The organism is Halomonas alkalisoli (assembly GCF_021412585.1).
Lineage (GTDB): Bacteria > Pseudomonadota > Gammaproteobacteria > Pseudomonadales > Halomonadaceae > Halomonas > Halomonas alkalisoli.
The window spans coordinates 1-57,671 of sequence record NZ_JAKCMI010000037.1 but is presented as its reverse complement, the minus strand read 5'-3'; the positions used below and the strand labels follow the sequence as shown (position 1 = coordinate 57,671).

50 protein-coding genes and 2 pseudogenes (1 of these 52 running past the window's edge) are annotated in these 57,671 nt (G+C 62.1%); 31 read left to right on the top strand and 21 right to left on the bottom strand.

Translation table 11 applies throughout. The features are described from left to right. The 11 genes from flgB to flgL form a co-directional block, all read left to right on the top strand. Positions 1–141: the final stretch of a flagellar basal body rod protein FlgB gene (flgB, locus tag LY622_RS16440; RefSeq protein ID WP_234291883.1), read on the top strand. The gene continues 273 nt to the left of window position 1, outside the view; the window shows 141 of its 414 coding nt (coding positions 274–414); the start codon falls outside the window, past its left edge; the stop codon is at positions 139–141. 31 nt (positions 142–172) lie between these two features. After that, positions 173–580, top strand: a complete 408-nt coding sequence (gene flgC, locus LY622_RS16435; protein ID WP_234291882.1) for a flagellar basal body rod protein FlgC — start codon at positions 173–175, stop codon at positions 578–580. Between the two features lie 5 nt (positions 581–585). Next, the gene (flgD, locus tag LY622_RS16430) at positions 586–1,278 is read left to right on the top strand and encodes a flagellar hook assembly protein FlgD (protein WP_234291881.1); all 693 of its coding nucleotides are present in this window, start codon (positions 586–588) and stop codon (positions 1,276–1,278) included. A gap of 69 nt (positions 1,279–1,347) precedes the next feature. Beyond that, positions 1,348–2,613, top strand: coding sequence for a flagellar hook protein FlgE (flgE, locus tag LY622_RS16425; RefSeq protein ID WP_234291880.1), 1,266 nt, complete (start codon positions 1,348–1,350; stop codon positions 2,611–2,613). A gap of 45 nt (positions 2,614–2,658) precedes the next feature. Continuing rightward, positions 2,659–3,414: a flagellar basal body rod protein FlgF gene (locus LY622_RS16420; RefSeq protein WP_234291879.1), complete on the top strand. Its 756-nt coding sequence runs from the start codon at positions 2,659–2,661 to the stop codon at positions 3,412–3,414. Between the two features lie 48 nt (positions 3,415–3,462). Beyond that, a complete protein-coding gene (gene flgG, locus LY622_RS16415; RefSeq protein WP_234291878.1) occupies positions 3,463–4,245 on the top strand; it encodes a flagellar basal-body rod protein FlgG in 783 nt (260 codons plus the stop codon). Between the two features lie 50 nt (positions 4,246–4,295). Next, positions 4,296–4,997: a flagellar basal body L-ring protein FlgH gene (locus LY622_RS16410; RefSeq protein ID WP_234291877.1), complete on the top strand. Its 702-nt coding sequence runs from the start codon at positions 4,296–4,298 to the stop codon at positions 4,995–4,997. 116 nt (positions 4,998–5,113) lie between these two features. Beyond that, complete coding sequence (locus LY622_RS16405) at positions 5,114–6,175, top strand: flagellar basal body P-ring protein FlgI (RefSeq protein ID WP_234292044.1); 1,062 nt, start codon at positions 5,114–5,116, stop codon at positions 6,173–6,175. Continuing rightward, a complete protein-coding gene (gene flgJ, locus LY622_RS16400; protein ID WP_234291876.1) occupies positions 6,175–7,308 on the top strand; it encodes a flagellar assembly peptidoglycan hydrolase FlgJ in 1,134 nt (377 codons plus the stop codon). Before LY622_RS16405 ends, flgJ begins: the two co-directional genes overlap by 1 nt. 263 nt (positions 7,309–7,571) lie before the next feature. Then, positions 7,572–9,245: a flagellar hook-associated protein FlgK gene (flgK, locus tag LY622_RS16395; protein ID WP_234291875.1), complete on the top strand. Its 1,674-nt coding sequence runs from the start codon at positions 7,572–7,574 to the stop codon at positions 9,243–9,245. 20 nt (positions 9,246–9,265) lie between these two features. After that, positions 9,266–10,558 (top strand): flagellar hook-associated protein FlgL, encoded by a 1,293-nt coding sequence (gene flgL / locus LY622_RS16390; protein WP_234291874.1) that lies wholly within the window; start codon positions 9,266–9,268, stop codon positions 10,556–10,558. Between the two features lie 275 nt (positions 10,559–10,833). Here flgL and fliR read toward each other — a convergent pair whose 3' ends face one another. The 13 genes from fliR to fliF all read right to left on the bottom strand — a co-directional run bounded on the left by fliR (position 10,834) and on the right by fliF (position 21,989). Next, positions 10,834–11,628: a flagellar biosynthetic protein FliR gene (fliR, locus tag LY622_RS16385; protein WP_234291873.1), complete on the bottom strand. Its 795-nt coding sequence runs from the start codon at positions 11,626–11,628 to the stop codon at positions 10,834–10,836. 7 nt (positions 11,629–11,635) lie between these two features. Next, positions 11,636–11,905: a flagellar biosynthesis protein FliQ gene (gene fliQ / locus LY622_RS16380; protein ID WP_181514992.1), complete on the bottom strand. Its 270-nt coding sequence runs from the start codon at positions 11,903–11,905 to the stop codon at positions 11,636–11,638. A 48-nt stretch (positions 11,906–11,953) separates the two neighbouring features. Then, positions 11,954–12,658 carry a flagellar type III secretion system pore protein FliP gene (gene fliP / locus LY622_RS16375; protein WP_234292043.1) on the bottom strand — a complete coding sequence of 235 codons (705 nt, stop codon included), beginning with the start codon at positions 12,656–12,658 and terminating at the stop codon, positions 11,954–11,956. A gap of 89 nt (positions 12,659–12,747) precedes the next feature. Then, on the bottom strand, positions 12,748–13,185 hold the full coding sequence (gene fliO, locus LY622_RS16370) for a flagellar biosynthetic protein FliO (protein ID WP_234291872.1): 438 nt from the start codon (positions 13,183–13,185) through the stop codon (positions 12,748–12,750). Next, positions 13,182–13,757 carry a flagellar motor switch protein FliN gene (gene fliN, locus LY622_RS16365; protein WP_234291871.1) on the bottom strand — a complete coding sequence of 192 codons (576 nt, stop codon included), beginning with the start codon at positions 13,755–13,757 and terminating at the stop codon, positions 13,182–13,184. The genes fliO and fliN overlap by 4 nt, the downstream gene beginning before the upstream one ends. Then, entirely contained in the window at positions 13,750–14,790 is a 1,041-nt protein-coding gene (gene fliM, locus LY622_RS16360) for a flagellar motor switch protein FliM (RefSeq protein WP_234291870.1), read from the bottom strand. The genes fliN and fliM overlap by 8 nt, the downstream gene beginning before the upstream one ends. A gap of 18 nt (positions 14,791–14,808) precedes the next feature. After that, positions 14,809–15,282 carry a flagellar basal body-associated protein FliL gene (fliL, locus tag LY622_RS16355; protein ID WP_234291869.1) on the bottom strand — a complete coding sequence of 158 codons (474 nt, stop codon included), beginning with the start codon at positions 15,280–15,282 and terminating at the stop codon, positions 14,809–14,811. A gap of 114 nt (positions 15,283–15,396) precedes the next feature. After that, the gene (locus LY622_RS16350; RefSeq protein WP_234291868.1) at positions 15,397–16,644 is read right to left on the bottom strand and encodes a flagellar hook-length control protein FliK; all 1,248 of its coding nucleotides are present in this window, start codon (positions 16,642–16,644) and stop codon (positions 15,397–15,399) included. Between the two features lie 19 nt (positions 16,645–16,663). After that, entirely contained in the window at positions 16,664–17,119 is a 456-nt protein-coding gene (gene fliJ / locus LY622_RS16345) for a flagellar export protein FliJ (RefSeq protein WP_234291867.1), read from the bottom strand. Next, entirely contained in the window at positions 17,116–18,516 is a 1,401-nt protein-coding gene (gene fliI, locus LY622_RS16340) for a flagellar protein export ATPase FliI (protein ID WP_234291866.1), read from the bottom strand. Before fliI ends, fliJ begins: the two co-directional genes overlap by 4 nt. 5 nt (positions 18,517–18,521) lie before the next feature. Next, a complete protein-coding gene (locus LY622_RS16335) occupies positions 18,522–19,265 on the bottom strand; it encodes a flagellar assembly protein FliH (RefSeq protein WP_234291865.1) in 744 nt (247 codons plus the stop codon). Continuing rightward, positions 19,258–20,262 (bottom strand): flagellar motor switch protein FliG, encoded by a 1,005-nt coding sequence (fliG, locus tag LY622_RS16330; RefSeq protein ID WP_234291864.1) that lies wholly within the window; start codon positions 20,260–20,262, stop codon positions 19,258–19,260. Before fliG ends, LY622_RS16335 begins: the two co-directional genes overlap by 8 nt. Then, positions 20,259–21,989: a flagellar basal-body MS-ring/collar protein FliF gene (gene fliF, locus LY622_RS16325; protein WP_234291863.1), complete on the bottom strand. Its 1,731-nt coding sequence runs from the start codon at positions 21,987–21,989 to the stop codon at positions 20,259–20,261. Before fliF ends, fliG begins: the two co-directional genes overlap by 4 nt. Positions 21,990–22,280: 291 nt before the next feature. Between fliF and fliE the strand changes: the two genes are divergently transcribed. Then, positions 22,281–22,610, top strand: coding sequence for a flagellar hook-basal body complex protein FliE (fliE, locus tag LY622_RS16320; RefSeq protein ID WP_066452062.1), 330 nt, complete (start codon positions 22,281–22,283; stop codon positions 22,608–22,610). A 200-nt stretch (positions 22,611–22,810) separates the two neighbouring features. Here the strand turns inward: fliE and LY622_RS16315 are convergent, their stop codons facing one another. Together LY622_RS16315 and LY622_RS16310 are read right to left on the bottom strand one after the other, a co-directional pair. Then, positions 22,811–23,179, bottom strand: a complete 369-nt coding sequence (locus tag LY622_RS16315; RefSeq protein WP_234291862.1) for a flagellar protein FlaG — start codon at positions 23,177–23,179, stop codon at positions 22,811–22,813. Between the two features lie 228 nt (positions 23,180–23,407). Further along, a complete protein-coding gene (locus tag LY622_RS16310) occupies positions 23,408–23,551 on the bottom strand; it encodes a hypothetical protein (RefSeq protein WP_234291861.1) in 144 nt (47 codons plus the stop codon). Positions 23,552–23,821: 270 nt separating this feature from the next. On the opposite strand from LY622_RS16310, the gene LY622_RS16305 reads away from it, so the two are divergent. The 12 genes from LY622_RS16305 to LY622_RS16245 all read left to right on the top strand — a co-directional run bounded on the left by LY622_RS16305 (position 23,822) and on the right by LY622_RS16245 (position 43,631). Continuing rightward, the gene (locus tag LY622_RS16305; protein WP_234291860.1) at positions 23,822–26,380 is read left to right on the top strand and encodes an EAL domain-containing protein; all 2,559 of its coding nucleotides are present in this window, start codon (positions 23,822–23,824) and stop codon (positions 26,378–26,380) included. Positions 26,381–26,495: 115 nt separating this feature from the next. Then, positions 26,496–27,578 (top strand): OmpA family protein, encoded by a 1,083-nt coding sequence (locus LY622_RS16300; RefSeq protein WP_234291859.1) that lies wholly within the window; start codon positions 26,496–26,498, stop codon positions 27,576–27,578. A gap of 215 nt (positions 27,579–27,793) precedes the next feature. Continuing rightward, the gene (locus LY622_RS16295; protein WP_234291858.1) at positions 27,794–29,158 is read left to right on the top strand and encodes a sensor domain-containing diguanylate cyclase; all 1,365 of its coding nucleotides are present in this window, start codon (positions 27,794–27,796) and stop codon (positions 29,156–29,158) included. Next, positions 29,158–30,483 (top strand): putative bifunctional diguanylate cyclase/phosphodiesterase, encoded by a 1,326-nt coding sequence (locus LY622_RS16290; protein ID WP_234291857.1) that lies wholly within the window; start codon positions 29,158–29,160, stop codon positions 30,481–30,483. The genes LY622_RS16295 and LY622_RS16290 overlap by 1 nt, the downstream gene beginning before the upstream one ends. A gap of 189 nt (positions 30,484–30,672) precedes the next feature. Then, positions 30,673–32,040 carry a flagellar filament capping protein FliD gene (gene fliD, locus LY622_RS16285; RefSeq protein ID WP_234291856.1) on the top strand — a complete coding sequence of 456 codons (1,368 nt, stop codon included), beginning with the start codon at positions 30,673–30,675 and terminating at the stop codon, positions 32,038–32,040. Between the two features lie 116 nt (positions 32,041–32,156). After that, complete coding sequence (gene fliD, locus LY622_RS16280) at positions 32,157–33,536, top strand: flagellar filament capping protein FliD (protein ID WP_234291855.1); 1,380 nt, start codon at positions 32,157–32,159, stop codon at positions 33,534–33,536. Between the two features lie 313 nt (positions 33,537–33,849). Beyond that, positions 33,850–34,665, top strand: a complete 816-nt coding sequence (locus LY622_RS16275) for a flagellin N-terminal helical domain-containing protein (RefSeq protein ID WP_234291854.1) — start codon at positions 33,850–33,852, stop codon at positions 34,663–34,665. Between the two features lie 211 nt (positions 34,666–34,876). Beyond that, a complete protein-coding gene (locus tag LY622_RS16270) occupies positions 34,877–35,263 on the top strand; it encodes a hypothetical protein (RefSeq protein ID WP_234291853.1) in 387 nt (128 codons plus the stop codon). A 114-nt stretch (positions 35,264–35,377) separates the two neighbouring features. Next, on the top strand, positions 35,378–37,705 hold the full coding sequence (locus tag LY622_RS22680) for a flagellin N-terminal helical domain-containing protein (protein WP_369413795.1): 2,328 nt from the start codon (positions 35,378–35,380) through the stop codon (positions 37,703–37,705). A 418-nt stretch (positions 37,706–38,123) separates the two neighbouring features. Next, positions 38,124–39,632, top strand: a complete 1,509-nt coding sequence (locus LY622_RS16255) for a DUF726 domain-containing protein (RefSeq protein ID WP_234291852.1) — start codon at positions 38,124–38,126, stop codon at positions 39,630–39,632. A gap of 343 nt (positions 39,633–39,975) precedes the next feature. Further along, entirely contained in the window at positions 39,976–41,931 is a 1,956-nt protein-coding gene (locus LY622_RS16250; RefSeq protein ID WP_234291851.1) for a methyl-accepting chemotaxis protein, read from the top strand. Between the two features lie 365 nt (positions 41,932–42,296). Further along, the gene (locus LY622_RS16245; protein WP_234291850.1) at positions 42,297–43,631 is read left to right on the top strand and encodes an O-antigen ligase family protein; all 1,335 of its coding nucleotides are present in this window, start codon (positions 42,297–42,299) and stop codon (positions 43,629–43,631) included. Between the two features lie 3 nt (positions 43,632–43,634). Here LY622_RS16245 and LY622_RS16240 read toward each other — a convergent pair whose 3' ends face one another. Genes LY622_RS16240 through LY622_RS16225 form a run of 4 tightly spaced genes read right to left on the bottom strand, consistent with a single transcriptional unit; the run spans position 43,635 to position 47,543 of the window. Further along, positions 43,635–45,758, bottom strand: coding sequence for a YjbH domain-containing protein (locus LY622_RS16240; protein WP_234291849.1), 2,124 nt, complete (start codon positions 45,756–45,758; stop codon positions 43,635–43,637). Beyond that, on the bottom strand, positions 45,743–46,549 hold the full coding sequence (locus tag LY622_RS16235; RefSeq protein ID WP_234291848.1) for a capsule biosynthesis GfcC family protein: 807 nt from the start codon (positions 46,547–46,549) through the stop codon (positions 45,743–45,745). Before LY622_RS16235 ends, LY622_RS16240 begins: the two co-directional genes overlap by 16 nt. Further along, positions 46,549–47,193, bottom strand: a complete 645-nt coding sequence (locus LY622_RS16230; protein ID WP_234291847.1) for a YjbF family lipoprotein — start codon at positions 47,191–47,193, stop codon at positions 46,549–46,551. Before LY622_RS16230 ends, LY622_RS16235 begins: the two co-directional genes overlap by 1 nt. A gap of 26 nt (positions 47,194–47,219) precedes the next feature. Further along, on the bottom strand, positions 47,220–47,543 hold the full coding sequence (locus LY622_RS16225) for a hypothetical protein (protein ID WP_234291846.1): 324 nt from the start codon (positions 47,541–47,543) through the stop codon (positions 47,220–47,222). Positions 47,544–47,971: 428 nt separating this feature from the next. On the opposite strand from LY622_RS16225, the gene LY622_RS16220 reads away from it, so the two are divergent. The 7 genes from LY622_RS16220 to LY622_RS16190 are packed head-to-tail and all read left to right on the top strand — an operon-like array spanning position 47,972 to position 56,496. After that, on the top strand, positions 47,972–49,099 hold the full coding sequence (locus tag LY622_RS16220; protein ID WP_234291845.1) for a polysaccharide export protein: 1,128 nt from the start codon (positions 47,972–47,974) through the stop codon (positions 49,097–49,099). Further along, positions 49,099–49,536 carry a low molecular weight protein-tyrosine-phosphatase gene (locus tag LY622_RS16215; protein WP_234291844.1) on the top strand — a complete coding sequence of 146 codons (438 nt, stop codon included), beginning with the start codon at positions 49,099–49,101 and terminating at the stop codon, positions 49,534–49,536. Before LY622_RS16220 ends, LY622_RS16215 begins: the two co-directional genes overlap by 1 nt. A gap of 58 nt (positions 49,537–49,594) precedes the next feature. Then, on the top strand, positions 49,595–51,811 hold the full coding sequence (locus LY622_RS16210; protein ID WP_234291843.1) for a polysaccharide biosynthesis tyrosine autokinase: 2,217 nt from the start codon (positions 49,595–49,597) through the stop codon (positions 51,809–51,811). A gap of 22 nt (positions 51,812–51,833) precedes the next feature. Continuing rightward, positions 51,834–53,123 (top strand): lipopolysaccharide biosynthesis protein, encoded by a 1,290-nt coding sequence (locus tag LY622_RS16205; RefSeq protein WP_234291842.1) that lies wholly within the window; start codon positions 51,834–51,836, stop codon positions 53,121–53,123. 57 nt (positions 53,124–53,180) lie between these two features. Further along, complete coding sequence (locus LY622_RS16200; protein ID WP_234291841.1) at positions 53,181–54,464, top strand: UDP-N-acetylglucosamine 1-carboxyvinyltransferase; 1,284 nt, start codon at positions 53,181–53,183, stop codon at positions 54,462–54,464. A 5-nt stretch (positions 54,465–54,469) separates the two neighbouring features. Further along, positions 54,470–55,474 (top strand): UDP-N-acetylmuramate dehydrogenase, encoded by a 1,005-nt coding sequence (gene murB, locus LY622_RS16195; RefSeq protein WP_234291840.1) that lies wholly within the window; start codon positions 54,470–54,472, stop codon positions 55,472–55,474. Next, complete coding sequence (locus tag LY622_RS16190; protein WP_234291839.1) at positions 55,471–56,496, top strand: glycosyltransferase family 2 protein; 1,026 nt, start codon at positions 55,471–55,473, stop codon at positions 56,494–56,496. Before murB ends, LY622_RS16190 begins: the two co-directional genes overlap by 4 nt. 215 nt (positions 56,497–56,711) lie before the next feature. Here LY622_RS16190 and LY622_RS16185 read toward each other — a convergent pair. Both LY622_RS16185 and LY622_RS16180 read right to left on the bottom strand, forming a co-directional pair. After that, positions 56,712–57,212: pseudogene (locus LY622_RS16185) on the bottom strand (integrase core domain-containing protein); the annotation flags it as partial. Between the two features lie 22 nt (positions 57,213–57,234). After that, positions 57,235–57,593 (bottom strand): annotated as a pseudogene (locus tag LY622_RS16180) (transposase); the annotation flags it as partial. Positions 57,594–57,671: the final 78 nt, after the last annotated feature.

The window sequence follows — 57,671 nt, the reverse complement described above, 5'->3', positions numbered from 1 at the left end:
CAGCCGAGCCTGGATGGCAACACGGTGGACATGGATCGCGAGCGTACCCAGTTCGCCGACAATTCGGTGCGCTACCAGGCGGCGTTGACCATTCTCAACAGCCGTATCCAGGGGCTGAAGAGCGCCATGCAGCCGGAGTAAGCAGCCGGAACAACCAGAGAGAGATCGTTCCATGTCGATGTTTTCCGTTTTCGATATCGCCGGCTCGGCCATGAGCGCCCAGTCGCAGCGCATGAATGTCACGGCCAGTAACCTGGCCAATGCCGACAGCGTGGCAGGGCCGGATGGTGAGGCCTATCGCGCCAAGCAGGTGCTGTTCGAGTCGCGCCATCAGGGCGCCCATGGCATCGGTGGCGTGGGCGTGCGAAGTGTGGTGGAGGACCCTTCGCCCATGCGCATGGAGTACCGCCCCGAGCATCCCCTGGCCAACGAAGAGGGCTACGTGACCATGCCCAACGTCGAGCCGGTGCACGAGATGGTCAACATGATCTCGGCCTCTCGCTCCTACCAGGCCAACGTCGAAGTCATGAACACGAGCAAGCAGATGATGCTCAAGACACTCACCCTGGGTGAAGGGTAACCGCCATGTCCACGACCATTGATTCCAATGTCGTCACGCGCATGAACCAGGGTGGCCCGTCCAGTCGCGACGCCAGCCAGTCCGCCGAGCTGCGCAACAACTTCATGACCCTGCTGATCGCCCAGATGCAGCATCAGGACCCGCTCAATCCCATGGACAACCATGAGATGACCACGCAGCTGGCCCAGATCAACACCGTCAGCGGCATCGAGGATCTCAACAAGACCCTGAAGGGCATCACCAGCCAGATGGATGCCGGGCAGACGCTGCAAGCGGCCGGGCTGATCGGCCAGGGCGTGCTGGTGCCGGGCGATCGCGTGCTGATGGAAACCGATGAAGAGGGCAACGCCCACACCACGCCCTTCGGTATCGAACTCGGTCAGTCGGCCGAGAACGTGCGCGTGACGATCACCAACGCCAGCGGCCAGGTGGTCAATCGCTATGACATCGGTTCGGTCAAGGCCGGGGTCGAGTCCTTCACCTGGGACGGCAGGACCACCGAGGGCGAAACGGCAGCGCCGGGTGCCTATCGAGTGCGTGTCGAAGCCACCAGTGGCGACAAGACGCTAAATGCCTCCACGCTCAACTACGCCGTGGTCGGCGGGGTCACGCCGCCGGATGGCAATGGCGGCGTGAAGCTCGACCTCGGTGCCATCTATGGCCAGGTGGGCCTGGGTGACATCAAGCAGATCCTTTGATTCGCAACATTGGTTTCCTAATCAGAACCGCGATAGCGGCATAAAATTCGGCAGGCAGAGGAACGAAACATGAGCTTTTCACAAGCACTGAGTGGTTTGAATTCCCAGGCGCAGAAACTGGGCACCATCGGCAACAACATCGCCAACTCCCAGACTGTGGGCTTCAAGGGCTCCAACGTGCAGTTCTCGGATGTCTTCGCCGGTTCGAAGGTCGGCCTGGGCACCCGGGTGTCGTCCGTGCTGCAGAACTTCAATGAAGGCAACGTCGAGTCCACCAACCGCAACCTGGATCTGGCGATCGCCGGCGACGGCTTCTTCCGTTTCCAGGATCCCAGCGGCGAAGTGGTCTACTCGCGCAACGGCCAGCTGACGATGACGTCGCAGGGCGACCTGGTCAACGCCCAGGGTGCGCAGATCATGGGCTACGGCCTCAATGCCGCTGGCCAGGTGCAGGTGGGTGGCCAGCCGGTGCCGCTGAACGTATCGGCGGAAGAGCTGGATGCGAGCGCCACCACCCGCGTTGGGACCACGTTCAACCTGGATGCCCGCAAGGTGATAGGTGAAGAGCGGAGTACGGTGGAAGCAACCGACTCGACGGGCAACCCAGCCATGATCGACTACCATTATTCCAACAATTTCACTGTCTTTGATTCGCTCGGTAATCCGCGCAACATCACTGTCTACTATGAAAAGACCGCGGCCAACGTGTGGACTGCCAAGATGACTCTCGACGGCACCACGCTGGACGATGGCGCGGGTAACGTGAACGAGTACTCCGTTCAGTTCGATAGTAATGGCAAGCTGGTCAATGGTGGCGGCGACGTCGATGCCAACGGTGCAATCCCGGGCATAACGTTCGATGCGGCCGCTTATTTCGGTGGTGAGCCGGAGGATCTCACCTTCGACCTCAACCTTGCCGGTTCTACACAGTTCGGCAATACCTCCACGGTCAGCAGCCTGAACCAGAACGGCTATACCTCCGGCACCCTGGTAGGCATCACCATCAACGATGACGGCACCATCATGCGCAACTACTCCAACGAGCAGTCGCGCCCGGCCGGTCAGGTCGCCCTGGTCAGCTTCCGCAACCCCGAAGGGCTGACGCCCTCCGGCGACAACGTCTGGACGGCCAGTGCCGCTTCCGGCCAGGAGCTGATCGGCACGCCGGGCACCGGCCTGCTGGGCAGCGTGGTCTCCGGCGCCATCGAGACTTCCAACGTGGATATGGCCCGTGAGCTGGTGGCGATGATCGTGGCGCAGCGGGCCTACCAGGCCAACTCCCAGACGATCAAGACTCAGGACGAGCTCCTGCAGACCGCCATCAACCTGCGCTAAGCGCTAATACCAAGCACTAATACCAAGCGCTAAGGGAGCCGAGCCATGGATCGCATTCTCTACACCGCCATGAGCGGGGCCAAGCAGAGCATGGATCAGCAGGCGGTGGTCAGCCACAACCTGTCGAACGTGTCGACTGCCGGGTTTCGCGCCCAGCTGCATGCCATGCGTGCCGTGCCGGTACAGGGCGAAGGCGTGCTGCCGACCCGGGTGTCGGTGGCGGCATCCACGCCGGGCAGCGACTTCTCGCCGGGCCCCATCAACCACACCGGGCGGCCCATGGACATCGCGCTGGAAGGCGACGCCTGGATCGCCGTGCAGGCCGAGGACGGCACCGAGGCCTATACCCGGCGGGGCGATCTCGAAGTCGACGGCGACGGCCTGGTTACCCTGGTGGGACGGCCGGTGATCGGCGACGGCGGGCCCATCATCGTGCCGCTGGGTGCCAGCGTCTCGGTGGGTGCCGACGGTACCCTCAGCGGCATCGGTGAAGGAGAGAGCCCCGAAGCGCTGGTGGATATGGGGCGTATCAAGCTGGTCACCCCGGAACAGGCGCTGCTGCGTGGCGATGACGGTCTCTTCCGTCCGGCTCCCGATGCGGACGGTGAAGTGGCAGCGCTGCCTGCCGACGAGAATGCCAGGGTCGCCAGCGGTGCGCTGGAGGGCAGCAACGTCAGCGCCATCGAGGCGATGGTTTCGATGATCGACGTGGCGCGGCGCTATGAAATGCAGATGAAAGTGATCAGCACCGCTGATGAAAATGCTCAGCGGGCCAATAACCTGCTTTCTATACAGGGCTGATGGCCTGACAGCTAGGCACTTTATAAAGCGGTGCCCGAGGAAACGAATATGATCAAGTCACTTTGGACGGCCAAGACCGGTCTGGAATCCCAGCAGGTCAAGCTGGATGTCATCTCCAACAACCTGGCCAACGTCAGCACCAACGGCTTCAAGCGCTCGCGTGCGGTGTTCGAGGATCTGCTTTACCAGAACCTGCGTCAGCCCGGTGCCCAGAACGACGTGCAGAACCGCCTGCCTTCGGGCATGCAGGTGGGCTCCGGCGTTCGCCCCGTTGCCACTGAGCGCCTGCACACCCAGGGTGGGCTCGAACAGACCGAGAACTCCCGCGACCTGGCTATCAACGGCAACGGTTTCTTCCAGGTGCTGATGCCGGATGGTTCCACGGCCTACACCCGCGACGGCAGCTTCCAGCTCAATGAGAACGGCCAGATGGTCAACGCCAATGGCTATCCACTGGAGCCAGCCATCATCCTGCCGCCGACCACCCTGTCGGTTTCCATCGGCGAGGACGGCATCGTCTCGGTGACCCAGCCGGGCGACAACCAGTCCATGGAAGTGGGCCAGATAACCATCTCGACCTTCGTCAACGCGACCGGGCTCGAGAGCATCGGCGGTAACCTCTACCGGGAGACCACTTCTTCCGGGCCTCGCAACGAGACCATGCCGGGCATGAACGGGGCCGGCCGCCTGTTCCAGGGCTATGTGGAAACCTCCAACGTCAACGTGGTGGAGGAGATGGTCAACATGATCCAGACCCAGCGCGCCTACGAGATCAATAGCCGCGCCGTTCAGACCAGCGACGAGATGCTGGCCCGTTTGAGCCAGCTCTGACAGACGACGGCATGATGATTTCCACTCCCTGCCATGGGAAGCGAGCAAGCATGAAAGGCGCGGGTTTTTCGATATCGAGGCTGGCCCTGGTCCTCCTCGCCCTGGTGGCGCTGGCCCTGAGCGGTTGCGCACAGGTTCCTCGTGCCTCCGTGGTGGGGGAGCAGGAGCAGATCGCCATCATGGAGCCGCCCCCTCGCCTGGCCAACGGCTCGATCTATCAGGCGCATCGCGGTTCCCAACCGCTGTTCGAGGATCGGCGGCCGCGCATGATCGGCGACATCCTTACCATCGTGCTGGACGAGCAGGTGAGTGCCAACAAGAACTCACAGTCCAACGCGAATCGCAGCGGTTCAGCAGGGCTCGATATTTCAGCGCTCCCCGATGTGCTGGAGCGCCTGGCGGAGCAAGGCATCGACCTGTCCGGCAATCTCTCCGGCAATAGCGACTTTGCCGGCGGCGGTGGTTCCCAGGCCAGCAACAGTATGACCGGTACCATCACCGTGTCGGTACTCGAGGTGATGCATAACGGCAACCTGCGAGTGCGTGGCGAGAAGCAGATCGCCATCAATCAGGGCGTGGAGTTCATCCGTTTCTCCGGCGTCGTGAATCCGCGCACCATCACCGGCCAGAATACCGTGCCCTCCACGGCGGTGGCCGATGCCCGTATCGAATACGTGGGTAGTGGCTATATCCATGAGGCGCAGCATATGGGCTGGCTGCAGCGATTCTTCCTCAATATATCGCCCTTCTAACGATGACCGAATACCGAGGCGCAGGCATGACGCTGTTCAAGACGCTTACCATGACGTTTCCCCGTCCGCATGCACACCGCTTCGTGGCGAAGCTGGCGCTACTGCTGTTGGCCGGCATGTTGGCACTGCCGGTTCAGGCCGAGCGGATTCGCGAGATCGCCAACTTCGCCGGCGTGCGTGACAACGTGTTGGTGGGCTACGGCCTGGTGGTCGGGCTGGACGGTACCGGCGACCAGACCATGCAGGCGCCATTCACCGGTCAGAGCCTCTCCAACATGCTGTCGCAGCTCGGCATTACCGTGCCGCCGGGCACCAACATGCAGCTGCGCAACGTGGCCGCGGTCATGATAACCGCCGACCTGCCGCCGTTTTCTCGCCCCGGCCAGCGGCTTGACATCAATGTCTCCTCCATCGGCAACGCCCGCAGCCTGCGTGGCGGCACCCTGCTGATGACGCCGCTCAAGGGTGCCGATGGCGACACCTACGCCATCGCCCAGGGGAACCTGCTGGTGGGCGGCATGGGTGCCGCCGCCGGCGGGGCCGCCGTTCAGGTCAACCAGCTGGCCGGTGGTCGTATCGCCGGGGGGGCCATGGTGGAGCGGGAAGTGCCGCTCAACCTGGGCGCCGAGGCGGGGCTGCTCGAACTCGAGCTCAAGCAGGCCGACTTCGGCACCGCCCAGCGTGTGGTCAACGCCATCAACAGCGAGTTCGGCCGGCCCGTTGCCGCCGCCCGCAATTCCCGCGTGATCGCCCTGGACGGGCCGATGAACGAGAACTCTCGGGTCAACTTCATGGCCCAGGTGGAGAATATCCAGGTGACGCCCATGGAGGCGCCGGCCAAGGTGGTCTTCAATGCCCGTACCGGCTCGGTGGTGATGAACAGCGCGGTCACCCTGCGCCGGGCCGCCGTGGCCCATGGCAACCTCTCCATCGTCATCGATACCCGCTTCCTGGTCAGCCAGCCGCCGCCCTTCGGCGACGGCGAGACCGTGGTGGTGCCCGACACCGAAATCGAGATCCAGGAACAGGACGCCTACCTGCGTGTGGTCGAGGGCGCCGACCTGGTGGACGTCGTCAACGCGCTGAATGCCCTGGGCGCCACGCCCAGCGACCTGATGTCGATCCTCGAAGCCCTCAAGGCCTCCGGCTCGCTGCGTGCCGACCTGGAGATCATCTGATGAGCATCCAGGATTTCAGCAGCCAGTTCGCCCTCGACGTTCAGGGCCTAGAGCGCCTCAAGCACACGGCACGCAACGATGAAGCCGCCGGCCTCAAGGGGGCCGCCCAGCAGTTCGAGGCGCTCTTCCTGCAGATGATGCTCAAGAGCATGCGTGATGCCACCCCGACCACCGGTCTGCTTGACAGCGAGCAGACCGAGTTCTACCAGTCGATGCTTGATCAGCAGTGGGCACAGACCATGGCCGGGCGCGGCATCGGCCTGGCCGATCATCTCGTCGCCCAACTGCAGAGCCAGGGCGTGGGGGCGGGTCGGCAGGCACAGCAAGCCGACCATGAGCTCAACGAACTCATCGCCGGCATTCCCCGCGGTACGCCACGTGTACTGAAGGATGCCCTGCAGCCTGCCGAAGGCGAGGGGGCAGAGGACGAAAATAAAGATGAGCGTCGTGTCGACAGCGTGGTCGAGGCACCGCCCGCGAGCTTCCTGGACGAGCTGGAGACCGCCCGCGGGGGCTTCATGTCCGCCGTGGACGCCTTGCCGGCAACGGCGGCAGCGGCGGGAACAGAGGTCCAGCGTAACGCCGTGGCCGCTGCTGGCAGTGCAGCCGAATCACGCAGCCGTGGCCAGAGCGGCGAGCACGTCCAGCGGTTCATGGACAAGCTCTCGGCGCCCGCCCAGGCGGCAAGCCGGCGGACCGGCGTTCCTGCGGAATTGATCCTGGCCCAGGCGGCGCTGGAAACCGGCTGGGGGCGTCACGAGATTGCGAAGGCCGATGGCGGCAACAGCCATAACCTCTTCGGCATCAAGGCCGGCAGCAGCTGGCGCGGGCCCACCACGGACGTGACGACCCACGAGTACATCAACGGCAAGCGAACCCGGATCGTCGACTCCTTCCGTGTCTACGGCTCCTTCGAGGAGGCCTTCACCGACTATGCCAACCTGATCGGCAACAACCCGCGCTATGCGGCGGTGACCACGGCGGGCAGTGCCGAACAGGCGGCCAGGGCGCTGCAGGCCGGGGGCTATGCCACCGACCCGGCCTACGCCGACAAGTTGATCGCGATCATGAACACCATGGGGCCGCAGGTCGCCCAGCGTGACAACGACTCGCTGGTCTTCCTGCGCTACTGAGGCGCTGTAGGAGCGCTCGGTTCGGCGCTCCGAGTTCCCATCGCGACTGGCGCCGCTAGGCGCCTTGGCGGAGACCGCACCGCCAGCGATAGACGCCAGCATAGGCAACACTGCCAGGAGGCTTTCAGCCTCCAGTCGCGAGCTAAAGCTGCTCCGACAGTGCGGCCATCACATTCCTTGCCGTTACACGTCAGTCTGCGAGGAGTCTAAAGTTCTGGGTCTACAGGCCGATAACTTGGGTATTGGCGAAAGGAAACAACACCATGAGCATGTTCTCTATCGGTCTCAGCGGCCTGAATGCCGCTCAGAATGCGCTGAATACCACCAGCAACAACATCAGCAACGTCTATACGCCGGGCTACAATCGTGAACTGACGATTCTTGGCCAGCAGGGCGCTACCGCTGGCGGCGTGCAGGTCAACGACATCCAGCGTCAGTTCAGCCAGTTCGTCGCCTCGCAGCTCAATGCCGCGACCAGCTCGTCCAGCGCGCTTGCGACCTACGAGAACCAGATCAGCCAGATCGACAACCTGCTGGCCGATCGGGAGGCGGGCCTGGCCCCGCTGATGCAGAATTTCTTCTCCTCCCTGGAGGACCTGGCCGGCGCCCCGTCCGATCCCGCTGCGCGGCAGGGCGTGCTGGGTACGGCCAATACGCTGACCGCCCAGTTCCGGGCATTCGACGGCTACCTGCAGGACATGCAGGAGGGCATCAACGGTCAGATCAGCGACGAAGTCACCCAGATCAACAACATGACCGAGCAGATGGCGACCCTCAATCGGGAGATCGCCCTGGCCAGGGCGCGCAGCGGCGAGGCCCCCAACAGCCTGCTCAACCAGCGGGACCAGCTGGTACATGAGCTCAGCGAGCGCATGGATATCAGGCTCAATATCCAGGATGGCAAGTCCTACAACATCAGCCTGCCCAACGGCCAGCCGCTGGTGGCCGGTACCAATCACTACCGCCTTGAAGCCATGGATGCACCCAACGACCCGCAGCGCACAGTGCTGGGCTATCGGGACTCCGGCGGCAACCTGGTGGCCATGCCCGAGGACACCATCAAGGGTGGCACACTGGGTGGGCTGATGACCTTCCGCGCCGAGACCCTGGACAAGACCCAGAACCAGATTGGCCAGCTCGCCGTATCGCTGGTGGTCGGTTTCAACGAACAGCATGCCAAGGGCATGGATCTCAACGGCGAGCAGGGCGGTGATTTCTTCAGCATTGGCCAGCCACGGGCTTACTCCAACCCGCGCAACACCGGCGTGGAGGAGGTCGTTGGGGCTAGCTTTGACGCGGCGAATATCGACCAGCTTCGTGCGACTGACTATACGGTGCGCTTTGGCAACGCTGGCGATCCCCCCCAGGTCTTCCGCAAGGACAATGGCCAGCAGTTGGCGGCTGCTCAAGTCGATTGGGACGATGCCACCGGGACGCTAGGATTTGGCGGCATCACGCTGGAATTCAGCGGCACACCGGCGAATGGCGATCGTTTCGAGGTACAGCCGGTTCGTCGCGCTACCGCCGATATGCAGAGCGAGATCATCGACCTGGACAAGATTGCCGCGGCTCAACCGATCAATCCTGATGAGCCTCCCGAAGATTGGATCATTTCCGGCACTGGCGATAACCGCAATGCCCTGGCGCTGCAGAACCTGCAAAGCCAGGCGCTGGTGGCGGGTCGGTCGTCCCTTAGCCAGGCCTACGGCGGCATGGTCAGCGATGTGGGCAACCAGGCGAATATCGTCAAGGTCAACCTCGACGCACGACAGGGCCTGACCGCCCAGCTCAAGGCGGTGCAGCAGTCTGAATCCGGGGTCAACCTGGATGAGGAGGCGGCCAACCTGATCCGCTACCAGCAGTTCTATTCCGCCAACGCCCGGGTGATCGATACCGCGTCAACGGTCTTCGATACCATTCTCGGTCTGCGTAACTGATTCGAAGGGAGTCCAGCGCGATGCGTATCAGCACCGTCACCATGTTCGAGCAGAGCGTCTCGTCCATGAACCGTCAGCAGGGCGACTTCCTCAAGGTCGGTCAGCAGATCGCCAGTGGCCGTCGGGTGGTCAATCCCTCCGACGACCCCCAAGCCTCGTCCCGGGCAGTGGGCGTATCCCAGGCCAAGGCGATTACCCAGCAGTTCGCCGATGCGCGGGTCTCTGCCCGCAACTCGCTGTCACAGGCGGAAAGCGTCCTCAACAGCGTCAGCGATGCGGTGACCAGCGCCAAGACGCTGCTGGTCCAGGCGGCTAGCGACACCCTGAGCGATGTCGACCGCCAGTCGGTGGCAAGCGAACTACGCGGTATCTATGAGACGCTGATCGGCCAGGCCAACGCCTCCGACGGCAATGGCCGCTACCTGTTCGGCGGCTATCGCGACGACTCGCCGCCCTTTGCCCGTACCGCCGGCGAAGGCGTTCAGGGCACCCAGTATATCGGCGACGAGAACACCCGTGAGCAGCGCATTGATGCATCGCGCCTGCTGCCGGTGGCCGATAACGGCAAGTCGATCTTCCAGAGCGTGCCCAGCGGGGCCGGCTATGTCGCCAGGGCTGAGCAGGTGTCGGCTGGCGAGATCAGCATAGGCACCCAGCAGGGCCATGTGCGCAATGAAGGTAGCGTCGCCTTCACCGGGCCCAGTCGAGTGGATCCCGGTAACGAGCATTTCGGCAAGCCGTTCGAGCTCACCTTCGGAGAGGATGTCGATGGCAATCCCGTCTACTCCGTCAACGCGCTCAATGCGGACGGTACGACAACCCCGCTTGTTACCGACGAACCTTATGAGTCCGGTAAGGCGGCCAGCTTCGGCGGTATCAGCATCACCCTCGAAGGCACGCCTGCCGATGGCGACCAGATCCAGCTGCGTCCGGCCAATGCCGAGGGTGCCAACCAGGACCTGTTCAAGTCGATGAAGGACGCCATCGACGTGCTGGAGATGGACCAGGAAGGGACACCGGAAAATCGCGCTCACTTCCGCAATACGATCAACTCCGTGATGCGTGAGCTCGACAACAGCCTCGACAATGTCCTCACGGTGCGTGCCTCCATGGGTGCACGTCTCAACGAGCTGGATGTAGTCGACGCCGTGGGCAGCAATCGCATGATGAACTACGACAAGACGCTATCCGACCTGGTGGACCTGGACTACAGCGAAGCCATCGCCGAATACAGCCTGCGTCAGGTGGGTCTGCAGGCGGCCCAGAAAGCCTTCGTCGACGTGAAGGGGCTGTCGCTGTTCAACTTTCTATAGTCTTAGCGGCTTATAGTTTCCTGATTACGCATAAGGCTCAGCAGGCGCCTGGTGGAGGCCGCCGCGTTGGCGGTGATCGTTGGCGTCGGCAACACCGCCGGGAGGCCTGCGGCCTCCAGTCGTGAGCTGAAGCTACTCCTACAGCGGAATGGCAACGTTGGTGGAGAAAGCCGCTGTTTGACTTCGCTTCCCTGAGGCCGGGCGCTTGCCCGGCCTTTTTCGCCGCCCCGGCCCGCCTGGGCGGTTTTTTTTGCTTGCTCGAAAGGGGGAGAGAGTCAGGCGCCCAGGGGAGCGAGCATATCGATGAGCTGGTACATGAACTGCAGGCCGTTGCTGAACAGGCGCTGCAGGAAGCGGCCCATGTCGGTCATCAGCACCATCAGCAGGATCAGGCCCACGGTGAGGGAGGTGGGGAAGCCGATATTGAACACCGTCAGCTGCGGCGCCGAGCGGTTGAGAATGCCCATGGCCAGGTTGATGATCAACAGTGAACCGACCAGCGGCAGGGCCAGCGACATGCCGGCAATGAAGATGGTGCCGCCGTAGCGCACCATCATCTCGAAGGCCGCGGGATTGAAGGCGCCGATGCCGACCGGCAGGCTATGGAAGCTGGTGGCCAGCGCCTCCAGCACCATCAGGTGGCCGCCCAGGGCCAGGAACATCAGCAGCGTGATCATGAAGAAGATCCGCGACAGGATCATGGTGTTGGTGCCGCTGCCGGTATCGAAGAAGGTGGCGAATGCCAGGCCCATCTGCAGGCCGATGAACTCCCCCGCGGCCTGCACCACGGCGAATACCACGTGCATGACCAGGCCGATGGCGATGCCGATCAGCATCTGCTCCACCATCAGGCCGAAGCCGGCCCAGGAGACGATCGGTATGTCGGGCATGGCGGGCAGTACCGGCGCGATCACGAGCGTCACCAGGAACGCCAGGCCGATCTTGGCCTGGTTGGGCACGCTGGAATGGCCCCAGAGCGGCGAGGCGACCAGGAAGGAAGTGATCCTCACGAAGGGCCAGAACAGTATTACCAGCCAGCCGTGCAGCTGGGCAAAGGTCACCTCGACCATGGCGGTCTCACATCAACATGCTGGGGATGCTGGTGAACAGGTTGCGGGTGAAATCGGTGATCAATTTCAGCAGCCAGGGTCCGGCGAATACCAGTACGGTAAAGACGCCCAGGATCTTGGGAATGAACGATAGGGTCATCTCGTTGATCTGGGTCGCGGCCTGGAAGAGGCTCACGGTCAGGCCGGTCAGCAGTGCGGTGATCAGCAGGGGGCCGGCCAGGAAGAGCGTGACGCGCATGCCCTGGTAGGCGATGCCCATAACCATTTCCGGTGTCATTCTTCGCTCCTTGCCGACATCTGGGTGTCGACCCAAAGGGTTTCAGCGCTAGATATAAAAACTTTCCGCCAGCGAGCCGATGATCAGCTGCCAGCCGTCTACCAGCACGAACAGCATCAGCTTGAAGGGCAGGGAGATCGTGGCCGGCGGTACCATCATCATGCCCAGCGACATCAGGGTGCTGGCCACCACGAGGTCGATGATCAGAAAGGGAATGAAGATGGTGAAGCCGATCTGGAACGCCGTCTTCAGCTCGCTGGTCACGAATGCCGGCACCAGGATCCGCAGCGGCACATCCTCCGGTCCCTGCATGGGGCCGATTTCCGCCAGCCGGGCGAAGAGCGCCAGGTCGGGCTCCCGGGTCTGGGCCAGCATGAATTCGCGGAACGGCTGCTGGGCCAGCAGCAGGAACTCGTCGAAATTGATCTCGTCGCCGGTCAGCGGTACCCAGGCCGTTTCGTAGACGATGGAAAAGACCGGCGCCATCACGAAGAAGGTCAGGAACAAGGCCAGGCCCAGCAGCACCTGGTTGGGCGGCGTGGCCTGGGTGCCCATGGCGGTACGCAGCAGGCTGAGCACGATGATGATTCGGGTGAAGCCGGTCATCATCAGCAGCGCCGCGGGCAGAAAGGCCATGGCGCTGAGCAGCAGCAGGGTCTGCAGCTGGATCGACCACTGCTGGCCGCCATCCTCCAGCGGCTGGCTGACGATGCCCGGCAGCTGCTGTGCCACGGCTGCGACCGGCATTGCCATCAGCAGAAGCGCTCCCAGCAGGGCAAGCAGGGCCCCGCACCGGGTCCTTGGCATCGTCTTGGGCCGGGTCTTGGGAAATGCTGGGTGAATCATGAGGCTCCCCGACCGGGGCCTCCCAGTCCGGCATTGTGCTTGAGGGCACGGGCAAAGCGGGTGGCAAAGCGCTCCCCCTGCAGGTCGGCGATGTCAGGCTCGCGGGGGCGCTCGGGTGCCTCCAGCTCATGCAGCTTGTTGATCTGGCCACCGCCCACGCCGAGCACCAGCCAGGTGCCTTCGACCTCCACGATCACCAGGCGCTCGCGGCTGCCCAGCGCGGTGCTGGCGACGACCTGCAGATGACCTCCGGCGGCGCGGCGCTGCGGCCCCCAGCGCTTGAGCAGCGCCGTGCAGACCAGGATGATGGCGATGACCAGGCCCAGGGCGGCAGCCGTCTTGCCCAGCGTTGCCATGCCGACCAGGGCATCGCCGCCCACAGCCAGCGCCTCTAGCCCTGTTGCCTGAGCCTCGGAGGAGGGGGTGTCTCTCATCGGTTCAGTTTCTGGACCCGTTCGGAGGGCGTGATGATCTCGGTGATGCGGATACCGTACTTGTCATCCACCACGACCACTTCGCCCTGGGCGATCAGGTAGCCGTTGATCAGGATATCCATGGGCTCGCCGGCCAGGCCGTCGAGCTCGATGACCGACCCCTGGGCGAGTTCCAGCAGCTGCTTGATGGTGAGCTTGGTGCGGCCCAGCTCCACGGTCAGCTTGACCGGGATGTCCATGATCATTTCCAGATCGCGGGCCGTACCGCCGTCGCTGCCCTTGTCCAGCGGGCGGAAGATGCGATCGCCGGCAGCCTGGGGGGCCGGCGCGGCGACGCCCCGGTCGGCCGCCGCCGCCTCCTGTTCGCTGGACTCGGCGGCCTCCTGCTCGGCCAGCGCCTCGGCCCAGGGGTCGTCATCGCCAGCGGAGCCGCCGGCCGCCTCCTGCTCGGCCATGGCTTCTGCCCAGGGGTCGTCTTCGGCCTTGGCTTCCGCAGCCTCCTGTTCGGCCATGGCTTCGGCCCAGGGGTCATCGTCGGGAATATTCTGATCGGGCTTCTTGGGATCAGTCATGCTTGGATTCCTTGGCTTGAGGCACAGCGCCCTTCTTGAAGGCATCGGGTGAGTTCTGCGCACCATGATCGATGATGCGGATGACACGCAGCGCGCGCTGTTCGTGCTGGCTGCCGTAGTCGCACTCCATGACCGGAACCCCATCCACACTGGCGGTCACGGTTTCCGGAAGCTCCAACGTCAGTACGTCCCCGACCTTCAGCGCCATCACATGGGCGATGCGGCTGGGAACATCGGCAAAATTGGCAATGAGTTCCACCTCGGAGTGGCGGATCTCGCCGGCCATGCGCTTCGACCAGGTGCCGTCCTGGTCGTGATGGCTGTCATTGAGCGGGTTGGCCAGCAGGTCGCGCACTGGCTCCACCATCGAATAGGGGATGCAGATCTGGAAGTTGCTGGAGAGATTGCCGACCTCGATATTGAAGCTGGTATTCACCACGATCTCGTTGGGCGAGTTGGTGATGTTGGCGAACTTGGACTGCATCTCCGAGCGCAGGTACTGGATTTCCAGCGGATAGACCGACTTCCACGACTCCTCGTAGGCCTCGATGGCCAGCCGCAGCAGGCGCTGGATGATGCGCTGCTCGGTATTGGTGAACTCCCGGCCCTCCGACTTGGTCAGGAAGCGTCCGTCGCCGCCGAACAGGTTGTCCACCACCATGAATACCAGGTTGGGGGGGAACACGATCAGCGCCGACCCGCGCAAGGGCTTCATGGCGATGATGTTGATGTTGGTCGGTACCGGCACGTTGCGCGAGAAGTCGCTGTAGCTCTGGTAGCGTACCGAATCCACCGTGATGTCGGCGCTGCGACGCAACAGGTTGAACAGCCCCATGCGGAAGTGCCGCGCGAAGCGTTCGTTGATGATGTCCAGCGCCTGCAGGCGCTCGCGGATGACGCGATGCTGGGACGCGGGATCATAGGGACGGATGCGAGACGTCTCACCACTGCCTGCGGCAGGTTCGTCGTCTCCGCTGACCCCCTTCAGCAGGGCGTCGATCTCATCCTGTGACAGTAGATCGTCTTGGGACATGGCGGCCAGGGCACCCGGTTATTGCACGATGAACTCGGTGAACAGCACGTCCCGAATATCGAGAGGCGGCTGCGGTTCGGTCAAGGGGTCGGACAGCACGGCAACGACTTCCTCGCTCAGCCGGCGCTTGCCTTCCGGCGAGGTGAGCTGGCTGGCCTGCTTGCCGGAAAACAGCATCAACAGCCGGCTGCGAACCTGGGGCATGTGCTCGTGGAGAATCGCCCGGGTTTCCTCGTCGCCGACCTTCAGCGACAGCCCGGCATAGAGCAGGCGGGAACCGAAGTCGTCGTCGGCGAGGTTCACGGTGAAGGGGTCGATCTTGAGGAAGATCGGCGCCTGCCGCTCGAGCTGCTGCCCCTGGATGTTGCCTGAGCCACCGTTACGGTCGCTCATGACCATATAGATCGCTACCCCGGCTGCCGCCGTGGACATCAGTACCAGCAGTATCATCAGCCACAGCAGCTTGGATGAGCCACCCGTCGATTTCGCCATTGCCTTGCCTATCGTGAAGTGTTGGTCCAGCCGGAAAAGGGCAGTATGCGGAAATCGCGCGGGTCATGATGAAAGGAACAGACCGCGCGAACGGCCCTATCTTGGCAATTTGTCTCAGGCGTAGAGGTTCACCCGTCCATCCAGGCTGACGCCCGTTGCGTTCTCGGCCATGCCGATCTCGGCGGCGGAAGGCAGCTGTCCGTCATCCTCATTGGCGCCGCTGCCTCGCTGGCCCTGCTGGTTGGCGAAGGCCTGCCCCTCCTGCTGGCGCTGTTCGCCCACGGAGGTTTCGCCCAGGGAGATTCCCTGCTCGGCCAGCGCCTCACGCAGCTGCGGAATGGCCTGTTCGAGAACCTGGCGGACCTGGGCATGGGCGGAGAGGAACTGCGCCTGCGCACCCTGTTCGGTCATCTTCAGGGTAACGGAGAGCGGGCCCAGTTCGGCCGGGTTCAGCTTCATCTCGATCTGCTGCTCGCCACCATGGCGGGCGAACTGCACCAACTGCTGGCCAAGCTGGCCTGGCCAGGCCTGGGATTGCACCGGCGAGGGCAGGCTGGCCTGGGCCACCATGGGCTGTGGGGCGGTACCTGCGGGCTGGGTGGCCGCCTGCAGGCTGGGTGAGGTCGGCTCGATCATGGCGGGGCGAAGGGCTTCTGCCGCCATGCCACGCAGTTCGCCCGCATTCGGCTGCGGGGCCATATCGGCCGAGCGAGCGAACTCGGCGGCCCGCAGTGGCCGCTCGGACGTGCCGGTCTCCAGCTGTGCGAGCAGTGCCGCTCGAGGCGTGGATTCCAGGGCGTCGCGACCGGCCGCTTGCTGGGGTTGCGCCAGTGACGCATTCAGGGCGGCCTCGGCGGAGCTCGCCGGGCGTGTTTCCAGTGTCCGCGCCGGGTCGCCGGCGGCCTGACGCAGGGCATCGGCAGCGGCCAAGGCGGTCTCGGCACGTGCGGTGGGCCTGGCGGCCTGTTCCGCTACCGTGGCCTGAGGGGCGGCGAGATCGGCCAGCGGGCGAGTCTCGGCTTGGGCAGGGCCGTCGATCAGTGCCAGGCGCTCCATGATCTCGGTAAGCGACAGCGAGTCGGGCAGGGGAGCCGCCTCCATGTCCGCGACGAGATCCGGGTCATGGGCGCTCAGTGCCTGCAGCATCACCTGCTGGGCCGCCATGGTCGGCGGCAGGGCGGGCCTGACGCCTTCTGTCAGTTGGGCAGACAGCTGGGCGGGCTGTTCGCCCGGGGCACCGGACTGCGAGCGGCCGGCGCCGGCCAGGGCCAGGGCGAAGTGGCCGCCGGAAGCGCTGCCACTCGGCTCGGCCTTGCCCATGGGCTTGCCCGGCAGGGCGGAAAGCATCATCTGGATATCCATTATGATCTCCTGGCTCGGATCACGAATCGCGCTCGGGGCGCTGGCGAAGCAGCCGTCCGGCGGCCATTTCGTCACTGTTGCGTTGCTCGCGCCGCGCTTCGTGCTTCTGCAGCTCGGTGTTGCGGCGAGAGGAAAGGGTGTCGTAGGCCGACAGGCGCTTCTGCTCCTGCTGCCACTGCTGCTGGCTCTGCTGGACGCGTTGCTGCTGCGAGGCCAGTGCCTCCCTGGCGCGCTGGAGGGCGGCATCCAGGGAGGCGAGGAACTGCTGGTAGTTGTGCATGCTGGCGGGGTCGATGCCGTCGCGCATGGCGGTCTGAAGCCGCTCGGCGTACTCCAGCCGATATCGACTGAGGGCATCGAGCTGGGCCGCGACCTGACGTTCGCTCATGCGTTCCCCGGCCAGCAGTTGGCCGGCCTGGTCGCGGGCATCCCGGGCGAGATCGCCGAGCATGGCGAGCTGTGACGATGCACTCATTGCCTGACTCCTAGGGTCTCAGCGAGAACCTGTCGAGAGGCCTCGATCGAGGCATTTTCATGAATGCCCTGCTGGAGGAACTGCTCCAGCAGCGGATAGCGCTGGACGGCTTCGTCCAGCTGCGGGTCATGACCCGGGCTGTAGGCACCGACGCTGATCAGGTCGCGGTTGCGCTGGTAGCGCGAGAAGAGCCGCTTGAAAGCCTGGGTCATGGTCAGCTGTTCGTCGTCGATGATGTGTGTCATGACGCGGCTGATCGAGGCCTCGATATCGATGGCCGGGTAGTGCCCGGCCTCGGCCAGCGTTCGGGACAGCACGATATGGCCGTCGAGAATGGCGCGGGCCGAATCGGCGATCGGGTCCTGCTGATCGTCGCCTTCGGTCAACACGGTATAGAAAGCGGTAATCGAGCCCCGGCCGCGTTCCGCATTGCCGGCACGCTCCACCAGGCTGGGAATCTTGGCGAAAACCGACGGCGGATAGCCCTTGGTCGCGGGGGGCTCGCCGATGGCCAGGGCGATCTCGCGCTGGGCCATGGCATAGCGCGTCAGCGAGTCCATGATCAGCAGGACGTTCTTGCCCTCGTCGCGGAAGCCTTCCGCCAGGCGTGTGGCATAGGCGGCGCCCTGCAGGCGCTGCAGCGGCGAGGTATCGGCCGGAGCCGCTACCACCACGGCGCGGCGACGCCCCTCCTCACCGAGGATATTGTCGATGAAATCCTGCACCTCGCGTCCCCGCTCGCCGATCAGCCCCACCACGATCACATCGGCGCCGGTATAGCGGGCCATCATGCCCAGCAGCACCGACTTGCCCACACCGGAGCCGGCGAACAGCCCCATGCGCTGGCCGCGGCCCACGCTGAGCAGCGCGTTGATGGCGCGGATGCCGACATCGATCTGCTCGTTGATCGGGGCGCGGGCCAGCGGGTTGAGCGGCGGGGTGGAGAGCGGCGCCCGGGGGGCGCTCTCCAGCGGGCCGAAGCCGTCGAGGGGATCGCCGTTGCCGTCCACCACCCGGCCGAGCAGCGATTCGCCCAGGGGAAAGCGGCGCGCGGTATGGTCGGGGCCGTCGCCCAGAGGAAAGACGCGGGCGCCGGGCATCAGGCCGGTGATCTCCGACAGCGGCATCAAGAACAGCCGCTCGCCGGCGAAGCCGACCACTTCGGCTTCGGCGAAGCGCGGCGACTCGTTGCCACCCGGTGAGACCAGCTCGATACGACAGGCGTTGCCCAGGGCCACCCGCAGGCCGATCGCCTCGATCACCATGCCGGTGGCCCGCAATACCCGACCGCTGGTACGAAATCCCGGCACGGTCTCCACGCGCTCGCGCACATGCTGCAGCGTCTGCTGCCAGCGTGCCTGATGCGCATTGCGTGGCTGTGCCAGGGTTTCGGGCATGTCGCTCACTCCTGTTCGTCTGCTGCGGGCGTGGAGGGGCGCCGGCGGCGCACCTGAGCCTTGACCGCTTGCCAGCGGCTCTCCCAGGTGGCATCGAGCTCGCCGCTGGCGCTGGTGACGCGACAGCCGCCGCGGCTGAGCTGGTCGTCGGGCTGAAGTTTCCAGCCGGCGGCCCCCAGCTCCTGGCCGAGATGCTGCTCCACCAGCTTGTGGTCCAGGGGATGCAGCCACAGGCGCTGCTGTCCCGTCAGCGGCGGGTCGGTGTGCAGCAGTGCCCTGACCAGTTCGAGAACTTGCCGGGGACGGGCCTTCAAGGCCTCGCCGGCCAGCTGGCGGCCGGTCGCGAGTGCCAGCTCCACCATGTCATTGGCCACTTCTTCATCGAGCACGGCCAGGGCTTCGGAAAACTGCTCCGCCAGCGGCTTGAGAGGCGCCAGCACCTCGCGGGTGCGCTGCTTCAGCTCCTGCTCGGCCTCCTGGCGTCCTTCCGCCAGGCCCTGGGCTTGGCCCTCGCTGCGGCCCTCCTCGAAGCCGGCCTTGAAGCCCTCTTCGCGGGCTTCGCGCAGGGTCTTCTCGCGCAGGGCCTTGAGTTCGGCCTGGCGGCGAAAGCGCTCCTGGCGAGCGGCATCCTCTGCCGGCTTGGTGGCCCGCTCGGCATCGTGGCGGCGGCTCTCCGCCTGCAGTTCTCCCATCTGCCAGCGGCGCCAGGCCGCCGACTGCTCGGGAGGAGAGGGCGTGCGATCAGACATAGGTGTCGTCTCCGCCGCTCAGCACGATGTCGCCGGAGTCCGCGAGGCGGCGAACCACCTGCAGGATCGACTTCTGCTCCGCTTCCACCTGGGAGACCCGGATTGGCCCGCGAGCCTCCATGTCCTCGCGCATCAGGTCGGCAGCGCGACGGGACATGTTGCGCAGGAACTTCTCCATGAGCCCTTCCGGCGCTCCCTTGAGTGCCACCACCAGGGAGTTGGTGTCGATCTCCTTGAGCACCATCTGGATGCTGCGATCGTCCAGGTCCATGAGGTTCTCGAACAGGAACATCTCGTCGATGATCTTCTGTGCCAGGTCCTCGCTGTGCGCCCGCACCGTCTCGATGGCGGTCTCCTCCTGGGCGGAGTTCATCAGGTTGAGGATCTCGGCCGCGGTTCTCACGCCGCCCATCTTGCTGCGCTTGAGGTTCTGGCCGTCGAGCATGCCCGACAGCACTTCGGTGAGCTCCTGCAGGGCGGCCGGCTGCACGCCGCTGAAGGTGGCGATGCGCAGCACCACATCGTTGCGCAGCTTGTCGTCGAACAGCTCGAGGACATCGGCGGCCTGGTGGCGCTCCAGGTGAACCAGGATGGTGGCGATGATCTGCGGGTGCTCGTCGCGGATCAGCTCCGCCACCATCGGCGCTTCCATCAGGTTGAGCGAATCGATGCCGCTGCTGCTGCCCGAGGACTCGAGGACGTCCTCGATCAGGCTGGTGGCGCGCTCGCTGCCCAGTGCCTTGGTCAATACCGAGCGAATATGCTCGCTGGAGTTGAGATTCAGCGAGATGAACTCTTCGGTCTCGTCGCTGAAGTCCTGCAACACCTTCTGCATGTCTTCGTGAGAGACCTGGTCCATATCGGCCATCTCCATGCTGAGCTGCTGGATCTCCTTGGGCGACAGGTACTTGAACACCTCTGCGGCGCTGTCCTCGTCCAGGGCCAGCATCAGGATGGCGCTGCGGCGTACGCCGCTCATGGCTTTTGCGGTGCTCATTCTTTATTCATCCAGCTGCGAACGATCATGGCAATCATGCGCGGATCCTCCTGGGCCAGTTCACGCAGCTCGGCAAGGTGGTCCTCATAGGCCGACGACTTCCGCTTGCGCTTCGGCTTCTGATAAGTGCGCGAGGTCTCGATGTCCTCTTCCAGCTCGCCGTCGATCCCTTCCGGGGTCTCGTCGTCGACCCGGACTCGCAGGCCGGTGCCCGGCGCCGAGGCCAGTAAGGGCTGCTGTGTGTGGCGCTTGATCAGCGGGCGCAGGATCAGCAGATAGGCCAGCAGGGCGCCCAGTGCCACCAGCAGGTAGCGGCCGAAGGTCAGCGCCAGGTTGTGCACCTCGGGCGACTGCCACCACTCCAGGGTTTCCTCCTCGTCCACGGGGCGGCTGAAGGGGCTGTTGACCACCTCGATGTCATCGCCACGGGCCTGGGAGAAGCCCATGGCCTGACGCACCAGCCGCTCGATCTGGGCGACTTCCACATCGCTCAGCGGGACACGCTGCCACACGCCTTCCTCATCGCGCTGTTCGCGATAGTCCACCACCACCGCGGCGGACAGGCGCTGCACCTGCCCCTGGCGGTGCTGGACATGCTCGATATTGCGGTCGACTTCATAGTTGATCACGCCGTCCTGGCGCAGGTTGCTCAGCGCCAACAGCTCCTGTTCGGCTTCCTCGAGGAGCTCACCATCCTCATCGACCGGCAGGTTGATGGGGGAGGGCGCGGTGCCGGGGGGCGTGTTGCTCAGCGCGCCGGGGATGCCCATGGCCAGGTCGTCGCCGCCGCTGTAGGAGACACTGGACTGGCGGCTGCGCACCGCGGCTTCGTTGGGTGGCTGGTTGGGGCCGAAACGCTCGTTGGTCTCTTCCCGGCGCGAGAAATCGATCTGGGCGGCCACCTGGGCCCGCACGTTCTGCTGACCAAGGATCGGCGCCAGGATGTTCTCGATGCGCTGCTGGAAAGAGCGCTCCACCTCGGCGATATAGTCGAGCTGTGTCGCATCCAGGCCGCGGCGGTTGGCGCCGGGCATGGAGAGCAGGCGGCCGCTCTGGTCGACCACCGTGACGTCTTCGGCGGCCAGCTCGGGAACGCTGCTGGAAACCATATGAATGATGGCATTGACCTGGCCGTCGCCGATCACGCGGCCCGGCTCGAGCGTCACGATGACCGAAGCCTTCGCCGGCTCCTGGTCCCGCACGAAGACCGAGGAGCGGGCCATGGCCAGGTGAACGCGGGCCCGGGACACCGGGCCGAGGGATTCGATGGAGCGGGAGAGTTCCCCTTCGAGGCCGCGCTGGAAGTTGACCTGTTCGGCAAACTGGCTGACGCCGAAGGCCTGGCTGTCCATCAGCTCGAAGCCCACGTTGCCGCCCCTGGGCAGACCCTGCTCGGCCAGCTGCAGGCGCAGGCCGTGCACCGCATCCCCGGGCACCAGCAGCGCCGTGCCGCCCTCGCTGAAGCGATAGGCCACGCCGCGGCTCTCCAGCTCGTTGATGATGCGACCGCCGTCGGCCTCGGTGAGGTTGCTGTAGAGCACACGGTAATCGGGCTCCCGCGCCCACATCAGCAGCACCACCACGATCGCGATCGTGGCGGCGCCGCCAATCAGGATCACGATCAGCGGGTTGCCGCGCATCTGCTCCTGAACGCGCTGAAGCAGCGCGCTCGTTGGCGGGCTGGACGTGGTCTCCTGACGACCCGGCGTCGCGGCGCCATTGCTCATGCGCACCTCCATGGAGAGGCGCCGTTCGTCGCTTGAAAACTCTTACTCGAAGATGGCATTGAGTGCATCCGTCCACCGCATTCTGGCTACCCTTGCGGGCGCAACTGTGATGAACGCTATTATGCGAACCCTCGTCGAGTCCAAAGGCGGGAAAAGCCCGTGTTTTTCATGCCATTTGCCAGTATGGTCGCCGGACCACAGCTGATAGCCTTGGCAGCATTCCCAGGAACGACAGTTCCTTATAACTCTAGAAACGACAGTTCCGATCCAACAGAACGGGGGCCGCGAGCCATGAGTTCACCAGCCATCCAATCCGCGCTAGCCCAGATGCAGACCCTGGCGACTCAGGCCGGCGGACAGGCTGCCAAGGGGCAGCAGGTCTCGACCATGGTGGGGCAGGGCGGTTTCGCCGGTGAGCTGCAAGCCTCCATCCAGCGCATCAACCGCCTGCAGCAAGCGTCCAGCGCCAAGGCGATGGCGTTCCAGGCCGGCGATCCCAACGTGGAGCTGAACGACGTCATGGTCGACATGCAGAAGGCCAGCGTGGCCTTCCAGATGGGGCTGCAGGTGAGGAACCGCCTGGTTTCCGCCTACCGTGACGTCATGAACATGCAGGTCTAGGAGCCTGTCGGACTTAACGCTGATCTACTGCGAGATCCGGTCAAATCCGACAGCCTCCTAGGCTTTGTCTGAAAAGTCGGCGAGCGAAGGCCAGACAAGGCAAAAATCGGCGAAAAGACGGAGTTTACGGGGTGTAAATGAGTACTTTGAGCCGATTTTTAACGCCGTATGGCCGAGCGCAGCCAGTTTTCGGACAGAGCCTAGGCTTCCAGGTGAATCAGGCGGCCCTGCAGCTCATCCAGCCTTTCGGCAATGGCCAGCACTTCCTCGCTGGGAATCTGCCGCAATACGTCGCCGGTCTCCCGGTCCACGATCCGCGTCACCACCCGTGACGGCATCTCGTTGAGCTCGAATTCCACGCCATGCTGGCGAAGCACTTCATTGATACGCTGAATCGGCTCGACCAGGTCCGCCTGGGCGGGTGTATGGCCGTGGCTCTCGGCCTGGCTCAGCATGGTTCCGGCTGTCGGCAGCGAAGCCAGTACGGTTTCCTTGCGCTGCCGCGGAGTCAGGTCGTGCAGCGCCGAAGCGCTCAAGCTGTTGGTGGCATCGGTAAGCGGTGAAGACATGGTCTGTTTTCCTTGTTAGCGCCCTTGGCAGGCACGCCACCATCAACCGCGTCATGGCCCGGCTTTCCAGCCCGGGACGTGATTCATGGTCGGTGCCCCCCCGAAGCCGGGCATCGAGCCGGCTTCTCCCCTTCGTGCGATTTTCTTGCGAACGACTTTCTTACGAGCTCGCACTCCTCCTATCGGCACGATCGGGTCGAAACTTTAGCAACCGTGTTACCGGCTGCTTCACGACGGCATCGGGATCCGGTTCATCGGGGCCTTTCCTTTTCTTGCCTTTGCGGGAGCAGGGTTTTTCGTGAGCAGGGCGATAGGCACTCGTTGCTGCCGTTGGGCTGAAATATCGGCGATGGCGCTGTCGATACGGGTCATGAATTCACTGATCTGTCGCCTTGTTACATTGAAAAACAGGGCCGGGTTGCGGACGAAAAATTGCCCCGTTGACGGCCAGTTAATCGTTGCGACTAGTTATGTAATACGGGATCATTGAATATGGTGAGAAGAATAAAGTGAGAAAAATAATCAGCGGCGCTCTTGAGCCCTGTGCCTCGTCCTTCAGATCAGGGTCCTGCAGGTCAGGGGCCTGTAGGCCAGGGTCATCCAGGCAGGGTCTTTCAAGAGCAGCCCCCTCTGTGAGGCGTCATGAATCACGAGCTTCCCATCGAGCGCATCATGCAGACCGGCCTGCTGACCTGTGAAGCCGATACGCCGCTCTGCACCGCCGCCCAGCGAATGGCTGAACGCCAATGCAGCTCGATCGTGGTAACGAGGGAGGGCAAGGCGAAGGGAATCTGGACCGAGCATGACGCCCTGGCGGTCAATTTTGCCGACCCCGAGGCGGGGCGTACCCGCATTGGCGACGTGATGAGTCAGCCGGTGGCGAGCCTGCATCTCGAGACGCCGATCAGCGAGGCCGCCCTGCGCTTCAGTGCCGAAGGACGACGCCATTTCGTCGTGGTCGATGGCGATGGCCTGCCAAAGGGCATCCTCTCCCAGACCGACATGGCCATGAACCAGGGCATCGAGCCCTACCTGCGCCTGAGGGAAGTTCGCTCCGCGATGCGACAGCGGGCGCTGGTGCTTCAGGGTACGCAGCTACTGGCCGAGGCGGCCCGCTCCATGCGGCTTTCCAGCTGCGATGCCGTCGTGGTGAAGTGCAGCGAACAGGCGCTGGGTATCCTGACCGAGCGCGACATGGTGCGCTTCGTTGCACGCCATCCGGGCAATACCCCGATTACCGAACTGGCCAGCCGGCCACTGCTCACCGTCCACCAGAACGAGCCCCTGATAACCGCCCGGGACAGGCTGCTGGAGCAGCGGGTGCGCCACCTGGCGGTACTGGACGATGACAATAACGTGATCGGCTTGATCGGCTTTCGCGACATGCTGGCCGGTGCCGAGCAGCACTATATGCAGGATCTGCGTGACGCGCTGGAACAGCGCGATCGCGCCCTCGCCAACTCCCGCGAGAACCTGCAGCTGGCCGAGCGGGTCATTGAATCCTCCCTCGAAGGGATCCTCGTCACCGACCCGAACAATCGCATCGAGTTCGTCAACCCTGCCTTTACCCGCATGACCGGGTACACCGCCGAAGAAGCCATCGGCCAGGCCCCCGAGATACTCGCCTCGGGGCGCCACGATGCAACCTTCTACCGCCAGATGTGGGATGCGCTGAAGCAGCACGGTTTCTGGCGCGGCGAGATATGGAACCGCCGCAAGAATGGCGAACTCTACCTCGAGCTGCTGACCATCACCGCGATCACCGGTGATAACGGCGAGGTGACCCATTACGCGGCACTGTTCAACGACATCACCCATGTCCGCGAGAATGAAGATCGGATTCGCAAGCTCGCCTACTACGATCCCCTGACGACGCTTCCCAACCGGCGCCTGCTGGAGGATCGGCTGCAGCTGGCGATACGGCATGCACATCGCAACCAGTCCCGGCTGGCGGTGGTCTTCGTCGACCTGGACCACTTCAAGCAGATCAATGACACCCTGGGCCATGCGGTAGGCGACGAGCTGCTGGTCATGATCGCCGACCGGCTGCAGAGCCGGCTGAGGGAGGACGATACCCTGGCTCGGCTTGGCGGCGACGAGTTCCTGATCCTGCTGCCCGACCTGGAAGAAGTGGAGGAGGTGACCCGTGTTGCCCGCCGGCTGGTCGAGGCGGTAGGCGAGCCCTGTATCATCGACGGCCACGAATTCAGCGTCGGCTGCAGCCTGGGGATCAGCCTCTATCCGGACGACGCCGCCAGCGCCGAGGCCCTGATCCACGATGCCGACGTGGCCATGTATCGAGCCAAGCAGGAAGGGCGCAGCTCCTACCGGCTCTATCGCACCGAAATGAACATGCAGGACGACCGCCAGCGGGCGCTGGAGGCTGCGCTGCGTGATGCCATCGAGAGTGGCGAGGGGCTCGAGGTGCACTTTCAGCCGCTTTTCGAACGGGAGAGCGGCGCCCTGCACAGTGCCGAAGCCTTGATGTGCTGGCACCATCCGGTGCTGGGCAGCATTCCTCCCGGTGAAGTCATTCCGCTGGCCGAGCGTGCCGGACTCATCGTGGCGCTGGGCGAGCGCATGATGCGCATGGTCTGCGCCCAGCTCAGCGAATGGTACCAGGCCTCTGTCGACCCGGTGCCGGTGAGCATCAACCTCTCGCCAAGGCAGTTCTGGCAGCAGGACCTCCCGGGAAAGGTCGCCGCCATGCTGGCCGAGCATGCCTTGCCGCCCGGCCTGGTGGGCTTCGAGCTGTCCGAAAGTACGCTGCTCGACAAGCCGCTGCAGGCCGCCGCCATTCTTCAGCAGCTGCGCGACCTGGGCGGCGAGATCACCATCGACGATTTCGGTACCGGCTACGCCTCCCTGAGCTACCTGGAGGAGCTGCCGATCACCACGCTGAAGATCGACCGCCGCTTCATTCAACGACTCGATGGCGAGCAGCGCGGCAGTGCGGCCATCGTGGCGGCCGTCTGTGGCCTGGCCAGGGAGCTGGGGCTGCGGGTGGTCGCCGTTGGGGTAGAGACCGAGGCGCAGCAGGATGCGTTGCTGCGCCACAACATGGATCTGATCCAGGGGTTTCTCACCGGAAGGCCCGTCTCCGCGCCTCACTTTGCCAGCAATTATCTCGCTTCCCGCTCGGGTGACGTTGCCGAGAAGCCTGAGCGGGCCGGCCCGCCGCAAGTTGCGCCTACCAAATAACGGTCAGCAAGTAACGGCCAGCAAGTAACGGCCACAAGGTGGCGCTTTTCCCCGTTTCATCTCCCCGCCGCTACGGGTAGCCTAGGCGGCTGTTCGTGGCGACCCGGCGGCCCAGATGACCCGATTGATCTCCAGCGGTGGCAGCGACCATCGTGGCGCCATGCGCCATGAGTCGCTGACGGCGACGCATACCGATCCCGACCAGGACAGCACCTGGATGATCGGCTACCTGGACATCATGACGCTGCTGGTGGCCCTGATGGTGCTGCTGTTCACCATCACCTACGCCGGCGATCGCGACGACGACGCGACGGCCGTCAGCGATACACTGCAACCCATGGCGATTCCACTGCCCGACGAACTGCAGCGGGCGATGGCGGCCCACCAACCGCAGGTGCCGCTACCGGCTGGCCGGTTGAGCCCCTTGGCGCTCTCCGCCGCCCTGGGTGTGGCCGGCCTGCCGCGCAGGGCGGCTAGGGTTCCTGTCACGCCCGCGCTGTTGGCGCTTCAGGCTGCCGAGCCCGAGCGGCAGGTTTCCACGGCATACGTTGCGCCGCCGGCTCCGCTGGCGATGCTTTCGCAGCAACCGGAGCTGACACAGGCAAGCTCGGCCGAAGGGCTGCGGTTGCCTCAGCCCCTGCTCCCCGATGACGACGAGCTGCCGGCTGGGCCGGCTGACTTCATGCTGGTACTGACCGACCGCCCCCCGGCGCGGGTGCGTGAAGTGGCGCCCGAGGCCATTGCCGGCTCGCTGGCGCTGCAGCAGGCGCTGGAGGAACGCCTGGAGACATCCCCCTACCTGCCGGACCTGGAGGGTGTGGCGGTCTCCCGGGTGGCCGAAGGCATCAAGCTGCGCGTCGAGGACCAGTGGCTCTTTCCCACCGCCGAGGCCGAGCTGACGGAGGACGGCCAGGCGCTGGTGCAGCGGCTGGTCGACGTGATCCAGCGCCACGACGGCGAAGTGGCGGTGGAAGGGCACACCGACAGCCGTTCCATCCAGACCCCGGAATTTCCCTCCAACTGGGTGCTCTCCAGCGCCCGTGCCATTGCCATCGTGCATGCCCTGGAGCAGGCCGGCGTTAGCGCCCAGCGCCTGCGTGCCGTGGGCCTGGCCGATACGCGCCCGCTGGCGGCCAACGACAGCGCCGAAGGGCGAGCCCAGAACCGGCGCGTCGAGGTGATCATTCATTCGCGGTAGCTCTTGTACAAGTATTTGGCGTGCCTGGCCATAACTGGTCTTTTTTGGGGTTTTTTCCTGACGCATGTCAAGTAAACCTAAAATTCCCTCTTCAAAAGTTATACATTCTGTGCGGATGGTCCTATCATCGCCCTCGGCGGGTACCCTTCGCCATGTCTGAGCCAGCACACGAACCAGGCCATCCCAGAGCCAACACCCGGACGAGGACCCCTTGCATGACGCAGCAACACGAGTTTCCGGCAGGCGACGCCTCGCCGGATGCCTGGGATCAAATCGATGCAAGTGGCTCGCCGGGTACGCTGGTCCAATCGCTCAAGCATTTCTATACCGCCGTGGAACATAGCCCCATGGCCACTGCCATCACCGATCCCAGCGGGCGTCTGCTCTATGTGAATCATCGCTTTGTCGATATCACCGGCTACAGCCGTGATGAGCTCATCGGTCAGACGTCTTCGCTCATCAAGTCCGGCAAGACCTCACCCGAGACCTACCGTCAGCTATGGCAGACGCTGAAGGCGGGCAATATCTGGCGAGGCGAGATGCTCAACCGTCGCAAGTGCGGCGAGGAGTACTGGGAATATGAGGTCATCACGCCGATCAAGGACGAGCACGACAAGGTCATCAGCTTCATTACCGTCAAGGAGGATATTTCCGAACGCAAGCGTCAGGAAGAGGAACTGCGCCTGCTGGCGACTGCCTTCGAAACGGGACAGGCCACGCTGATCGCCAACGCCGAGATGCGCATAGAGCGAGTCAATCAGGCCTTCGTCAATATCACCGGCTATACCGCCGATGAAGTGGTTGGCCACACGCCTCGCATGTTCAAGTCCGGGCGCCACGACGCCAGTTTCTATGCCGGGCTCTGGCAGTCGCTGACAGTCAAGGGGCACTGGCAGGGGGAGATCTGGAATCGTAACAAGCGGGGCGAGATCTATCCCGTGTGGCAATCGATCACGGCGGTCAAGGGTGAGAATGGCGAAGTGCGCCACTATGTGTCGGTCTTTCATAATATCGCCGAGCGCAAGCAGGTGGAGCAGGCGCTGGTTCATGAAGCCAGCCGCGACCACCTGACCGGCGCCGCCAATCGCCGCGCCTTCGACCGCGCCCTGATTACCGCTGTCAGGCTGGCCGAGAAGGAGGGCGGCGAGTTCGCCGTGATGCTGTTCGATATCGACCACTTCAAGGCAGTTAATGATACCCATGGTCATGATGTCGGCGATGCCGTGCTTTTCGCTCTGACCGATTGCGTCCAGCGAAGGCTACGCAAGACCGACCTGTTGGCACGCTGGGGCGGCGAAGAGTTCACGCTGCTGCTGTCGGGAACACCACTCAATGGCGCCCTGCAGCTTGCCGAGCGACTGCGCAGCGACGTGGCCGGTGCCGAGTTGCCCGGTGCCGCGGTCACCATCAGTATCGGCCTGACCCTCTACCAGCCAGGCGATACGGCCCGTGACCTGCTGATGCGGGCCGACAGGGCGCTATACCGTGCCAAGCAGGGTGGCCGCAACCGGGTGGAACTCATCACAGGGGAGAGGTCAACCGCCCTGGTTGCCGTGGCAAATGACAGGGTGGAGGCCTGATGTACGCGTTCGACGGCACGCAGCTATCGATGTTGATGAATGAGGCGCTCGCCAAGGCGATCAAGGACAAGGGGAGCCTTACCGTCTGCGCGCTGGATGTGGACCATTTCAAGTTGATCAACGACCGCCTGGGCCATCAAGGCGCCGACCGGCTGATCGACGCCTTGGCTCGGCGTCTCGCGCAATATGTCGGGGGCGACAGTTTCGTTGTCCGCGCCGGTGGCGACGAATTCGTGCTGCTGACTCATGACGCTGCGGACGATGCCGCCCTGCAGACGATGCTGTCGGTGATCAGCGAACCCTTCACGCTGGAGGGGGAGCAGGTATCGATGACCGCGAGCCTGGGGGTGTCCCGCTATCCCGATGACCATGCAGAGGCCGATGGCCTGCTGCGCCATGCCAGGCAGGCGATGTATCGGGCCAAGCAGAATGGCCGCAATACGGTGAGTCGATTCGACCCGGGGCAGGATCGCCTGGTTCAGCAGCGCCAGGTGAATCGCCGTCGATTTGCGCGGGCGATAGAGAATGGCGAACTGATCCTGTACTACCAACCCCAGATCGACATGGCCACCGCCGAGGTGATTGGCTTCGAGGCGCTGGTTCGCTGGAAGCACCCCAAGGAGGGCTTGAAGGCACCCGATAGCTTCCTGCCGTTGACCGAGGGGACCCGGCTGGAGATATCGCTGGGCGAATGGGTTCTCCGGCAGACGCTGACTCAGTTAGGCTGCTGGCAGCAGCAGGGCATCGTGCTGCCGGTGAGCGTCAATATCAGCCCCTCGCACTTGTTGAGCCCGGATTTCGTGCCTCGGCTGGAAAGCCTGCTGGCGGCCAACCCCTGGCTTACCACCGACCGCCTCAAGCTTGAAGTGGTCGAAACGGCCGCCATGCACGACATCAAGGCGGCGTTGGATACCATCGATCGCTGTCAGGCCATGGGCATCGAGGTGGCCATCGACGACTTTGGTACCGGTTTCTCTTCCCTCACTTACCTGCGCCAGCTGCCGGTGGATATGATCAAGATCGACAAGAGCTTCGTCCGCGACATGCTCACCGACCCCAGCGATCTCGCCATTGTCGAGAGTGTGATCTACATGGCTCGCCGCTTCGACCGCGCGCTGCTGGCCGAAGGGGTGGAAACCCTGGAGCATGCCGACGCACTGCTGGGACGAGGATGCCGGCTGGCGCAAGGCTATGGCATCGCCCGCCCCATGCCCCCGGAAGCGGTGGTCGAATGGCTTCAGCGGTGGCGTGAACGAACCGACTGGCAGGGGCTGGCACGCCAGTCGTGGCCGATGGGTGAAAGGAAATGCGAGTCCATCGAGTAGTCAGCCAGTCAACCGGCTACCAGCGAGGGCTACTGGCTGCGCTTGCAGAACGCCTATGGCCGAGCGCAGCCAGGTTTCGGGCAGAGCCTAAAGTTCTGCTGCTAGCCGCCGACATGCGGTAGATAAGGAAGGTGTCGCGCTAATGCTTCATGCGCGGCACCCGAATTCATCGGCACAAGGCAGTCTCACATGGCCACCATTTCCTCCCTCGGCATCGGCTCCGGCCTGGACCTCAACGGTCTGCTGGAGCAGCTCAACCAGGCCGAGCGCGCCAAGCTCGACCCCATAGCGCAGCAGGTTCAGGCACAGGAAGTACAGATCTCAGCCTATGGTGAAATCCAGAGTTCGCTTGCCACTTTTGACGATAGCGTCAATAGCCTCAATGATCCTTCGCTCTTCCAGAGTGTGACGACGGATGTGACTGGCAGTGCCCTGCAAGCTGCCGCCAGCGCCGATGCCACCCCGGGGAGCTACAGTGTCGAAGTGCGACAGATCGCCACTGCCGGCAACCTGGCTACCGAGCGGGTCGCTGATCTGGATACTGTCGTCACCGAATCTGGCGGCGAACTCGAGCTGACCTTTACCGACGATGCCCTCAACCATGGGGTGGCCATTGCCGCAGACAGCACGCTGGAAGACGTGCGCGACGCCATCAACGCCGATCCCGATGCAGCGGTGAATGCCTCCATTGTGTTTGACGGGGAAGGCCACCGCCTGGCGCTGATGTCGGCGGAGACAGGTGAACAGGCCTCGATTACCGGCACCAACTTCGATCAGCTGGCGGCCGGAAATCTTGCTGCCGACCCGGGTGGCACGGTGGCCCAGGTTGGGCAGGATGCAGATTTCTCGGTCAACGGCATCGACATCGTCAGTGCTACCAACCAGATAGAAGATGCTATTCAGGGCGTGACCCTGGACCTGCAGGAGCCGGGCAGCAGTACCGTGGTGGTTCAGCGCGATAACGACACCATTCGTGAGGGTATCATCGGTTTCGTGAATGCCTACAACGAGCTGAAAGGCACCGCGGGGCAGCTTACCGCGTTCAATGGCGAGGAGAACGAGCCAGGGCCGCTGATTGGTGATAGCGCTGTGCGTGGCATTGAGTCCAACCTGCGTGGCGACCTGGCTGCCGGCGTGACCCAGGATGGCGAACTTGCGCTGCTCTCCGATATGGGGCTCTCGCTCAGCGTCGATGGCACCCTGCAACTGGATGAACAGCAGCTGGATGTCGCACTGGCAGACAACCCGGACGGCGTAGCCAGCTTTTTCGCGGGCGATGGCGACACCGCCGGCCTGGCTGGTCGACTGGCGGGCACTACCGAGCAGCTTCTGAGCAGCAACGGTGCCCTGGAAGGCTCAATCAATAGCACCGAGGACCGTATCGCCAGTCTTGGGGATCGCTTCGAGCGCACTGAGCGGACCATTGAGCAGACTATCGATCGCTACCGTACTCAATTTGCACAGCTCGATGGCATGATCGCCAGCATGAACCAGACAAGCCAATATCTTACCCAGCAACTGGGCATGCTGGAGACCCAGATGGGAAATAATTCCTGAGTTTTATGGGGTTGCCGAGTAGCAGGTGCTACCGTTCTCGAAAGTGCTAAAGTTTTTGGCGGTGAGGTCGATATCGCTATCAATACCGTTATTGTCACTCAGGGAAGTGAACCAAGATGGCAACGATAACCTCTCTCGGCGTGGGCTCAGGCCTTGATCTTTCAGGACTGCTGAATCAGCTGAATGCGGCCGAACGCCAGAAGCTTCAGCCGATCACGGCCCAGAAGACACAAGAGCAGGCCAAGATTTCAGCGTTTGGCAGGCTGCAGTCGGCCCTGACCAAGTTTCAGGATGCCGTGACCAAGCTCAATGATCCCAAGCTCCATCAGAGCCTGACCACTAGCGTGCTGGGTCAAGGGGTCTCCGCGACAGCGGGAGCAGAAGCGACCCCTGGGCGTTACGAAGTCACTGTAAACCACATCGCCAAGGCGGGCAGCATCGCCAGCCAGGGGAAGACAAGCACGACCGATGCGTTGGTGGGAGCGGGCGGCGATACGCTGACGCTCACTTTCGCGGGCAAGGCCAACGTTACGGTCGCTCTCGTTGAGGGAGACAGCCTCGAGAATATCCGCGATGCCATCAATGCACATCCGGATGCGGGGGTTACCGCGTCGATCATCAACGACGGCACCCAGAACGGTTATCGGTTGGTGTTGAATTCGAAAGAGACCGGCGCGGATCAGTCGATCACGGGTATGACGTTCGGCGTCCCCACCACCAACACCACGCTGGCTGAGGATACCGAAGCCCGAGTGCCTGGCAGCAATGCCGAACTCGTGATCAACAATATCACCATCACCAGCAGCTCCAACCGGGTAGAGGGCGCCATCCAGGGAGTAACGCTGGATTTGGACGCGGCAGCAGTGGGCAAGACGTCTACTATTGTGGTGGAACGTGACACCGAAGCGCTGCGCGAGGCCGTAACCGGCTTCGTTTCCGCCTACAACGAAATGAAATCGACCATCGGTCGCATGACGAACGTCACCGGCGATGCGGAAACGGCAGGTGAGCTGGTCGGTAACCGGGCGGTGAGAACCATCGAATCGCGCCTCAGTCGTGACCTGGGCAGTCTCGTGCAGGGGGGGGAGCTGACGATGATGTCGCAGCTCGGTATTTCCCTGCGCCCCAATGGCCGGCTTGAGCTGGACGAGGCCAAGCTCGACGATGTGATTGCGAACAATCCCCAGGCGCTTGCCGACTTCTTTGCCGGTGATGCCAAGGAAGCCGGCATGGCAGGTCGCCTCAGTGGAACCCTCGGCCAAATTCTGGGCGACGATGGTCTTGTAAAAAGCTCGATCAAGGGCTCGGAAGCGCGTGTCAGTAACCTCGACGACCGCTTCGAGCGTATGGAGCGCACCATCGAGCAGACTATCGAGCGCTATCGGAAGCAATTCGGCCAGCTCGACAGCCTGATTGCCCAGATGAATGCCACCAGTTCCTACCTAACGCAGCAGCTCGATATGTTGAGTATGCAGATGGCACCGAAGAAAAAGTAATCACCGGCTAGTGTAGAGAATGTTGCTGATCCGGCATGACAGTCCGGTATCTGGATAGGGCGCGGGCCCGGCATATCGCCGGGCCCGCGGCGTTTCAAGCCTTTCTCCTGTAGGAGCGGTACGGCGGGGTAGCTGGCTGCCCAAGATACCAGCCATAAATTTTTTTCTCCGGCTCCCTAAAGTTCTTCCCCAGAGAGCCGTTAATTAGGGTAACGGCCAACGGCGCCGTTGAGACAGGCCCGAGATGCTGGGCCGCAGGAAAGGTTCAGTGGGCCCGTCAATGGAGCCCCCAACATAGAGAAGGAATGACACCATGTCCGTGATCAATACCAACATCACCGCCCTGATCGGCCAGAACAACCTGAACAAGTCGCAGTCCAGCCTGCAGACTTCCATGGAGCGTCTCTCCTCCGGCCTGCGCATCAACAGCGCCAAGGATGATGCAGCCGGTCAGGCTATCGCCAACCGCATGACCGCTACGGTCAACGGCCTGAATCAAGCAGCGCGTAACGCCAACGACGGTATTTCTTTGGCGCAGACAGCAGAAGGCGCGCTGAACCAGGTTAACGATAACCTTCAGCGTATTCGTGAGCTGGCCGTTCAGGCAGCGAATGATACCAACACCGATGAAGATATTGCTTCTATCCAGGAAGAAGTTGATCAGCGTATCGCAGAGATTGACCGTATTCGTGATGAGGTGAAGTTTAACGGTAAAGATCTTTTTACTGCTGGTGCAGCAACAGAGTTTAGCATTCAAGTTGGCTCAGAAGATGGTCAAACCATCGATATCTCCATTGCTGACTCAGCAGGTTGGGATAGTGCTTCACTTGTAATTGCTGGAGCAACTATCGACGGTGATGACGTACTTGCTGAAATCGATGCTGCAATTGCGGCAGTTGATGAGACTCGCGGTGAGCTGGGTGCTAAGCAGAACCGCCTCGAGTCAGCTATTGACAATATTACCACTACCTCTACTAACCTTGCGGCTGCCCGTTCGCGCATTGAAGACGCTGACTACGCTGTTGAAGTGTCCAACATGACTCGCGCCAATATCTTGCAGCAGGCTGGTACTTCCATTCTGGCGCAGGCCAACCAGACTCCGCAGAACGTGCTGTCTCTGCTGGGTTAATCTGGCATTTGATCAGGTGGGGCAGCTCTGTCCCACCCTTCAAGACCCTACAGGCGCCCTTGTGGCGCCTGTTTTTTTAGGTGTTGGCGATTGGTGACTGACGCTGACCAGCAATTCCCTGATATGAATAGTAAAGCCGACAACGTTCAGCTTTCCTATACGATGGCGGCGTTAGATTTTCTGGCGAATTGTGAAGCAATAGGGAGGTGGAATGAATGAACCGCAGCGGATCACCTTGCATGAAGTGCTTTACGAGATTCTGCCGAAGCTGAAGGCGGCGGAGGAGATGGTCCAGAACACTCTGCTGGCGATACTCGAAGTGACCGAGGAGCCATTGGAGCAGGCGCGGCGCCAGGAGCAGCAGGATGCGATGGAACTCGAGTTGTTTACCATTCGCTTGAATATCAAGCACCTGCTGACCCGATATTCGCAAGACGTACAGGCGATGCGGGACAGCGAGGAGAGCGGCGGGGCCATCGGTGATGGGCCGGTGCTGACGCTGGATGACGGCGAGGCGCAGGCCATCGAGAAAGCGAGCCTGCTGCACGAGCGGTTACTCAGAGGCTCCAAGCCGGACGGAAACGTTTCGGAGGCGTGATCGAAGGTTGATCATGAGCTGTGCCGGAACAACTTTTCCTTAAGAAATTGCTAAAGCTCAGCATCCTTTGGCCGATAAACGGAGCAATGACCCAAGGAACGGTGAGCTCCCCGCATGGCAAGCATCAATACCAACCTTCTTTCCCTCACTGGCCAGGCCAACCTTGGCCGCTCGCAGTTGTTGCTGGCAACCGCCATGGAGCGGCTCTCATCGGGGTTGCGCGTCAATAGCGCCAAGGATGATGCCGCAGGCCAGGCCATCGGCAACCGTTTGACGAGCCAGATCACCGGACGGGCGATGGCACAGCGCAATGCCAACGATGGTGTATCGATGGCGCAGACGGCTCATGGCGCGCTGGACCAGATTAACGATAAGCTGCAGCGCATTCGTGAACTGACCGTACAGGGACTGAACGGCTCCCTGACATTGCGTGACACCGATACCATTCAGGCCGAGATCAACATGAACCTGCGTGAGATCGATCGCCTTGCCGCTACCGTGGATTACAACGGCATTCCCTTGCTGTCAGGCAAGGCTGGCACGGTCAATCTCCAGGTAGGGGCCAATGACAGGGAAACGCTGGGCATTGACCTCAACCCGCCAGGTTTCAGTGTCGATTCGCTTGGTCTCACTGACTTCACGATCGCGGGCATAGAAGGGGAGGTGACTCCAAGGAATACACTCCTGGGGCCCGCTCACCATATCCATCTTTATGCAGAGACGAACGCACAAACGACCATCACCTACCATGGGGTGACCGGCACGTCGCGAGCCTTTATGCAGCAGCCGAGTGTAGATGGTTCTTACGGCTGGTATGTCAGCGCCATGCTGGGTGACGATCCTGTTTTCTACAACACGGGCTACCCCTTGGCTACCCATTACACCGCCACGGACACCAGTGTCGTCAGCATTACCAGTACGGGTAGAATCTACGAAATCGTTGACAACATTCCTGCGCAACTTGCCACCGCTTCGTTTACTGATGCGTTTTATGACCCCTTCGCAGACGGAGCAACTAGGCAGTTGCAGCAACATGATGGCAACTATGTGGTACGAGAGACGCAAAATGGAGTCGTGCGCTACTATGAGGCAGCCATAAGCTTCGTAGCGGGTGGGAGTGGCGTGCAGGTGCGCCAGCTAGGTGCCGAGCTAGCCGGCCCGGTTTACTCCACGACCAGTGAAATTGTGGATCATCCCAACGGTGGTGATTATCACGACCTTGACAGTTTCGATGATATTCGGTTCCTGCGCAGCAACGGCGCCACCTTGCCCGACGGAGAGTTGGTACAATCCAGCAATGGCGGCTATTACTTGCAGGCCGAAGTAAACGGTGAAACGGCCTACCATCGGTTGGGAAGTGTGACGACAGAGGATTATACTGAGTCCGAAAGCTATTGGGACGAGGACTTGGAAGACTGGTCGACACGGCTTGTCGATAAAGAGCGCCTTGTCCTGCATGCGGAATGCGCGACGGCATTTACGGGGCTGGATTTGACAGGCCAGGCAACAAACGTCAATTCCACGCCGTCGGTCGCAACGCCACAGGAAGATTTACGCTTCCTCAATCCAGATGGCGAACTGTTTGACGAGCCAGCACGTCTGATGCAGCGGTCAGACGGCCAATACGTGATCGAGGCCAAGATGGCAGAAGGGGTCTATCACTACTTTGATGCTTCAGTCAGCGTTGGCCTGGAAAGCAATGGTGATACGCATTCGATCTGGGCTGTAACGACCAATTCGACCCCGACCATTTTCGATATCGAGGCCCACCGTGTCCCGACGGTACATGGGACTTCAGTGGTGACAATCGATCCGCGGAATGTGACGGTAAACTACACTGACAGCAACGGTGATACTTTTTCGGATGTGCTTCGGCAAGGGGCGGATGGAAATTATTATTTTAATCTGCCTAACAGTCTGTCAAGTTATGGAAGCTTCAAGATCGCCAGTCTTGTTGATACTGAAGATAATCAAGTCCTGATCAAGACAATCAATGGCACCAATGAGGTCATTATTTACCACCCTTCCAACTTGACCGCTGCACTTAATCTGGTTTCGGTCGAAACCGATGCCAACGGCTTCGACAATGGCGAGCAGGTTGCCGATGGCGCGCCACATACCATCATCAACATCACTGAATCTGAACAGGAAATTCGCCTCAAAACACCGTCCAATCCTCTGGCTGCTCTCGACCAAGCCATCAGTTTTGTCGACAGTAAACGCAGCCATCTCGGTGCCATGGAGAATCGCCTAGGGTCGGTGATTGAGTCTCATGAAACAACTAATATCAACCTGTCGGCCGCACGCTCACGCATCATGGGTACCGACTATGCGGTAGAGGTTGCCAACATGACCAAGGCCCAGATCCTGCAGCAGGCCGGCACGAGCATGCTGGCCCAGGCCAACCAGGTGCCGCAAAGCGTGCTATCACTGCTTGGTTAAACTCACGCCTCTGGCGATACTCGATGCGACCGAGGAGCCGCTGGAGCTATTGGTGATGGTCCGGTGCTGACGCTGGATGACGGCGAGGCGCAGGCCATCGAGAAGGCGAGGATGCTGCATGAGCGCCTTATGGCGATGTCTCAAGGCGCATGACGCGATTTACCTGATACCCATCCCGCTGTAGCCCGTTCCCGGCTTCAGTTTGTGCAGCAGCGGGCATGTCCGACCGTAAATTACGAAAGTGCTAAAGCCCCACGCTTGTTGGTCGATAAGAATAATTAGGCTGCCAGCCTCCGCCGATGCCTGGAGACTGTGCTGAAAACGCCTGCCTCACACGAGAAGGTCGGTAGGATGCCGGCGCGGAAGCTGGCGTTTAGCTTCGACCTAAGCAGGGTATCGTATAGCAGGGGGTTTTATCATGTCTGAAGAACACGTTTATAGCCTGGAGTCTTGGTGTTCCTGGTGTGGAGAGTTTAGTCGTCATACCCTATTTCAGGAAAATAATATTGGCCGTTCCACCTTCAAATGTTCAGCCTGTGAATTTCTGACGGTCAAGTGTCGGCATTGCGAGAATATGGCTCGAGCAGCACTTGGCGAAAGCAGAAAAGTGGAGGGTGATGATGAAGGGCAGGGCAACAGCTTGTTTGGTGACTCTATCAAGCGTGTTTCTCAACTCTTTACAGAGAATTGGCATAATGAGCTTTGTGCCGAGCATGATGGAACAATGCCTGATTTTACCAAAGCAAAAGCCACCATACTTGAACTTGGAGAATTCAAGCATTTGATGCGGCCACGCAAGGCAAACCTGTATGGCCTTACCAAACAGGTAGGTGTGGTTGCTGGAGGTATCGTGGCTGTGGGCACGGGTGCCTATCTGGCTGCGCCGGGCATTGCTGCTGCGCTGGGGTCGACAGGAGCGCTTGGTGCGGCATCCACTGGCACTGCTATCGGGACACTCAAAGGAGCAACACTCGCTTCGGCATCGCTGGCCAAGGTGGGAAGTGGCGGCCTTGCAATCATTGCGGCGACGGGGGCCGGTCTTGGTGGAAAAACAGGTTATGGTCTGGCGAATGCCTATTTCAAGGATATTCCCGATTATCATTTCACCTTAAAAAGGGCTACCTCCAGTGATTGTGGACATAGAGTCGTTGTGGTCAACGGCTTTCTCTCCGAGGAAGACATGGAGGCGCATGACTGGTGCGATGGATTGGCAGATCACTACCAAGATGCCCCACTCTGGTATCTTAACTGGGAGGCCAAGACGTTGCGAAAGCTGGGTGGTATGTTGAGTGGCACCAGTCGTAGCATGTTCTCCAGCAGTATATTGTCAAGTGGAGTCGGCCTGGCATCGAAAGCGTTGGCTAAAGGAGTATCTCACGGGGGTATGGCAATGACAGCAGTAGGGCTTGCTTCCAACCCTTGGCATTCCGCCATGTTGAATGCTGAAAAGGCGGGGCTGCTACTGGCCGAGGCGATTAGTCGCACCGAGGGAAAGACATTCACTCTGATGGGGCATTCGTTGGGGGCGAGAGTGGTTTTCTTTGCACTGCTGGCTCTGGCCAGCAAGGGTGGAGAAAAGTACGTCAGGAACGCTGTCCTGATGGGTGGTGCTGTGGGCAATGAGAGTGAGGTGGACTGGACGACTGCGGCCAGTGCCACTTCGGGTGGAGTATACAATTGCTATTCGGAGCGAGATGGAGTGCTCAAGTGGCTCTATCGTATGGCTAATGCCGGCCTCTCCACACCGGCGGGTCTTGTGCCGGTATCTCATGGCGTGGAAGGCGTCGTCAATAGTGATTTCAGCAACTTGATCGGTGGGCACAATGAGTGGAAAGCCAATCTTGGTGCCGTGCTCGACCGCCTTGAACTGGGCCGTGATACGTTGCGGGAAGCGTCGAATACATCGCCTGTAGTGGAAGCTGAGTAAAATATACTGGCTGAATACACCTCAAACTGAGGCCCGCATTAATCTAGGCAGGGCCTCAGTAAACTTCAGAATGACTCGATGCCTTATGGCCGAAGGTAGCCAGTTTTCGGATAGCGCATAAAGCTGCACACGTGTTTTCTTTGCCCTGTCCTTCTTACATCCGAAACATCTGATAAAGAAGTTTGACATTTGTCAAATTTCTTACTCCCTTGCTCTCAATCTTCACCTGCCCAGGCCGATAACGGGGGGAGGCAGGCAACATCTGCTTGCGTTGACAACAACGATAACCATGCCCTCACCGCTGGCCTGGTGCGCCAGAGTGGCTGATGGCAGGAGAGCAACGATGAATTCCATTACGCTGGCCCGTTTACCCGACGATGCCGAGGCTGAGCGTCCGGCTTCACAAGCTGTCGATTCGCCACAGCAGCAACGCTCACGGCTGGGCTTCAGCAGCCGCTTGACGCTGATGATCGTCTCGCTGGTACTGATCTCGGTGATGCTGGTGGCGGGGCTTGTCTATGCCCAGTATCGCCAGTCCTTCACGCAGGCGACGGTGGACCAGCTGCAGGGCACTGGCGAGATGATGGCCGGGTCCTTTACCCAGTGGCTGGGGGCGCGCCAGGACGAGGTCGGCTACGTGGCGGGTCTCGACCCGGTGCGCCAGGTGGAGATAGAGCCGATTCAGCACCTGCTGACGCGTCTGGCCGAGCAGAGCGGCTACTACGATACGCTGTTCTTCGTTGGCCAGGATGGCATCGGCGTGGCTGGCGTGAGCTATGACGGAGGAGCGGCGGTGTTGTCGAGCGACGATGCGCGTGCCTTCAACGTGGCCGACCGCGCCTGGTTCCGCGAGGCGATTCAGGGGCAGCCGATCTTCTCCCAGCCGCTGGTGTCGCGCGCTACGGGCAATCAGGTGAGCAACGTGGTGGCACCGGTCTTCGCCGACAACGACGATGTCGTGGGGGTGGTGCGTGCGGCGGTTCGTCTCGATGTATTGTTCGAGCGGATGGCCGAGATGTCCCTGGACGGCAGCTCTGACACCTACCTGCTGGGGGGCGACGGCATGCCGGTCACACCGGTGGCGGCGTTGGCGGGGGAGAGCCGTGAGCTTGCCACCCAGGCGGCAGTAGCCATCGGCACCGGCGAAAGCGGCGTGGGGCGCTATGCGGATGCCGCCGGAACCCCGGTGATCGGCAGCTATACCTATCTGCCCATGCTCGACTGGGGCCTCGTGGTGGAGGTCCCAGAGGCGGAGGCGCTGGCAGGGGTAACACGCCTGTTCTGGATACTAGTGGGCATCACAGCGCTCATCACCTCGATTGCCGTGCTGGTGAGCCTTGGCATGGTGCGCTCGGTGCTGAAGACGCTGGGCGGCGACCCGCAGCGGGCGGCGGAAGTGGTCAGAAGGGTGGTACAGGGCGATCTGACCATGCGGGTGCCGGTGAAGCGCGGCGATACCACCAGCCTGCTAGCCCACATGCACGAGATGCAACAGAACCTGCAGGCGATGATGGGCGATATCAGGCAGACGGCCGAGTCGGTCAGCGTGGCCAGCAGCGAGATCGCCCAGGGCAACGAGGACCTGGCCAGCCGTACCGAGCAGCAGTCCTCCTCGCTGGTCGAGACCGCATCCAGCCTCGAAGAGATGACCGCCACCGTCCGGCAGACGGCGGAATCGGCTACCCAGGCCCGCGAGTTGACCACCGAGCTGGATGACCAGACCCGCAATGCGAGTGGAGTGGGTCTGCAGGCGGCCGAGTCCATGGGCAGCATCAAGCAGGCCAACCGGCGCGTGGAAAGCATCGTCGAGGCCATCGATGGCATCGCCTTCCAGACCAATCTGCTGGCGCTGAATGCCTCGGTAGAGGCGGCCCGGGCAGGCGAGCACGGCCGCGGTTTCGCCGTGGTGGCCACCGAGGTGCGTCAGCTGGCCGGCCGCTGCTCGGCCGAGGCCAACAAGATCCGTGAGCTGGTCGATTCCAGCGTGGCCAGCGTGGACGAGGGCGAGCGCCTGGTGAATTCCGCTAGCCAGCAGCTATCCACCATTGCCGAAGGCGTGAAGCGGGTATCGAGTTTTATCAGCGAGATTGCCACGGCGGCCACCGAGCAGTCGTCGGGCATCGAGCAGATCAACATGGCGGTGAGCCAGCTCGACGAGGTGACCCAGCAGAACGCGGTGCTGGTTCAAGAAGGGACCGCTGCCAGCCACTCCCTGAACGACCAGGCACGCGAATTGGCCAGGCTGGTGCAGCGTTTCAAGATTGATGAGGACCAACGTCAAGCGGGCACTCGGAGCTAGTAAAAAGATCCTGATTACGCATAAGACTCAGCAGGCGCCTGATGGAGGCCTGCGCGTTGGCGGTGATCGTTGGTGTCGGCAACACCGCCGGGAGGCCTGCGGCCTCCAGTCGTGAGCTGAAGCTACTCCGACAGCGGCGTGGCAACGTTGGTGGAGAAAGCAGCTGTTGGAGCGCTCGGTTCGGTGCTCCGAGTCTGCATCGCGACTGGCGCCGTCAGGCGCCTCGGCGGAGGCTGAAAGGTTGGTTGTTGTCGCGAATACCGGCAACAGTGTTGGTGCTTATCGTGCTAGAAAATTGACACTGGCAGGGGCAGCGCTGCGAAGCGACAATACACTCCTTTGTCGCGCCATGGGCCCCGAAACGAATGACCACAAGCATGCAGCATCAGCAGCAAGCGTTATCGACCCGCGCTCATGCCCCGGAAGAGCAGGCTTGCTTTCAGGCATGGATGGTCAGGCTGGCCGGGGTCAGCGTATTCGCCTTCATCGCGCTGCTCTTGGTGGTGCCCTGGGCCTATGCGCTCTTTCCACTACTGGCCGCCGTCACGCTGCTTCCCGCAGCACTACTCTTCGCGTTGCGTTTTCGGGGTGCTGGCGCTATCGACCGTGACGATATCGTCATGCTGCTTGCACTACTCGGCTATGGCGGGCTGTGGTGCCTCGACGTGTGGCGCAGCGGCCAATGGCCCATCGGAGAGGGCAACCAGGGCATTCTGTTGCCCCTGTGGCCGGTGCTTGCTGCGGCACTTCTGCTGGCGCTCAGGGTTTTCTCGCCGGGGCCGCGTCTCCTGTGGCTGGCTGTCTCCTGTGGTGCCCTGGGGGCAGGAGGTATCGCAATCTTCGAACGGTTGGTGCTGGGCAAGTCGCGTGCCAGCAATGGTATGAACGCCATTCCCTTCGGCAACCTCTCCCTGCTGCTGGGCGGGCTCTCGCTGCTCGGCGCGGTATGGTGCTTGCGTACCGGCACCGTTCGGCGTCCCGCCATTCTTGCGCTGACCTTGCTGGCGGCCATGGCCGGCATGCTGGGGTCGCTGCTATCCGGCACCCGCGGCGGCTGGTTGGCCGCGCCGCTGCTGCTGCTGTTGGCGTATCGTGCGGCGCGCGATGTGCTGCCGGCTCGCCCCCTGCGCCTGGCGTCAGCCGCGCTCGTGCTGCTGCTGTTGGCGGTGGCGATGGCACCGCAGAGTGGAGTGAAGGACCGGGTAGCGCTCGCCTACAGCAACCTGGAGCAGTACTGGACGGGGGAGTCGCGGGGCACTTCGGTCGGGCTGCGCCTCGAAATGTGGCGGGCCGGCGGCATGATGTTTCTTGAGAAGCCACTGCTTGGTTGGGGAGAAGGCCAGGTTCAGGCGCAGCGCGATGTGCTGGTTGCCGAGGCCGGCCTCCACCGGGGCATCAGCCGACATGACCAGCTGCATAGCGACATGATCGATACCGCGGCCCGCCGCGGCCTGGTGGGGCTTGCGTTGTTGCTAGCCCTTTATGCTGTACCACTGGGCCTGTTCTGGCGCCGTTTTCACCACCCCCGGGTAGACCCTGGCATCCGGTTGCTCGCCGCTGCGGGCATCATGGTGCCGGTGGCTTTCATCGACTTCGGGCTGACCCAGTCGATGCTGCGCGACGTACGCGGCCTGAGCGGGTACCTGGGGCTTTGCGTGGTGTGCTGGGTGGTGCTGCGAAGGTGCGAAAAGCAACATTGAGCCTCACTCCCACACCCCATCGAACTGCTGCCAGTAATTCCCCAGGTTGCGCTCCTTGGTCAGGTCAAACAGCGAGTAGCGGCGGTTCAGGCGTGCGCCACCATCACGGGTGAGCGGTTGCCACGCGATGTCGGTCCGTTCGCGGCTCGAGCGCACGAAGAAGGCATCGAGGGGGATCGAGAGATACAGCGCCTTGTCGAAGCTGCCTTCGCCGAAGTCGTTGCCGGCGTCGGTGAAGGTCGCCCAGCCGCCCATGCGTACGCCGTTGTCGAACTCCCGTGAGACGTCGAAGGTGACCCCGTGATCCCCGGCCAGGTAGCGGCCCACGCTGACCTTGGCCAGCAGGTCTTCGAAGCCGGTGTCGACATAGGCGGTGAGGTGGCCGGTCCAGGCCTGGTAATCGCGTAGCTCGAAACGCTGGTCGAACTCGCGCTGGCGCACGCGGTTCACATCCAGGCCCAGTGCCCAGCGGCTGTTGAAGGGGTGGTAGAGCACTTCGCCACCCACCCCGGCGTACATCATTTCCAGCAGCCCACCGTAGCCCAGCAGGAACCAGTCGGGAGCCAACTGGGCTGTGCGGCTGTACTGCAGCTGGGTAATGCCCACATCGGTGCTTGAGAGGTAGTCGCCGATATAGGTTCTCACCCGCGGCAGCTCGGACCCGGCGATGTACTCATACTTGTCGAGGTTGTCGGCGAGGGTGGCGTCACCCCGCAGTGACAGCCAGCCGTTGGCATCCGTGTGCCAGTCCATATCGGCAAAGGCCGAGAGTCGAAAGAGGTAGCCATCCGGGCCGCCGAAGTTCTGCTCCAGGGCCGGGCCGAGATGGTAGTCGAAGCGCCGCGGCGCACCGCGATAGAGGGTCTCGCCCGCGGCGGTGTCCAGTTGGGCATGCACGTACACGCCCTGCAGGTGTTCGCTTGTCGCATCCGTCGAGGCCACTCCGGCCACGAAGGTGTCCCGCGGGTGCACGCTTTCGCGCAGCTCCAACCCCTGGGACTGCCAGCGATAGCGGAACTGGCTCACTTCCGGCGGCAGCTCGGCGTGCAGGATCCGCCCGGCGCGGCCCTCGCTGGTGGCCAGGTTGCGGTAGCGCAGCGGCTCGGCCGTTACCCTGATGGTGTCGCCACGGCGCTCGATGTCGGCGACCCGTATGCCGGCATTGGCTTCCATTGTGTTGGCCACGGCGTGCCAGTCGCCCTGCGCCGGGGCATCCAGCGGCATGGGTCGCGGGTCCTGCTTGACCTGGGAGAGCCCCGCCAGATTGGTGGAAACCGAGACCCCGGCCATGAAGGCATCGCCACGCTGCCAGCCGGCATGCAGGGAGAGGTTCTCGCCGAGCTGCAGCCGCGAGCCTAGGTTGATGCGCGACTCTTGCCGGATCGGCGCCCCGGCCGGCTCGTCACTGTAATCGTTGCCTTCATACTCCAACTGAAGCACCAGCGGCTGCCACGGGGTCTGGTACTCCAGGCCACCGAACAGGGCCGCCGGGCCGCGAAACAGCTGAGAGATCTCGAACTGGCCGCCGCCTTCGCCGAAATCGTCGGGACGCTCATCGAAGCGGCTGTCGAGCCAGCCCAGCGGGGAGCCGGCGTCGCCACTGGCACCCAGGTAGCCCCAACCGAGGCCCAGGGAGAGATCCACATCGCCGAAGCGCTTGCTGGCCACCAGGTACTCTGCGCCGAACAGGGTGGTGCCGCCGGCATCGCGCAGGCCCAGTGCCAGCTCGGGCAGGTAGGGGCCTTCCTGCATCAGGCGAAACTTGGCATCCAGCCCCTTGTCGAGATAGTTGCGCTCGCCGGCGATACGCTCGCCGAAGAGCCTGTCCTCGATTTCGACGTAGCGAAAGCCTGTCTCCAGCCACTGCGTGGGCTGAATGAACACCCCATAGCGCCGGTAGGGCGCGGTACGGCTGAAGCTGGCGGAAAAATGGCCCAGCGGCGCCATGCGCGCCGTGGGGGTCTGCATCAGGCCGACCCCGCCGAAATCGCTCTGGCCGCTGCCCAGCGCCATCGCCGAGGGGCTGCCCAGCAGCAGTACGGGAACAAGGCCGACGGCAAGCAGGTGCAGGCGGAAGCGGCGGCTAGTCAGTTGCCGGCCGGCGCAAGACATCATCGGGTAGGCCATAGAGTACAAGCGTCACCGGGTAGGCGGGTGGCAAGAAAACGCACCAGCAGCTGGTTGACCAGGCTGCCTTCCAGACTGCCGCCCAGGCCGTGGCGGGGTAGCAGCAGGACCAGCCGAGCGCCGGGGGGCAGCGGCAGCGATTCGCGATTCCAGCGAGCCACGCCCAGCGTGGTGGTGTCCCCCAGGGGCGAAAGCAGGGCGGCCTGGTCCAGCTCGTTTCGGCTGCCCGCAGGCAGCTGGGCGATGGCATCCGCCGTGGTCATGCCGGGCTGCCACGCCAGCCGGGTAACCCCGGAGGTACTCCACAGCTCGACCCAGTCGGGGGCCTCGCAGGTGCCCAGGTGCACCAGCCGCTGGGTGGGCAGGTTTCGCCGCAGCGAAGCGGCGAGCCAGGGCAGGTCGAGCCGCTCCGGTGAACGCGCCGCTGCGGTGGCCAACGGCTGAAGCGCCTGGTGCCACGCCTGCAACTGGTCCGCCTGGCGCTGTTGACCCACCAGCGTGAGGGTATCGCGCAGCGTGGTGATTTCGGCGAGCAGTTCGCGGTGAAGGGCATCCAGCGTGGCGGCATCGCTTGAGCGCAGGGCGAAGCTATAGGCCCAGTCGAGCGGTTCGGGCTGCTCGGCCTGCCACGTCAGCCACGCCTCGAGCAGGGTGCCCGGCATGGCGGCGGCGACCGGCGCTTCTCGCTGTGCGCTGGCCCCCGTGGGCCATAGCAAGAGCGTCAGCATCAGGGCGAGAACAGGGCGGCGAAGCCGCATGGCGCCCACTTTCACGGTCATCTTCACGGACATCATTCCCACCAGTGCCGGGCCACCTGCCAGCGAACGCGTGGCGCCCCGGGCCAGGGGTGTTCATCGACGGCCCACAGCGTGCGGTCGTGGGGATCGCGCCACAGCCTGGCGCGCTGGCTCGGGCCATGTTCCCACTGCAGGTGCTGCTGACACGGCTGCAGCAGGCGTTCCCCCAGCGGCAGCGCGGTCATCTCGGCCTCTTCGCACTCCAGCGTGCCCTGGGCCACGCCGCGCACCAGCTGGCCCTCGGCATTCTGCCAATGGCGTACCAGCTGGAAGCGGGCCGGAGTATCGAGTTGCCAGGGCGGCGCCGACTCGGGGTAATGGGTCGCCAGCAGGTCCTGTTCCAGCCCGCTGGTGGCGTACAGGCCCCCGGCATGCAGGGCGAGCATCGCGCCATCCGTCAGTGGCCAGTAGCTCTGTTCATTGGCCTGGGCGCCCATCACGGCCAACCCCTGCAGATTGCCCATACGCAGCGACAGCGAGGCATAGGGAACCTCGGCTGCCTGCGCGGCTACGTCGCCCTGCTGGGGCAGCACCGTTTGCAGGGAAGCACCAAGCGGGGTCAGGCCATCGCTGGCGCAGGCGGTCAGGCCGAAGGCGGCGCCACACAGCAGCAAGACCGCCCGAAGGCGGCCTTGCAACGGCTTTCGATATTGCACTAGCCCCATCAGAAGGTGCCGGTGGTTCCCGTGGTGCCAGAGCCACCATTACTGGAGCCGGAAGAAGCCACGGCAGCGCCAACGGCCACTGCACCGGCAATGGCGATACCCGTCAGCGCCGCGGCGGAAAGACCGGTTGCCGCTGCAATGCCCGCCAAGCCACCGCCTGCGGCGGCACCACCGGCGGCAGCGCCACCTGCCGCGGCCGGAGCGGCAGCCACAGAGGTCGAAGTGGAAGAACCGACTGCAGCGCCCGTTTGCTGAGCCGACGCCAGCGGAGAAAGTAGCATGCCGGCGATAGCCGCAACCGCAAGACCCTTGAACATCATCATTTTCTGAAACTCCCTGTGCACAGAAGTGTCGCCATCCGGCGACGCGTTACCTTTTGTATCATTCGAAAGACTGAGTCACGGAATATTACCGACGTAAGACAGCTAATGTATAGTATTCTTTGACAGATACGACTTTAGTCGTAAGCAATAAGCTATATATCTTGTAATCCATTCATCCAAAAGCAGAAAAAATGATGAGGGACATAGTTAAAGTGTAATTAGGTGTGTAGTATCGCCACGTTTCTTTACGCCTAAGTATTCCTGTCACCGCAAGGCGACGGCGCGTACCGGTCATCATTCATCGTCATGAGTCCCCTCGCCAGCAACGCCTTGCCGGCTGGGGGATTGTTTTTTTCCGGCCTCGGGGATGCGCCTGCAACCACCCCGGGGCGGTAGCGTGTCCGAACGAAACTCAAGGGGCTGGCTGAATGCATCACACCCGACTCACACGGTTTGTCCTGCTGGCCTGCGCTGGCCTGTTGGCCGGCTGTGCCTACGCCCCCGGCGGGCATATCGACTCCCGGGCCGAAAGCGCCCCGCTGGATGACCTGGTGGACATCCGCCCGATCACGCCCGGCCTGGTGCGGGCCCAGCAACCGGCACCGAGCAATGCCGACATGCGCCGCCTCAGCGATTCCCTGCTGGCCGAGGTGGAAGGCTACGACTACCGCATCGGCAAGGGTGACGTGCTCAGCATCATCGTCTACGACCACCCGCAACTGACCATTCCCGCCGGCGGCGAGCGCAGCGCGGCGGAAACCGGCAACGTGGTGCACAGCGACGGCACCCTCTACTACCCCTACGTGGGCCAACTCGAGGTCGTCGGCATGACGGTGAGGGAGGTGCGCGACATTATCGCGCGCCGCCTGGCAACCTATATCGCAGAGCCACAGGTGGAAGTTCGGCTGGCCTCTTTCCAGTCGCAGCAGGTGCTGGTCACCGGCGAGGTCAACCAGCCGGGGCACCAGGCGATTACCAACATACCGCTGACCATACTCGACGCCATCAGCCAGGCCGGTGGCCTCAACGATGAGGCCAGCTGGCACGAGGTGACGCTGAATCGCGATGGGGAGGAGTACCGTATCTCCCTGTACGACATGCTCTACCGGGGCGAGCTGCAGCAGAATCGCGTACTGCGCAGTGGCGATGTGCTGCACGTGCCAGACAACCTGGCGCAGCACGTATTCGTGATGGGGGAGGTGGGCGATACTCGCAGCCTGCCCATGGGCCGCTCGCGCCTCTCGCTGACCGACGCCCTGACCCGGGCCGGCGGCTTCAATGAAGGCAGCGCCGACGCCAGCGGCATCTTCGTGATACGCGAGGCACCGGCCGAAAGCGGCCAGCTGGCCACGGTGTACCAGCTCGATGCACGCAACGCCACGGCGATGATGCTGGGCACGCGCTTCCTGCTGGAACCCAATGACGTGGTCTATGTCACCACCACCCCGCTGGGCCGCTGGAACCGGGTCATCACTCAGATCCTGCCCAGCGTGACCGCGGTGTATCAGGTCACCCGCGCCACGCGCGACGTCCGCGACCTGCGAGACGACTTCTGATGTTTCAGCGCATTCTGTTGGTCTGTATCGGCAACATCTGCCGCAGCCCGGTGGCCGAGGCCATGCTGCGCACCCGGCTGCCCGAACGTGAATTCAGCTCCGCCGGCCTTGGTGCCCTGGTGGGGCGGGGAGCAGACCCCACCGCTCGCGCTCTGGCCGAAACCGAAGGCTTCGATGTCTCGCAGCACCAGGCCCGCCAGCTCACCCCGGCAATACTGCAGGGCGCCGACCTGATACTGGTCATGAGCGATGGCCAGCGCCGCGCCGTGGCCGACATCGAACCCGCGGCCATGGGCAAGACCATGCTGCTGGGGCGCTGGCTCGATGGCGGCAAGGGCCGCGAGATACCCGACCCCTACGGCAAGAGCCGCGAAGCCTTCGAACACGCCCACCAGCTGATCAAGGATGCCACCGAGGCCTGGACTGCCAAGCTATAAGTGCCCGCCCTACGAACCCGCGGCACCTACTCTTCACTTCTCGGAAACGCCACACACCATGTCTGAAGTTGCCCAGCCCACCGCACCGGCCCCCCAGGCGCCGGCCGACGACGAGATCGACCTGGGTCGCCTGTTCGGCCTGCTGCTCGATCACAAATGGTGGATCGTCGCGATCACCGCCCTGTTTACCGTGCTCGGCGTGGCCTACGCCTTGCTGGCCACGCCGATCTACCGCGCCGATGCGCTGGTACAGGTAGAGAACAAGGCCGGCTTCAGCAATCCCATGCAGGACGTGCGTGCCATGCTCGGTGAAGAAACCAAGCCCGATGCCGAGCTTGGTATTCTGCGCTCGCGCCTTGTGCTGGGCCGCGCCGTGGAACAGGAGCGCCTGGACGTTACCGTGACGCCGCGCCGCCTGCCGCTGGTGGGGGACTTTCTCGCCCGCCGTGGCGTGGAGCGCCCGGCCTTCGTCGATCAATACGCCTTCACCCGGCGCACCGCCTGGGCCGGGGAAACCCTGAACCTGGGCGAGCTGCACGTGGGCCCGAGCTTCCAGGGCCAGCCCTTTACCCTGCAGGTGCTGGACAGCCAGCGCTACCGCCTGAGCCTTGACGGTGAAGTGCTCGGCGAGAGCCGGGCAGGGGAGAACGCCAGTTTCCTTGATGGCCAGGTAACCCTGCGCGTGGCCGAACTGCTGGCCGCCCCCGGCGCCGAGTTCGTTCTGGTGCAGAGACCGCTGCTCGACGTGATCAACGACCTGCGCTCGCGCTTCAGCGTTAGCCAGCAGGGCCGCGACAGCGGCCTGTTCGATCTCTCGGTGAGCGACGCCGATCCCCAGCGTGCCCAGCGTACCCTTAACGCCATCAGCCAGGTGTACCTGACCCAGAACATCCAGCGCCAGAGCGCCGAGGCCGAGCAGAGCCTGGAATTCCTGGAGCAGCAGGCACCGGAACTGCGCGCCCAACTGCGCCAGGCCGAGGACAGCCTTAACGCCTTCCGCATGCAGCAGGACAGCGTCGATCTCTCGCTGGAAACCAAGGCGATACTCGACCGCATCGTCACCCTGGAAGGCCAGCTCAACGAGCTGGAGTTCTCCGAAGCCGAGGTGTCGCGACGCTTCACCCCGAGCCACCCCACCTACGCCGCGCTGAACGAGAAGAAGCAGCAGGTGCAGCGCGAGCGCGCGCAGCTCAATAGCCAGATCAACAACCTGCCGGAAACCCAGCAGCAGATGCTGCGGCTGACCCGCGACGTGGAGGTCACCCAGGAGATCTACGTTCAGCTGCTCAACAAGATGCAGGAGATGAACATCGCCCGGGCCAGCACCGTGGGTAACGTGCGCATACTCGACGGCGCCATGGTGCAGCGCCTGCCGGTGGAGCCCAAGAAGTCGCTGATCGTGATACTCGCCACCCTGCTGGGCGGCATGGTGGCCGTGGGCTTCGTGCTGGTGCGCGGCCTGCTCAACCGCGGCGTGGAATCGCCCGCGCAGATCGAAGAAATAGGCCTGCCGGTGTACGCCACCGTGCCGCTCTCCGAAGGGCAGCACAAGCTGACCGAGCGAGTGCGGCGGCGCAAGGAGCGCCAGGGCAAGGCCGTGGCCATGGCGCTGCTGGCCGAGCGCGCCCCGGCCGATACATCTATAGAAGCACTGCGCGGCCTGCGCACCAGCCTGCACTTCGCCATGATGGAGAGCAGCGACAACCGCATGGTGATTACCGGCCCCAGCCCCGGCATCGGCAAGAGCTTCGTTTCCATCAACCTGGCGGCCGTGTGCGCCCAGGCCGGCCAGCGCGTGCTGGTGATCGATGCCGACATGCGCAAGGGCCACATTCACTTCGCCTTCCAGGGCAGAAGCGAAGGCGGGCTCTCCGAACTGCTTTCCGGCAAGTCCAGCCTGGACGAGGTGCTGCGCTCCACCAGCCAGGAAGGGCTGAGCTACCTCTCGCGTGGCAGCGTACCCCCCAATCCCTCTGAGCTGCTGCTCACTCAGCGCTTCAGCCAGCTGATGGAAGAAGCCAGCCAGCGCTTCGACCTGGTCATCGTCGACACCCCACCGGTGCTCGCCGTGACCGACGCCGCCGTGGTCGCCAAGCAGTGCGGTACCACCCTGATGGTGGTGCGCTTCCAGAAAAACCCCATCAAGGAAATCGAGATCGCCCGCCGCCGGCTGGAAACCGCCGGGGTAGAGGTGCGGGGCTGCATCCTCAACGCCATAGAGCGCAAGGCCGCTACGGCGTATGGGTATGGCTATTACAACTATGCCTATAAGTGATGTCTTCCATAGGCCTTAAAAATTGAAAGCTCTTGCTGCTATAAAGAAGCGCTTACTATCTCCAAGCGCCGGCCATGATGTGTTTCGGAATATGGCTGTGCTGGCGTTGGGCACGGGCTCGGCCAAGCTGATCGGCCTGGCGGCCATCCCCATCCTCACGCGCCTCTACACGCCGGAACATTTCGGCGTGCTCTCTGTGTTCACTGCGCTAGTGATGATCCTGGCCCCGGTCGTAACCCTGCGCTATGTGATGGCGATCCCCTTGCCCAATAGTGACCGCCTGGCGATGAATCTGCTGTCGCTGTGCTTGGTATTGATCGTTGTAGGCACGGCCGGTCTGACGCTGCTGATCTGGGCGCTGGGGCCCTGGCTGTTGCCCCTCGTCTCGATGGAGGCACTGGAGCCGTACTGGTGGCTGATCGCTCTGGGAATACTGGGTACCAGCCTTTATGAGCTGCTGACGCTGTGGGCCACCCGCAAGAAGGCCTTCAAGCCCATGGCGCGTACCCAAGTCTGGCAGGTGACGTTGGGTTCTGTGGTGAAGATCGGACTGGGTCTTCTGGCGGTCAAGCCGCTGGGGCTTCTGATTGGGCAAGTGGTACAGCAGGGCGGTGGCGTGGTCTCGCTGACCCGGTACTTTCTCGACAGCTTCCGCCAGCACTCGCGAGCCGTCAGCTGGCCGCGCATGCGTTTCCTGTCCCTGCGCTATCTCGATCTGCCCAAGTATCGGTTGCCCTCTCAGTTTCTGATGGTGTTCGCCACCCAGGCGCCTCTGCTATTCTCAGCGGCACTTTTCGGTGCCGAGACGACCGGGCAGTTGGGGCTGGCGTTGATGGCTCTGGGTTTGCCTATCCAACTATTTGGTCATACCACCGGCAAGGCCTACTTCGCGGAAATCTCTCAACTCGGCAAGCAGCAACCGGAAAAGATTCGCCGGTTGACGGTTACCGTAATCAAGCGACTGTTTCTGCTCAGCCTCGCACCCTGCGTGGTGCTGTTGATGGGCGGGCCTCTGCTATTCACCCTGGCATTCGGCGAGCAGTGGCAGCAGGCGGGGGTATTCGCCAGCATCTTGTCGGTCTACTTGCTGTTCCAGTTCATTTCCTCACCGCTGGTCAATGCCCTGACGGTCTTCGATAAACAGAAGCTGTTTCTGTCGATCAACCTGATCAGAACCGTGATCATTGCCGCTGTCTTTGCCGCGGCGTACCACATGAGCCTTTCGGCTTCCGTGACCATCGCGGCGTATAGCATCTGTCTGGCGCTGCATTACCTGTTCACGCTCTACGTCGTCTATTCCAACATTCGCTGATCGTGCCTCTCAATCAGATTGCTGACCATCCAGACAATTGCCTCAAAGGGACTTCACATGCCTCAAGACATGCTGGTCAAAGGAAAACAGGTGCCCAAGGGCAAGGTCGTGGTAAGCGGCGCCAAGAACTCCGCTACTCGCTTGCTGGCCGCCGCGCTGCTCACTGAAGAGCCGGTGAGGCTGCGCAACTTCCCCACCCAGCTGGTCGATGCCAGGGCGAAGATACGCTTCATCCAGGAGCTGGGGGCCCAGGTCGCTATCGATGATGTTGAAAGCACCGTCGAGATTGTGACCGCCTCACTCGATCATCACGCCATCCGCAGCTACGAACTGGGCATTCGCACTACCTACTTGCTGGCTGCCGGACAGTTGATCCGTAACGGCATCGCTCATGTGCCCTATCCAGGAGGGTGCAAGATCGGCTCCCGCGGTTATGACCTGCACATGATGGTGTGGCGCCAGCTCGGCTGTGCGGTCAAGGAGACCCAAGACTACCTAATCGTCGAGGGAAAGTTAGCGGGTGGGCAAATCGATTTTCCGATCTCGACCGTTGGCGGCACTGAAAACGCACTGATCTGCGCGGCGGTGGCCGAAGGTGATACCGAGATCCGCAATGCCTACGTCACCCCTGAAGTCGAAGACTTGATCGGAATGCTGCGCCAGATGGGGGCGCAGATCGAGTGCTACGGGAATAGCTTGATTCGTATACATGGCCGGGGTTCGCTGCTGCGCGGGGCTTCCTACCAGGTAATGCTCGATCGCATCGAGGCGTTAACCTGGATCGTCTACGGTGTGATGTCCGGCGGCGAGATTCTGGTGGAAGGCGTGCCTTTCGAGCATATGGACGTGCCCCTGCTGCACCTTCAAGAGGCAGGTATTGACCTTTACCGAAACTCCAGCGCCATCTATGTGACGCCCGACTGCGTTCACGGCCAAGGAATACAACCTTTCGAACTGGCCTGCGGTACCCACCCGGGGGTGATCTCCGACATGCAGTCCTTCTATACCCTGCTGGGTATGGAGGCCAACGGCAAGTCGCGGATCTTCGACTATCGCTACCCCGAGCGCATCGCCTACGCGGAGCAGTTGAACCGCTTCAGCCCCGGTGTGATCGAGGTGGAGCACGGCCGCATCACTACCCAGGGCGTTGCCCGCCTGCAAGGGTGCGAGGTTCAGTCTACCGACCTACGGGGCAGCATGGCGCTGGTGATGGCAGCCCTCTGCTCGGAAGGGGAAAGTGTGATCCGCGATGTGCAGATGGCACTACGCGGCTACAACGATCTGGTGGATAAGTTGCAGCAGCTTGGGGTCGAGGTCACGGTCACCGATAGAGTGGCGTAATAACGATGCGAGACTCAGCAAGGCTTTATCCACTCAGGCCGGTAACCCCTGCATTAATCGAGTACTTGGAGGCAATCTGCCCAAGTGGAGTGCACCTGAATGTCGACCTTTCCAAGCTGAGCCGCTGGAAGATCGGTGGGATCGCGGATTGCATCGTCAGACCGGCCAATACGGAGCAGCTTGCATCAACGATACGGCTGTTCAAAGCCCAAGACGTTCCCTATGTGGTTATCGGTGCGACCAGCAACCTGTTGTTTGCCGATGAGGGGTTGCGCGTACCCTGTATCCAGATCGGCTCTCGAATGTCCGACCTGTCGATCCAGGGAGACACTGTTTACGCAGAAGCTGGCGTCTGGGTACCCGGCCTAGCACGACGTATTATGCAAGCCGGCCTTACCGGTGCAGAGCATATCTGCGGCATCCCCGGCACGCTGGGTGGTTTGCTTTGTATGAACGGCGGGAGTCAGCGGAAGGGCATAGGTAGCTCGGTGGTTAGCATTGAAAGCGTTGATGCCATGGGCAAGATTCACTATCGCGATGCTGAGCAGTGCGAGTTTGCCTATCGTAGCTCTGTCTATCAGGCCAATCGCGAGATTATCACGGCAGCCAAGCTGCGTTTTCTACCTGATGAAAAAAAACTAATTCGCCAAAGTATGCTCAATATCTTGGCCGAGCGGAATAAAAAGTTTCCACGCAAGCTTCCCAATTGTGGTTCTGTTTTCAAAAGCAATCCGGCAATGTATGACGATATTGGCCCACCAGGCGCTGCCATTGAGCGCTTGGGTTTCAAAGGGCATCGCGTGGGAGGGGCGCTCGTTTCACCTATGCATGCGAATTTTATTGTTAATTCTGGGGAAGCCAGCGCAACGGATGTGCTGAAATTAATTAAACACATCAGTGCAGCCGTCGCTGGACATACCGGTCACTACATGCAAGCCGAGGCTCGCTTTGTTTCTCTTGAAGGTAATATCTTGCCCGTTGACCAGGTCTTGAATGGAGCTATGTTATGAGCCAATCAACTCCCCAAGTGGTTGTTGCCTGCGCCTGGTACAATCGTGCCGACTATATATGCGATACCGTAGATAGCCTATTGGCACAAGATTTTGATAATTTTGAAGTGGTTATCGTTAACGACGGTAGTACAGATCCAAGTGTACGAGAAGTCCTAGATAGCTATGATGACACCCGCTTACGTGTGATACATCAAGATAACACAGGTTTCGTAGGAGCAATTAGGCGTGCTATTTCGGAATCGTCTGCTCCCTATGTTGCTATTCAAGGTGCCGGCGATATATCGTACTCCTCAAGACTCCGAGTTCAGTACAATGCACTAAGGAAGGATGATAGCTTGGTTGCGGTAGCATGTTGTGTTTCCCAGAAAATTTATGGCGGACACAATCATGGTAAAATTGAGGAGAGGGGGGTTAAGAAAAATAGATTGGATCATGCAGATTTCTTGGATAAAACCCCTGTAACGCACGGGGAAGTGATGTTCAAAAGGAAAGTGTATGATCACGTGGGAGAGTACAGGCATTTTTTTAAGTTCGCACAAGATAAAGATCTATGGCTGAGAATGACCGAACATGGTTCGGTACTGATATTAGATGAGGTGTTATACGAGCGTCGTAGGTTTGTCGTAGATGGTGTGTCAACAGATATAGAGAAAAAAATATTGCAGCATCGCTTGGCTGATTTTGCAAGGCAGGCTGCAGTGCAGCGCAGTGCGTATGGAGTTGATATTGTTGATAAATATGGTTCTCAAAGTGGTTTGTTTTTCTCTCCTTCGAAGAATAGCGCTAAAGCATTAGCCAGAGCCTCAATAAAATATTTTCTCTCGCATGATATTAGGAGTGCTAATGTCTTGGTCAACTTGTCAATGGCTGACCAAGTTACTGCTATTGGCTTGGTTGCTTATGCAGCCATTAAGCTTTCTGAAAAGCATCCTTTCTTAATCGAAGTTGTTGCTAGGGTATTAAAACTTAGAGGGATAGAGATAAAAGATCATCTTTCTTCGCGCCCATTCATAGAATGAGGATGTCTTATATTTCTGTAGTGCATCGGTATGCCATCGTCATTCATGTGACGTATTTTTTAAACTAATGGGTGGGTATAGAAGATGGTTTATAGGTGTAGAGTTTTCCTTTTGCGATTGTTGGTTGCTAAAGCTTAATGCTGTTCATAAAATTAAACTTCAGGTTGTACAGTGATGGTATTCGCCTGACACATGCCCCCGTGGGCTCCCTATAGTTAAGCAGTGTTTTCTGCCGTTTTCCTGGGTTCCTTCTTCGTCGCCTTGGGGAGCCCTTTCTTGAAGACGGCATAGGGTGTCATCCCATTCATGTTGCGCCCTTGGTGCGGGCGTTTTGTGTTGTAGGTGGCCAGATAGTCGTCCAGGTCCTGCTGCATCTCTTCCAGGGCCTCGTACCACTTGGTGCGCCCCTGGATGCGGAAGTGCTCGTCCAGCAGGGTGCGGTGCAGCCGCTCGACGAATCCGTTGCTCTGAGGCCGTCGAACCTTAGTGGTGCGATGCTCAATTTCTTCGAGCTGAAGGAACAGCTCATACGGATGCTGGTCCTTACGGCCACAGAATTCTCGGCCATTGTCGCTGAGTACCGTGCTGACCTTGGTGTTATGAGCCTCGAAGAAGGGCAGGACGTCATTGTTGAGTACATGCACCGCCGTGATGGGAAGTTTGCTGGTATAGAGGCGGCCCCAGGCATAGCGGCTGAAGCAGTCGATCACGGACTGGGGGTGCGGCGCTGACAACCGACCTTGCCAGGCCCAGCAATCGGCAGGCACCTCGCTGGCTGAGCCAGCCGCCTGCCACCAGGTGCTTCACCGCACGCCGCTTCGCTTCGGGCGTCACCATTTTCCCGAGACAATCTCCTTGAGCGCAGCATTGTCGAGGGCGCTTTCCGCCAGGAGCTTCTTCAGCCGGGCGTTCTCGGTCTCCAGCTCGCGCAGGCGCTTGGCCTCCGAGACTTCCATGCCGCTGTACTTGGCCTTCCAGCGGTAGATGGTCTGCTCGGTCACGCCGTTCTACCGAGCCAGCTCGGCGATCGAGACGCCGCGCTCGTTGGCCTTGAGGATGCTGATGATCTGCTCTTCGGTATGTCGGTTACGCTTCATCGTGAGATCTCCTGCTATCAGAGTAAACGTAGCGGAAATCTCACATCGACGGTGGACCGGTTTCTGGGGGGAAGGTCA

Bases quoted from the DNA above. Each gene is read 5' to 3' on its own strand.
- flgD (WP_234291881.1), top strand. From the start codon at position 586: ATGTCCACGACCATTGATTCCAATGTCGTCACGCGCATGAACCAGGGT.
- LY622_RS16410 (WP_234291877.1), top strand. From the start codon at position 4,296: ATGAAAGGCGCGGGTTTTTCGATATCGAGGCTGGCCCTGGTCCTCCTC.
- flgG (WP_234291878.1), top strand. From the start codon at position 3,463: ATGATCAAGTCACTTTGGACGGCCAAGACCGGTCTGGAATCCCAGCAG.
- LY622_RS16225 (WP_234291846.1), bottom strand. From the start codon at position 47,543: ATGATGATGTTCAAGGGTCTTGCGGTTGCGGCTATCGCCGGCATGCTA.
- LY622_RS16310 (WP_234291861.1), bottom strand. From the start codon at position 23,551: ATGACCCGTATCGACAGCGCCATCGCCGATATTTCAGCCCAACGGCAG.
- LY622_RS16295 (WP_234291858.1), top strand. From the start codon at position 27,794: ATGACGCAGCAACACGAGTTTCCGGCAGGCGACGCCTCGCCGGATGCC.
- LY622_RS16250 (WP_234291851.1), top strand. From the start codon at position 39,976: ATGAATTCCATTACGCTGGCCCGTTTACCCGACGATGCCGAGGCTGAG.
- murB (WP_234291840.1), top strand. From the start codon at position 54,470: ATGCGAGACTCAGCAAGGCTTTATCCACTCAGGCCGGTAACCCCTGCA.
- fliM (WP_234291870.1), bottom strand. From the start codon at position 14,790: ATGTCCCAAGACGATCTACTGTCACAGGATGAGATCGACGCCCTGCTG.
- LY622_RS22680 (WP_369413795.1), top strand. From the start codon at position 35,378: ATGGCAAGCATCAATACCAACCTTCTTTCCCTCACTGGCCAGGCCAAC.
- LY622_RS16315 (WP_234291862.1), bottom strand. From the start codon at position 23,179: ATGTCTTCACCGCTTACCGATGCCACCAACAGCTTGAGCGCTTCGGCG.
- flgE (WP_234291880.1), top strand. From the start codon at position 1,348: ATGAGCTTTTCACAAGCACTGAGTGGTTTGAATTCCCAGGCGCAGAAA.
- LY622_RS16300 (WP_234291859.1), top strand. From the start codon at position 26,496: ATGACCCGATTGATCTCCAGCGGTGGCAGCGACCATCGTGGCGCCATG.
- fliD (WP_234291855.1), top strand. From the start codon at position 32,157: ATGGCAACGATAACCTCTCTCGGCGTGGGCTCAGGCCTTGATCTTTCA.
- fliF (WP_234291863.1), bottom strand. From the start codon at position 21,989: ATGAGCAATGGCGCCGCGACGCCGGGTCGTCAGGAGACCACGTCCAGC.
- fliQ (WP_181514992.1), bottom strand. From the start codon at position 11,905: ATGACACCGGAAATGGTTATGGGCATCGCCTACCAGGGCATGCGCGTC.
- LY622_RS16200 (WP_234291841.1), top strand. From the start codon at position 53,181: ATGCCTCAAGACATGCTGGTCAAAGGAAAACAGGTGCCCAAGGGCAAG.
- LY622_RS16210 (WP_234291843.1), top strand. From the start codon at position 49,595: ATGTCTGAAGTTGCCCAGCCCACCGCACCGGCCCCCCAGGCGCCGGCC.
- LY622_RS16405 (WP_234292044.1), top strand. From the start codon at position 5,114: ATGTTGGCACTGCCGGTTCAGGCCGAGCGGATTCGCGAGATCGCCAAC.
- LY622_RS16335 (WP_234291865.1), bottom strand. From the start codon at position 19,265: ATGTCTGATCGCACGCCCTCTCCTCCCGAGCAGTCGGCGGCCTGGCGC.
- fliN (WP_234291871.1), bottom strand. From the start codon at position 13,757: ATGACTGATCCCAAGAAGCCCGATCAGAATATTCCCGACGATGACCCC.
- LY622_RS16305 (WP_234291860.1), top strand. From the start codon at position 23,822: ATGAATCACGAGCTTCCCATCGAGCGCATCATGCAGACCGGCCTGCTG.
- LY622_RS16215 (WP_234291844.1), top strand. From the start codon at position 49,099: ATGTTTCAGCGCATTCTGTTGGTCTGTATCGGCAACATCTGCCGCAGC.
- LY622_RS16190 (WP_234291839.1), top strand. From the start codon at position 55,471: ATGAGCCAATCAACTCCCCAAGTGGTTGTTGCCTGCGCCTGGTACAAT.
- fliO (WP_234291872.1), bottom strand. From the start codon at position 13,185: ATGAGAGACACCCCCTCCTCCGAGGCTCAGGCAACAGGGCTAGAGGCG.
- LY622_RS16290 (WP_234291857.1), top strand. From the start codon at position 29,158: ATGTACGCGTTCGACGGCACGCAGCTATCGATGTTGATGAATGAGGCG.
- fliG (WP_234291864.1), bottom strand. From the start codon at position 20,262: ATGAGCACCGCAAAAGCCATGAGCGGCGTACGCCGCAGCGCCATCCTG.
- flgC (WP_234291882.1), top strand. From the start codon at position 173: ATGTCGATGTTTTCCGTTTTCGATATCGCCGGCTCGGCCATGAGCGCC.
- fliL (WP_234291869.1), bottom strand. From the start codon at position 15,282: ATGGCGAAATCGACGGGTGGCTCATCCAAGCTGCTGTGGCTGATGATA.
- LY622_RS16255 (WP_234291852.1), top strand. From the start codon at position 38,124: ATGTCTGAAGAACACGTTTATAGCCTGGAGTCTTGGTGTTCCTGGTGT.
- flgK (WP_234291875.1), top strand. From the start codon at position 7,572: ATGAGCATGTTCTCTATCGGTCTCAGCGGCCTGAATGCCGCTCAGAAT.
- flgJ (WP_234291876.1), top strand. From the start codon at position 6,175: ATGAGCATCCAGGATTTCAGCAGCCAGTTCGCCCTCGACGTTCAGGGC.
- LY622_RS16275 (WP_234291854.1), top strand. From the start codon at position 33,850: ATGTCCGTGATCAATACCAACATCACCGCCCTGATCGGCCAGAACAAC.
- fliD (WP_234291856.1), top strand. From the start codon at position 30,673: ATGGCCACCATTTCCTCCCTCGGCATCGGCTCCGGCCTGGACCTCAAC.
- fliR (WP_234291873.1), bottom strand. From the start codon at position 11,628: ATGGTCGAGGTGACCTTTGCCCAGCTGCACGGCTGGCTGGTAATACTG.
- LY622_RS16245 (WP_234291850.1), top strand. From the start codon at position 42,297: ATGACCACAAGCATGCAGCATCAGCAGCAAGCGTTATCGACCCGCGCT.
- LY622_RS16240 (WP_234291849.1), bottom strand. From the start codon at position 45,758: ATGGCCTACCCGATGATGTCTTGCGCCGGCCGGCAACTGACTAGCCGC.
- LY622_RS16420 (WP_234291879.1), top strand. From the start codon at position 2,659: ATGGATCGCATTCTCTACACCGCCATGAGCGGGGCCAAGCAGAGCATG.
- fliJ (WP_234291867.1), bottom strand. From the start codon at position 17,119: ATGAGTGCATCGTCACAGCTCGCCATGCTCGGCGATCTCGCCCGGGAT.
- fliE (WP_066452062.1), top strand. From the start codon at position 22,281: ATGAGTTCACCAGCCATCCAATCCGCGCTAGCCCAGATGCAGACCCTG.
- LY622_RS16350 (WP_234291868.1), bottom strand. From the start codon at position 16,644: ATGGATATCCAGATGATGCTTTCCGCCCTGCCGGGCAAGCCCATGGGC.
- flgL (WP_234291874.1), top strand. From the start codon at position 9,266: ATGCGTATCAGCACCGTCACCATGTTCGAGCAGAGCGTCTCGTCCATG.
- LY622_RS16270 (WP_234291853.1), top strand. From the start codon at position 34,877: ATGAATGAACCGCAGCGGATCACCTTGCATGAAGTGCTTTACGAGATT.
- LY622_RS16235 (WP_234291848.1), bottom strand. From the start codon at position 46,549: ATGTCCGTGAAGATGACCGTGAAAGTGGGCGCCATGCGGCTTCGCCGC.
- fliP (WP_234292043.1), bottom strand. From the start codon at position 12,658: ATGGCAATGCCGGTCGCAGCCGTGGCACAGCAGCTGCCGGGCATCGTC.
- fliI (WP_234291866.1), bottom strand. From the start codon at position 18,516: ATGCCCGAAACCCTGGCACAGCCACGCAATGCGCATCAGGCACGCTGG.
- LY622_RS16220 (WP_234291845.1), top strand. From the start codon at position 47,972: ATGCATCACACCCGACTCACACGGTTTGTCCTGCTGGCCTGCGCTGGC.